Here is a 55,422-nt window from a genome sequence, read left to right as displayed (position 1 = left end):
GCGGGCTTGGCCACCATACCCGCCGCAATCCTGTCGCTAGCGGCAGCGCCGTTAGGTGGCATGCTGGTTCAACGTATTGGCGGACGAGCGGTTATGATCCTTTCTGGTCTTGTGATGACCGCCGGCTTTCTGTTCACGGCGCGATGGCATGACAGCCTCGCCATCGTCACGTTCGGCTTCAGCTTCATCACCATCGGCACCACCATGCTCTATGCGGCCGGGCCACCCATCCTGATTGCTGCCGTGCCTACCGACCGCACCAGCGAAGCGCTGGGGATGATGACTGTTCTTCGCGCTCTGGCGACGGCGGCCGGCGCCCAAATGGTAGCGGTGCTGCTCGCGAGTGACACCGTCAGCAGCCCAACGGACCCGACCACGCATTTCCCAAGCGGCGCGGCCTTTTCGCTCACGTTCCTGGTCATGATCATCCTGTCCGGCCTGACGACGATTCTCGCCTATGCTATTGCCCGTAGAGGGGACGCTGATCGGACAGCGCAGGATCTGCGGCAGCCGGCGACGGCGATCGACCATGCGCTATCCCTGGATTCCATCAAGGAACGATAAATGAAAGCTGTCCGCTTTATCGAGGAAGGACGCCCGCCTGAAATTCTCGACGTGCCGAAGCCCGCGCTCGGGCCTGGAGAGATCCTCGTCAAAATAGCGGGAGCCGGTGTGTGCCATTCCGACTTGCATGTTCTGGATCACGGCATCGGCATCCCCGGTCCTTTCACGTTGGGTCACGAGAATGCCGGATGGGTGGCCGCGCTCGGCCAGGGCGTGACGGGCTGGAAGGAAGGTGAGCCGGTTGCAGTCTATGGGCCGTGGGGATGCGGTCTCTGCCACCAATGCCAGACGTCCGCCGAAAATTATTGTGAGCGTCACGCCAGCATTCCCTCCTACGGCGGAGGGCTGGGTTCGGACGGCGGCATGGCCGAATACATGATCGTTCCCTCCCCCCGCCTGCTTGTTCCCCTGGGTAAGCTGAACCCTGCCATGGCAGCGCCACTAAGCGACGCTGCCCTTACACCCTATCATGCAATCAAGGCTGCGCTGCCACTGCTCACGCCCGATGCAACCGTGGTCGTGCTGGGTATCGGCGGTCTCGGTCATATAGCCGTTCAGATATTGAAAGCACTAACGTCGGCCCGTTTGATCGCGTGCGACATTGATGAAGCTAAACTCGCTCATGCACGACAGTTGGGAGTCGAGCGGACTATAAACACGCAGGATGGGGCTCTCGCTGCCGAGGAGATCGCTGACCTGGTTGGAGAACGTGGCGTTACCGTCGCACTTGATTTTGTAGGGGCGCAACCGACAATCGATCTATGCAGCCGTATCGTGGGAAGGGCGAGCCGGATCTCAGTGGTCGGCTTGGCAGGCGGGACGCTGCATTATTCCCCTAACATGCCGCCCTTCGGCTGTGAGTTCAGCATCCCCTATTGGGGTTCGCGGACGGAACTGATCGAAGTCATCGCCTTGGCCGAATCGGGCCACATCAGGGCGGCGGTCGAAACGTTCCCGCTGGAGAATGCGGTGGATGTCTATCAACGCCTGCGCGAAGGCCGCATCGAAGGCCGGGCTGTTCTCCTGCCCTGAAAGCGGCCGGAGGCGGCATCGGACGTGCGATCGCCTGTCGCTCGTCATCCTCAGGCCGGTATCAATTTTGCGAGGCTCACCCAACCGAGGTCGAATATACATTGCCGAGCGATCACATTATTCGGCCCGAATGACCCCTGTTGAAGAAGAACGCATCGAGATCCTCTGCAAGGACGATACCAGGCTTGCCGGTCACCTCTGGACCGCAGGGGGGGGGGGGGGGCAGGAAGGAGGTAGCGTTATCATCAATCCCGCAACGGGCGTGGTGGCTCGCTATTATCACCGATACGCCCGGTTCCTCGCATCCCATGGGTTCGACGTCATAACCTACGATTATCGCGGTATTGGTCTATCACGGCCTCAACGGTTGCAGGATTGCGGTTATCGCTGGCGAGACTGGGGTGAACTGGACTTCGATGCCGTCCTCCGCTTCACGCGAGCGCGCCGTCCGGACAGTCCCCTCAAGGTTGTCGGCCACAGCATTGGCGGCTTTATCCCCGGCCTGGCAGAATCCGGCGATCAGATCGAGCGAATGCTGACGGTAGGCGCTCAATATGCCTGGTGGGGCGACTATGCCCCTCGCCAACGCGCCGGGCTGCTTCTCAAATGGCATCTGGTCATGCCCGTCCTGACGGCCCTCCTCGGTTACTTTCCGGGCAAGCGCCTCGGCTGGCTCGAGGATCTCCCCGCCGGCGTCGCCAATGAATGGAGTTTCCGGGGGGCGCGCTTTGAGCGCAGCCATCCCAGAGGAGATCGGGAAGCGGTGCTTGAACGAATGGCGGCGGTCAGGGGACGCATCCTGGCAGTCGCCGTTTCCGACGATCCGTTGGGCACGGTGCCTGCCATATGCCGAACGCTCTCTTACTATCGAAACGCTGAGCGCACCGCGGTCCTGCTCTCGCCCCACGATCTGGGGCGCGCGACCATCGGTCATTTCGACCTCTTCCGCGCATATCATGAGAGCGGCTTCTGGAAGGATACGCTTGACTGGCTGAAGGACCGCAAGCTTCCCTGGCCGAACAATGTGCTGGCCACCTGCTGAGTGGACCCATTGATGCGGCCTGTTCCATAGCGCTCGCGCCGCCAATCGGAAGACAGGACTCCTGGCCCCTCGGCTCCTCTCGCGGGTGGGCTGCTGGCCTGAAGTGGCATCAGGTTTGCCTGGGTCACTATTCACCATCGGCCTTTGCCCTCCGCATTCCCTCGAACGACCTGTAGGCTGAGCACCGACTTCGCCGCTCAGCACCGTTTTCACCGCCGCTCGCGAAATGGGCGCGATCCTGTTGGCAGCCATGTCATGCCCCCTTCCGCTGTGAGGTGGGGGCACTGGGGTCCCTGGGCGTTCCAGATCGCCGATGCGCTGGCTGAAAGATCCAACAAGAGCCGAATCATCCACTTGACAGCACCATCAAAGCGGGGATAGAAAACTTTAACACGTTTCAGTAAAAACAGTCGCGGTTCGACAATGTCGATTTATGCGGCATCAAAGGTTCGTTTTTGATGATGGCATCGCCATCAACGATAATCCAACCATTGATGAAGTATAATTCAAGTTATCATCCAAAAAGATGATCACTTTATTGGGTAGATTTAAGGCATGCGTGGCCGGCGTCGACACCGATGCCTATGCGCATGGGCAAAGAATGTGACCTCAGTCATGTCGAACCGCTGAGCTAGGGAAGTGGATGAGATGGGCGACGGGTCAAATAACACTGCGCTGGACAAGGATGAAATCCTGAAGCGCTACGCTCTTGAAAAGGCAAAGCGTAGCGGCGATGTGAGCGACCGGCACTATACCCGGCTCGAAGGCAAATTTTCCCACTTCCAGATCGATCCGCACACACCTTACCACGAACGCTCCAGCGTCGAGCGGGAAGTGACGGCCGTGGTCCTCGGTTCCGGTTGGGCCGGCATTCATTCTGGATTGAACATCAAGCTTGCGGGAATCGACGACGTCTGCGTGATCGACAAGGCCGGCGATTTCGGCGGCGTATGGTATTGGAACCGCTATCCGGGCGTCGCCTGTGACACGGAATCCTATATCTATATGCCGATGCTCGAAGAGATGGGCGTGATGCCGAAGGCGAACTATGCCAGCGGTGCGGAAATCCTTGCCCATGCCCAGGCGATCGCGCGCAAATACGGCCTGTATGAAAATGCCCTGTTGCAGACAGGCGTCACCGAGGCGCGCTGGGACGAGAAAGCCAATCGCTGGCGGTTAACCACCGACCGTGGCGATGCCATCACGACGAAATATTTCGTCGTGACCGCAGGCGCGTTGCAGACGCCCAAACTTCCCCGCATCGACGGGGTCGAAGATTTTGCGGGGCATTGCTTCCACACCAGTCGGTGGGACTATGAATATACCGGCGGCGACTCATCTGGCGGCCTGTCCAGGCTGGCCGGCAAGCGGGTGGCGATCATTGGGACGGGCGCCACCGCGATCCAGTGCATACCGCATCTCGCGCAGTCCGCAGGCCATCTTTACGTCGTGCAACGCACGCCTTCGACCATTGACGTGCGCAACGAACACCCGACCGATAAGAACTGGTATACATCCCAACCGCCGGGCTGGCAGATGGAGCGAATTCGCAACTTCAATACGGTTACCGCGATGGAGCCGTTCACTGTTGATCTGGTCGATGATGGCTGGACCAGGCCAGCGGTAGAGGCGGCGCGCCGGATTCGCCCGGATATGGCCAGTGGGGAAGTCCAGGCGGTGCTGGACGCCGTCGACCTCGAAACCACCGAGCGGATTCGCGCTCGGGTCAGCGAAGTCGTTCACGACCCGGCCGTCGCGGAAAGGCTGAAGGCATGGTATCCGCGGATGTGCAAGCGCCCCTGCTTCCATGATGGCTATCTCGATGTCTACAACCGCGATAACGTGACGCTGGTCGACACCCAAGGGCGGGGTGTGGAAAGCATTACCCCCGAAGGGTTCAGCGTCAACGGCAAGCAGTATGATGTCGATTGCATCATCTATTCCACAGGCTTTGAACTCGGCCCTTATGCCGAGACGCCCGTCACCCTTCCGGTCTTTGGGAAGGACGGACTGACGCTGAAAGACAAATGGCGCGATGGGGCAACCACGATGCATGGTTTCCACATTCACGGCTTCCCGAATTTCTTCATGGTTTCCATCGCGCAGAGCGCATGGGGTTTCAACTTCATGCAGATGCTGCTCGAACAGGGCAAGCACATCGGCTACTTGATCGGCGAACTCGAACGTCGCGGTGCCAATCGCGCTGAAGTGACCGCCACGGCGGAGGCCGCCTGGGTTGCGCACCACGAGAGCCTCGCGACAAGGATGGCGAACGTGGAAAACTGCACGCCAGGCTGGGTCAACAATGAGGGCAATCTCTCGATCCGCACCGCACGCGGGGGGGCCTATGGTGGGGGCGTGAATGCGTTTCTCACCATTCTGGAGCAGTGGCGTGCCAAAGGCGACCTAGAAGGTCTTGCGATCGAGTAGCCGATTTGCGGAACGCACCTGTCGGCCTGTGCCGCCTCGTCCAGGATGCAGCTATCGACATGACCAATGATATTGACGTAATTCGTTCCTTCTTTGACGTCATGCAAACGGAAGGATTTGAAGCTGCCATCGCCAAGTTCGGCGCGAAGGATTTCACCTGGTGGGCGGCGGGACTTGGCGAAATCCAGGACAAGGTCGGGCGGATCGGCCAGATCATGGCGGAGAACCTTGATCAGGACGGTCTGCGACTGGATCGCAATACCTTTACGGGTTCGGACAATCGGGTAGCCGTTGAGGCTGAATGCTTCGCTACCCTGAAAGACGGGAAGAAATATAATAATAAATATGTATTCATTTTTTACCTTGAGGACAGCAAGATCAGAGTCATGAAGGAATATAACGACACGGCCCATGCTCATGCGGTCTGGGGTCAGCTCTTTGACAGTCTATAATCTCTAAATATGGCTAAGGATTGGGAGTAACTCGCCGATTTCCAGACGGATCGTGTCAAACCGCTGATCCTCAACCAACCAAATGTACAGCCTCTATAATCAGCCAACTCGTGCGTGTAGATGGACGGGTGTCATCTATTGTGCGCGGTCCTGCCTATCCGCAAGCTGAGACAAGCGAGGAGGCGTCAGGATGCCCCCAACTCAAAGTCATGATTGGAAATCACAATCCTTCCTTCGCGGTCACGCACTCGACAATACGGAAATATAACCCCTCTATTTCGATATCATAGGCAAAGGCCTGCTGGCTGATGCCAAGCACCTTTCGGCGCATCAAAGTGGTGACACGCCTCGAAGAGGAGACCCGGATCGGCAAGGGCGGGACCCTGGCGGCGCAGCTGTCGCGGCTCGACCTGATCGTGCTCGACGAGCTTGGATATCTGCCGTTCGCACGCTCGGGAGGGCAGTTACTGTTCCATCTGGTCAGCAAGCTCTACGAGCGCACCAGCGTCATCATCACCACGAACCTCGCCTTCGGCGAGTGGCCTACCGTGTTCGGCGATCCCAAAATGACCACGGCGCTGCTCGACCGCGTCACCCACCACTGCGATATCGTCGAGACCGGCAACGATAGCTGGTGCTTCAAAAACCGCAGCTGACCGCCACCTTCGGCGCCTGCAAAAATCTATCTTGCGCTGCGTGCGCCTCCGGTCGGGCTACGCCCGCCCTCCGCCGCACGCAGCGCAAGGCCATCCTCAACAAACCAACATCATATCCGAAAAGGGGGTCCCTCTTCGACGCCGATCAGGGGGCCCTTTTGCGCGCCGTTTGACAAACAATCCGGCCAGGGCATTCCCCTGTCGGCGTCTTGTCCCTATCTCGACGGCCTCTCAGGCTTTATCGAGTTTCACCTGCTTCGCGGCGAAGCCTAGATGGTCGGCCGTGAACAATGCGATGTTCGTTTCGGCGACGGGTAGATTGCGTCCGATGTGCCGTGAGGGGTTTATCGAACTGGTAGGCTGCTTTCAGGCAGCGGCCATTTTGGGCAGGACTGGGGATAGCCAGGCGGCGATGAGGGCGCGCAAAAGCGCAGTCAGCCATGCGACGAGCAACCTGAGATTGTGCCCCGCGGCGACCAGGATGGCGTTGATGGCATCGCCGGTGGCACCGGCGAGGTGATTGCGCTCGAGCAGGCCATCGGACTTGGTGTGACCGATGATCGGTTCGATGGCATTTCGTCGCCTGAGCTCGCGCTTGATCGTGGGTGAGGTGATCCCGCGGGTGTGGGCGATATAGACCCTGGCCTGCCCGCCATGCTTGTGCCCCTTGTAGCCGCGATCGACATAAGCCCGCTCAACGGTGACGCCGGTCAGGCGCTCGACTTGCTCGATCTGCCCGGACAGGGTGTGGCCATCATAGGGGTTGCCGGGCAACGCCTGCATGCCGACGATGAACTGGCCGCCGGCGGTGCGGGCGTTTGTCACCGCGATCGAGGTCTTTACCCCGAACTCGTAGCGGGTCCGCGCCTTGCCCTTGGCGATGCATTCCACCTCGGGCGCGTGCAGGGCATAAAGCTTGTCCGTGCTGCCAGCCTTCTGGGTGAGGATCTTCGCCACCCGCTCGCGGACGACGGCAAAGGCGGCCTCGAGTTCCTCATTTCCGGCGATCTTGCGGCCGATGTCGCGGTCGAACCGGCCCAGCCAGGTGCGAAGTTTGCGCACCCAACGCATCGCCTGCTTGTGACCGCGCCCGTGGATCAGCCGGGAGACATCGCGCCGAGCCTGGCGGCCCACCCGCAGGAATGACTGGCGCAGCTTGATACCGTGCTTGCGGGCAATCCGGTTCAGCCACTCGATGCCGCGTAGCAGCAGGTGGCTGTCGGTGGGATGGGCAATCGCCTTGGTCTGTACAGTCGTGTCCACCGTCACCCGCTCGCAGGCCTGCGGCGGCATTGCCCTTGTTTCCATCGCCACGCGCAGCGTCTCGGCGAGCAGAAGTTCCAGCTTGTCGGCCCCGATCCGGTTCCGCCAGCGCGTCATCGACGAGCGATCCAGTGGCAGCTTGTGGCGGAAGTACTGCTCACCGCAAAAGAATTGGTGGTACGGGTTCTCGACCCAGCGGGCGCAGACGGCTTCGTCCGACAGGCCCTCCATGTGCTTGAGCAGGTGCAGGCCTGCCATTAGCCGCGTCGACAGCCCAGGGCGGCCTTTCTCATGGTAGAACCGTCCATAGGCCGCATCGAACCGTGACCAGTCGATCAGCCCCGCCAATTTCACCAGCGCGTGTTCCATGTCGACCATGTTGTCGAGCTGACTGCGGAACAACTCGTCACTGCGCTGCGCGGGCTTCTTCGGAGGCATCGGCAAAACCTCTTCGTTTCGTCCAACTCAATGAACCACGACCCGACTTGCGAGGAAAGCCCCTACGTGCACGGGCGCGCGTAATCGCAAGCTTTTCGCCCGATTTCCCCAAAACCTTGCAAATTCGATTACTTCATATCCACCAAAACCCACGCCTCCCTGCGGGCTTCAGCGCTTTTCACAGACGACTAGATGGATAACACGTTCTTTCCTCGCATGGGGCTGGCGGTCACGTCAGGAACGAGGTGTGGAGGCGCGCTCCGAGGCCTTCCACAATGCGCGGCGCATCGCCGGTGCCGAGTAGCTGCTCTATCTCGGCATCCGCGCTTCGCGGTCGTCCAATCCGTAAGTGCCAACGCCGCAGCGGCGGCCTGACAGCTTCTCGAGCAAGTCGCTTGGTCCACGGCGAGGGCGGGGTGGCGGTCCCGCTCTTGTTCAAGCAGCGAGACACTCATGTTCTTTCATGTGACGTATCTGCAAGGTTTCCAGCCTCGCGGCACCCAGTGCGAGCAGTCGCTCGATCTCATCGGAGGTTCGCCGCACGGCGAGTTTCAGCGCTTCGTCGATGTGGATGTAGTCCTGCGTGACGTTCTGGGAGGCATGGCCGAGCATGGCCCGGATCGTTAACTCTGAAAAGCCGAGGTCGCCGGCCACGCTGCCGAAAGTATGGCGCAGCGTGTGAGGTGTAACGCCCTCGATCCTCGCCAGCTTGCAGACGCGCTGGAGACAGGCGCTGACCGCCGTGAAAGCGCCTGAGCCTAGTTCCGAAGGGAAGGTATGGGGATTGCCGACGATCTCCGGCTGGCTCTCGATGACTCTGACCGCCGCAGGTCCGATCGCCCGAATCTGCGCGCCGCCCTTGGTGTCGGGGAACGCCACATAACCGCCCGCTGTACTGACCCACGCGCGCTGCATGGCTTGGCCTTCCTCCCGCCGGTATCCGGTCAGCAGCAACGCACGAAGCGCACCGAGAGCGACTGGATTCTCGCCGTTGCGCTCGGCATAGGCCATTGCCTTCCCCATCATTTCGATCTCGATGACGCTCAAGCGCCGAGTTTTCTTTCTGCCGGCGAGCTTCTTCGCGCCCTCCGTAGGATGCTTGGCGAGCAGGCCCTTATGCTTGGCGTGGCCGATGATCGCTTGGATCGTTCCAACGCATCCCGAGGCTGCGGAGGGGCCGCCCGTCGCCCTGCCGCCACGACCAGGGCCGCGCGGCTTTGCGGTCTTTCCCTCCTTTACGTCGGATTGCATCTGTTCGATGTCTGAGGGGGTCAGGTGTCGCACGATCCGCTTGCCGAGCAGCGGTTTGATGTGCGTTTTGATCCGGCTCTCGTCCTTATCGAGCGATGACGCCTTGATCGGCAGATTCTTACGTCCAAGGATGCGGCCGGCGCGCGCCTCGACAAGATACCAGTTGCACATCTCGGCAACGTTCATGTCTCTTCGAGCCTCATATACCTCCTTGGCCGGGTCTTCACCCCGAGCCACGGCGCCCAGCTTGATCTTCGCTTGGTCGCGCGCTTGCTCGACAGTCAGCACCCCGTAACGGCCGAGATTGAGGCGGCGCTTGATGCCTTCGATGTTGCGATACTGGATGATGAACGTCTTGAGTCCGGACGGCAGCACCCGCACGCCGAAGCCCTTGATCTCGGTGTCCCACAGGATTGTTTGCTTCTCGGCTGGCAGTTCCAGCGCATCGACGGCACGCTTGGTCACTTTCGCGGTTGGCATGGTCATCCTCCGATTGGAGACAAAGCTAGACGTGACCGGCCTGGTCTCCATATTGTCTCCAGAAGTCGCCGTTTGGCAGCCAATCGAAGGGTACAATGTCGTAGGGATAACGTCAATAACTGACTGAAAAATCGTGTAAAATACAACAACTGGCAAGCCCGGCGTAGGCCGCCGTTTAAGTTGCCAAGGTTGGGGTCGAGGGTTCGAATCCCTTCGCCCGCTCCAGTTTTCGACGAATTTCAATATTCTGGCCTCATGCGATCGGGCCTGCGGTTAGATATGAGCGCTTTGATCTGGCAAGCCCATATCCATTTCGTATCCATTCGAAATTGTACGTGCGACGAGGTTTGGCCGAGAGGCGGAATGTGATCGACGCGACAAATTTCGGATCGTAGCCAATTTAGGGTTCAGGACCCAGTGATGTGAGCGAACAGGGTCACTGGCTGCATGCGCACAATGTGATGCGCCGCGCGTCTTGGAACGCCCTGATCTAAGGATGGTCGACATTGTAAAGCCGCTGGACCGCGACGCGTTCGCCCACGGCCTTGTCCAGTAGCAGATAAGCGAGCACCCTGCCCCCGCGCGCGTAGATGGCGAGCAGGCTGCCATCGGCCTGCCGCTCGGGCGGCTGCTCGATGGTCCAGCCCGGCGCAGGCGGCTGGGCCAGGCTGGCGACGAAGGGCTGAACCTGCTTACGCGGCAGTAGATAGATGCGCGCCTCCAGCGGCCCGGCGTCTGGTTCGATCCGGTCGCGCACCGCCAGGCTGGCGCGCGTCAACCGCGCGGAGGTCGCGTCGCCAAGCGGCAATTCGTCGCTGGCGATCAGCGCGGCCGGCACGGGCGGCAGGTCGGGCCGCCGCGCAGCGTCGCAAGCGGCGATCATCATCGCCGGCAACAGCCATGCCCAGCCAAGGCCCGACCGTCCGATCAGGGCTGAGCCGTCCGGGTGACCGAAGCCAGCCGATCTTCAAAGGCGCTGGCCACCGCGTCACCGACACCAAGTTCACCCGTCTGCCCGTTGACCGGCAACGCGCCGCGCTCCAGCCGGATGCCGGCGGCGGCGCCTTCATCGGCGATGGCGTTCTTGACCGCGATCTGCATCCATTCCTTGCCCACTGCCGCGCCCCCGGCCACGACCCGGCCGGTCGGACCGCCCAGCGAGGCGACCTTGTCCACCACGGTGAGCGCGGATTTCAGGATAGCGGTGACGGTTTCGCGCTGCTCGGCCACATCGGCGGACCGTGCCGTGGTTGCGGCATAGACGCCGCCCACAAAATAGCCGAGAGCGCCGGCATTGGCGCGCCGTTCCTGATCGGTGCCGACGACGGTTTCCACCTGGTTGAGATAGTCGACCGGATTTTCGGTCGCATAATTGCCAACCTGCAACCGGCCCATCTGCTGGCCCAGTTCCTGCTCGCGGCCCTGGTTCAGCATTTCCTTGGCATAGGCGGCGAAGCTGGAGCCATCCATCGTCTGCTGGTTGTAGGTGAGTTCGCGCATGACGCCTGTGGTGTCGCTGTCGATGATGGCGGTGAGGCCGTCGGTCATCTGGCGCAGCGTTTCATCCTTGCCGACAACGGTCAAGCCGCCAAGGACGCTGTCGGTGTCGCGCACCGCGCGCAGCGTCTGGACGCCCGCGTCGAAGACCTGCGCCTTGAGATCGGGGTCGTAGGTGCTGGCGGCGGCGCCCATGATCGCTTCGAAACTGTCGGCATTCCAGCTGATCGAGTTGCTTGCGCCCGCCTGGCTGGCGATCGTCATCAACTGGCCGTCGGTGGCGGACGTCAGCACATCGGGCAACTTGTCGCCAATGGCTTCGAACCCCAACTGCGCATAGCTGCCGCGCAGCGAGCCGAGCACGTCGCCCACCGCCGTGGCCTCCGCATCCTGCATTTGGCTGCTGGAATAGCCCAAGCCATAATGCGCCTGAGTCGCGTCATCGACGCCGCCCTTCATCGCGGCAATATAATCGACTTTGGCCTGGGACGATCCATGGGTAGCGACCGCCTGGCCCAATTCGGTGACGGGATCGAAGCCGCCATTGTCCGCGCCGGCAAAGGCATCGCTCAATGCGGCAAGGCTGTCGCCGTCCAGCTTGCCAGCCATGTCGGCGAAGAAGGCGCGGCGCTCGTCGCCCGACAGGCCGCCATTGCCGAACCAGTCGCCATCCATCACCTCATGTGCGACGCGGTCCAGATCACCCGACTGTGCGAGGCGATCGACCACCTGGTCGGCCTGGTCCGCAGGCAGAGCGGTCAGCGTGTTGACGACATCATGGGTTTCGTCGTTGCTGACAGTGTTGAACCAGCCCGACGTATCGAGCTTGTCATGAATGGTGTTGACGGCATCGCCGACGGGATCGGTCATGGCGGGCGCTCCGGTGATGTTTGCGACTGGACCCGTTGTGGCGCAGGCGCGTGCGATTGGCGCTCGGCGATCCGACTAGGCAGGCTAGTCGATCCGATTAGGCAGGGTCGATGGGGGGCGGTGGTGTGGCGCGCCGCGCCGTTCACAAGGAGGCGAAACGCTGGGCGATCTATCGCGAGCCGGCCAGATGGCCAGCGTCAGTCGTCATAATCGACGTGCAGGTTGAACTTGCCGTCGGGCTGAAGCGTGAAGACGAAATGCTTCCACTTCGCGCGCCCCTGCTGCTGCATGCGATCGCGCAGCTTCGCCAGTTCGGCGTGAATGGTTTCATTCTGCTCATAGGACGGCACGAAATAATTGCGGTCCTTGTCGGGTGAGGCATAAGCGAACAGAAGGTCGCTATAGCCGTCGCCCACTTCGCCTTCGGTCCACAGCTTCTGCCATCCCGCCGGCGCAGCCTGCGCCAGTTGCCGGGCGATGGTCAGATGCGGATCGGCTTCGCTCACTTCTGTCCTCCGGGCACATTGTCGAACATACGCGTGCGCGGCACGCCGTCGATGCTGTAGGTTACCCGAAAATTGTCGGGCCGCTGACTGTCGGACCCATATTTCACCTCGATCTTCACATCAACCGTCTTACCCTCGTTGAGCGCGGTCTGGAAGGTGCGCTCCAGATCGCGCCACGCGCCCATGTTGAAGTTGCCATTCATCGGCACGAGGTTCACGCGCTCACCCGGACCATTGAAGATGGAGGCGATCAAATGCCCGCCCTGGTCGTCGGGCAGGCGATCTTCGCGGCCGGACACGCCCTGCTGATAGCTGTTGCGGTCGGCGGTGTGGAGATCAAGCTGGCCCTCGACATCAGCGACCCGGCCTTGCGCATCGGTGCGATAGGTGTAGCCGTTGACGACATAATCGGCGTTGGGCGTTAGATTGCGGGCGTTGAGTTCGGGCGACCAGTCGCCCTTGCTGCCGCCATCCATCTCGATCCGCGGGCGCGCTGCATCGGCAATCTCGTCGCCATGCCGGGTCGCCTGCTGCGCCACTTCGCTGCCGGCATCGAGCGCCTTGTCGCCGCCGCGGATCGCGCCCTTGGCGAGATCGCCCACGCCCGGCACCCAAGCGACCGCGGCGAGACCGAGATTGCCCCAGGCGCCGTCCTTGCCCTGGATCACGTCGCCGATCGCGGAGACGGTATCGCGCGCGTCGCCAATCTGCCCGACGACGGGAATGAAGCCGCCGACCACCTGGCCGGCGGTCGCCGACCAGCTGTCATTGTCGCTGAAGTCGCCCTTAACCAGACCATCGAAGAAGGCGCCGACGCCTTCTTCCGATTGCGCGTCCTGCAGCGTCGCATCCGGCGCGACCGGCTGCGGCGCGGCCTGGGGCGAGGGTTGCGGGGTCGGTTCAGGCGTCGCCTCGATCGTGATCGGCGCGAGCGTCGTGACGTCCGATGGCGGCGTCAGCTGCGCTTCGATCGCGGCGGTGATAGCGGCGGGATCAGTGGTGCCGAGCCGCGCGGCGGTGGCGTCCCATGCCTCCTTGTAGCCCAAGCCCGCAGGCTGGCTGCCCCAAGTGGCGGCGGCGGGCGCATCGGGGAAGTCGCCGACGGCGAATTCCTGTCCCTCGATCGACACGCCGAAGGGCGCATTGTCGTTCGCCGCCTGCATCGCTGCGCTGAACTGGCCCTGTTCGACCGGGGTCAGCTGCGCTTCGATCGCGGCGGCGAGATCCGCCTGGGCCTGCGGATCATCGGGAGTATGGGCGCGGACATCGGCGGCGAGCGCGGTTGTATCGAGGGTGCCTGCGGTGCGATGTTCGCTCACCATGTCGGCCGCAACATCTGTCGATGTGGACGTGCTCGAACCAATGCCAGCCGAGCCCTGGCCAATGCTGTCTGCAGCTTCCGTACCCATGATTACACCCTCGATACCTCTGGGACTGAAGAAAGGGGGGAGCGGCGTGAAGGGGATGGGGGAAGCCGCTCCCCGCGCGATGCGCGTCAGCCGCGCGCCGCGTTGGTGAGCGCGTTGACCAGGCCGAACAGCAGGAAGGAAGAGAGCTGCTGCGTGATCTCGCCCATGCTCGGCATCTCGCTGCCCGGGCCGTAAATCGCGCCGACCTTGGTCAGGTTGAGATCGGCCTGAGTGGCGATGTCGCCGGTCAATTCCGAGCGCCAGCCAGCGCCGGTGGCATTTTCCTGGAGCACGAAACCGTCGCGAGTCAGCATGTCGAGCATCTGGCCATTGTTCGACTGAGTGATCGACAGGTCGCCAATCTGGTTCTGGCTGATGCCGTCCACCACGATCGCCTGATCGCCCTTGGTGATGGTCAGCTTGCTGGCCAGATATTCATTGGGGTTGGCGGCATATTGTTCGGTGTCGATGGTGATCTTGGTGCCGTTTTCTAGTTCGAAGCTGGTCGTGCCCCAGAAGTCGAAGGCATGCTTGCCATCGATGTCGACATGGGGATCACCCCAGACGCGCGTGGTTTCCCCGGTGCTGGCGTTGTAGATGCGAATTTCCGAGTTACGCTCGTCCAGTTCCAGGGAATAGCCATCGCCCAGATCGATCGACGCCTGGCTTTCGCTCTCCATCGATGCGGACCAGCTGGCTCCTTCGGTCGGGGCGAAGCTCGACGCCTGGCCGCCCGTGCCCGGCAGCATCGTGCCGCCCTGCATCTGGAACATCATCGGCAGCGCAGCCGACGCGAAGGCGCTGGCCATGAGCGGCTGGAAATAGCTGGCCATGATGCCGCTGGCGAGTTGCAGCGTCATTCCCCCGGCCAGCGGGTTCGCCCCGAAATTGTTCGTGACGTTGAGATTGAACGTATTGTTGATGATCGTTGTCATGTTCATTCCCTCTCGTTGCAAAGAACCGGCGCAAGCCGGCAGTTCATGCGGGACGCGCGCCTTCCAGAGCGACGCGCGCCTGATCCAGTCCATCAACGATGCCGGCAATGTCGCTGGCCGATCCGAGTGTCGAAGCGCCGATCGCGCTGTCCGCCAGGTCGAGCGTCCGACCATCGGCATAGGCCGCCATGTCGGTCGCGACGGCGCTGGCGAAATCCTCGACAGCGCGCGTGAGCGCGCCGGCATCAGCGGCCGAGCCGCCAAAACTCGCGCTTATCTGGTCCGCCAAGGCGCGAAGGCCATAGACGTCGCCCTGCCCGGGGGCGCTGATCGGCAGCAGGCCGAAGTTACCAGCGATCTGGCCGACGATCTGGCTGGCAAGCGCGCGGGCCTGATCGACCGGGCCAACGCCAGCGGAAGCGCCACCCGTCTGGCCGAGGGCGCCGATCGCGCTGGCGCTGCTGATATTGGGGTCGATCGTCATGGGTCCTGTCTCATCCTGTCGACGGCCCGCGCCGTCCTGTCGCTGAGCATAAAAGCAGATCGGGCGGGCGAATGCGCTCCGCGATCCGACTAGGGGGCTAGTCGATCCGATTAGCGGTGGCGGAAACCATCGTCAGTGAGAAGGATGTCGACAGGATCGGCCTGGAATATCTGCCGTCCGCCGCGCCGCGCCATTTCGGCATAGCGGGCGAGCGCGGTGCTGTCTCCGCTGCGCAGGGCCGCCTCATGCGTGCCCGCCATGATTGCGCCCTGGATCATCAGCATCTCGCCAAATTCCTGGCGCAGCGCATCGCTGTCCACCTGGTCGGCGACACGGGCAAAGGCGTTGGCCGCCTGACGCCGCACCCCTGCGGCCTGCGCGCGAGTGATGTCGGGCCGATGGTCGTTGGCGACGCCCCATTGGGCAAGCATGTAGAAGGCAAGGCCGTCGATCGCGTCATTGGCGCTGTAGCCCAGCTGTGGCGCCACTTTCTCATATTCGGCGACGGCGCGGCCCGACAGCACGATCTGCCGCATTTCGGCTTCCTGGGCCGCGCCTTCCCTGCCGGCGGCTTCGCCCATGATGTCGGCCAGCTTGCGCCGCACCGCGGGATCGGGACGATAGCCGCCATCGACATCGGCAACCACGCCCTGGCCGGGGGAGAGGTCGAGCGCCGGCAAGCTGCTCGGATCGAAGCGTGCGGGCGGCGCGCCCTGCTGAGGTCCTGCGGGCGCGAAGAGCGACGCCAGCAAGGCGGCGGCCGCGGTCAGGCTGTGCAGCATCATCCCTGTCGTCCCATGCTCACGCCCGGTCGTCTGCGCACAGGCTGAGCGTCGCGCCGTCGCGGGTGATGTCGATCCGCGCCGGCACCACTGCATCGGCATGGTCGGCCGCTGCGCCCGCTTCGATCGCGATGGCGGTGCCATTGTCGAGCCCGAACCAGCTTTGCGCATGCAGCGCGGCCTCGCCGCCCCAGATCGGGCTGCGCGTGTCGCTGGGCCGATGTTCGATCAGGACCTGCCTCGTCGCGCCATCGAGCAGCAGCCGATAATCGGCGCCAAGGTCCAGAGCGGCGCAGCCCGTGCCGGGCGCGAGCGTCACATCGCCGGCGGCTTCAGGATCGGCAAGGCCGCCGCCGACAGCCTCATAATGGCGGGCGATGCGGGGAAAGGCGGTGCCGCCGTGCACGTCGCTGCCGAAGGATCCGTAGATGCCGGGGCCCATTTGCTGGCAGCTGGTGTTGGCGCTGCGGTTCGCCGCACTCTTGGGCGGCAGATACCAGGCCATGGTGTTGAACGGCCGGTCCAGCAGCGGAACCGAATCGCCGACCTGATTGGTAAGATAGCCCAAGAGCATCATGGCGGGTCTCCTGTCTCTGCCTGTGTCCGGCAGGATGGCGGCGGCCCGCCGCCGTCGCACTCCGCTATCCGACTAGTCCCCTAGTCGATCCGATTAGAGGCCGGCGCCCGCGCACAGCCCTTCCAGCTTGCGAACGCGCGGCTCGTTCGCGCCCAGTTCCGCCCGGAAGCGCGGCAGGCTGGCGCACGCGCGCCGCTGGCCAGCCGTGGGAGCAGCGTTGGCGCTCGATCTGCCTTCGCGGATGCGGCGCGCCTGGCCTTCGGCGACGGAGCGATGGAATATGCCCTCGGCCGCCTGGCCTGGGCTGATGACGGGCGCGATATCCTGGGCGGTTGCGACGCCGACGGGTGCCACAAGCGCCAGCGCAATGATTACAGTTCGGAACATGATCGTCCTCCTGTGCTGTCAAGCCCCTGATAAAAGAGGCGGAGGCCCGATCCAAGGGATGGGCCTCCAACCGTTTGCTTTGCGGGGTAAGCGGATTATTGCTTACGCGCGGTGTTCGACATGGCTTCGCCGATCGTCTTGATGGCGTTGTTGGTCGCGTTCATCAGCATGCTGAACTGCTGCGACACGACGCCGAATTCGGCCGAGGCGCTGGCGTCGTCGCCCTTCAGCGATTCGGCGCGGCTCTGCATGTCCTGACCCAGACGGTCCAGTTCCTCGCCCAGCGCCTGCGCCATCGCCATCAGCCAGCCCGGCGCACCGGTCGAACCGGCGCCAGCGACCTTGCCCTTGCCGCCCGAAGCCTTGGCGTCCTTGAACTCTTCGCTCTGGCTCATCTCCTCGATGAACTGCATCATCATCTGCTGGACGCCATTCTGGGCCTGGGCGATGTCAAAGGGCGAAGCGCCGACACCGGCGCCGAACTGGTCGATCGCTTCATCGATGTTGCTGGCCGCGCCCTGGAAGTCGCCGATCGAACCGGCGAACTGGCTTTGCGCCATGTCGATGATGCCCTGGGGCAAGCCGAGCTTGTCGCCGAACTGCTGCAGGATCTGCTGACCCATTTGCGAGAAGACCTGCTGCGCCAACTGGGCGACGACGCCGCCGATCGGGCCGAGCATCGAGGTGGCGAGGAGGGAAATGGGGTTAAAGGAACCAATGCCAAACATCGTTATTCTCCTGTCCTTGAAAATCCGGCCCTCAAAGGGCGCCTGAACGGCGGCGCGAACGGGTCGAACCGCCGTCGTCGCCATCCTGTATGACCGACCTGCCAGCCGTCCGCCCTCCCCGATCCGACTAGGGTCCTAAGCGATCCGACTAGCTGAGCGGGTGGAAGAGCAGGCCGGCAAGCGCGTTGAGTTCGCGCACGCCGTCCAGCTCCAGCTTGCGGCACATATTGTTGAGGTGCACGCGCACCGTATTTTCGCTGATGACCAGCAGGGTCGCGATGTCGGCATTGGCGCGGCCCCAGCCCAGGAAGCGCAGCACCGCCACTTCGGTTCGGGTGAGCGTGCCGATCGCCTGGCTATGCCGTTCGGGCACGCGTGAGCGGGGGATGCGAAACTCGCCGATCGGCACATCCTCCTCCGCCGCGCGCGCATCGGCCTGGCGCAGCAAGCGCATCAATTCGCGCAGGCGGGCTTCCTCGTCCTGCCCGTCGGTCATCGCGCCAGCGTCCTTGCCACCGCGCGGACGATGTCGCTACGGGTAGACAGGTCCTTCAGCACCGCCTGCGCGAGCAGCGGCACCAGGATGAGGAGCAGCGCGGTCGCGGCCCAGCTCTTGATCGAGAGCGACAGGGAAAAGACGTTGAGCTGCTGCGCAAAGCGGTTGAGCAGGCCGAGCGCAGCATCGACGACATAGAGCATCACCAGAATCGGCGCGGCGAAGACCAGCGCCAGCGTCATCAACCGACCGAATTCCCCTTCGAACAGGATCAGCGACTGCGGATCTAGCACGGGCCAGCTCTTGGCGATCGGCCAGATGACGAAGCTTTCCATGATGGTGCCAACCAGCAGCAACAGTCCGCCCCAGGCGGCGAAGAGGACATGGGCGAGCCGTTGCAGCAGCGATCCGGTGAGCGATGTCATGGTGCCGCCATTGGGCTCCAATATCTGGCCGATGGTCGCGCCGACCTTGGCGTCGATAATCTCGCCTGCCGCCTCCATCGCCCAGAGGATGGTGGCGAAGAAGAAGCCGATGGCGATGCCGATCCCGGCTTCGCGCAGCAGCATGATCGCCCAGCCGAAAGTGCCGATATCCTGCACCATGAAATTGGGCTGGAGGGCGAAGGCGACGCCGCCGAAGGTGAGGATGATCGCGTTGCGGACCGTGGCGGGAATGGTGTTTTGCGCGAACAGGGGGATGATGGCGAAGGCGAAGCCGAAGCGGGCCGAGGCGATGCCGACCAGCAGCAATTCCATCATCCATCCCGGCACGCCCTGCATGCCTCCCGCCGCGCCCGCCATCACTGGCGCACCATGGCCGGGAACTGGGTGAAGATGGTGTTGCCATATTGGTAGAGGCTGCCCGCCAGCAGCGAGGCGGTGAGGAAGATGGTGGCGACGATGGCGAAGAATTTGAGTGTATATTGCAGCGTCTGTTCCTGAAGCTGCGTCGCCGCCTGCACCAGCGCGACCAGCAGCCCGACCGCCGAGGCCGCAACGATCGGCGGGGCGGACAGCAGCAGCACCAGCCACAGCGCGTCGATCGTCATGCGGATGAAGCTGTCAGACATAGCTGAGCACCAGTCCGTGCGAGAGCTTCACCCACCCATCGACCAGCACGAACAGCAAGATCTTGAACGGCAGGGATATGGTGACGGGCGAGAGCATCATCATGCCCATCGCCAGCAGAATGTTGGAGATCACGAGGTCGATCACCAGGAAGGGCAGGAAGATGAGGAAGCCGATCTGGAAGGCGACGGTCAGTTCGCGCACGACGAAGGCAGGCACGACGACGATGAAGTCGGTGGCGCTCGCCGCCTGCGTGCCGCTCTGTTTGGCGACTCGCTGCTGCGTGCGCAGGAAGAAGGCACGCTCGTCCGCGGCGCTATGCTTGATGAGGAAGGCGCGCAGCGGCTCCTTGGCGCGGTCGGCGGCGGAGAATATCTCGCTGGTCTGGGACGGTACGGCCTGCTGCCCCGAGGCCGCCGCCATCTGCTGCATGGTGGGATACATGACATAGACCGACAGAACGAGCGCCATGCCGTTCAGCACGACATTGGGCGGCACCTGCTGCAGCCCCAGCGCATTGCGCAGCAACGACAGCACCACCACGATCTTGGTGAAGCTGGTCACCATCACCGCGAAGAAGGGCGCGAGTGCGATGAGGACGACGACGACAAGAGCGCTGCCGGGCGTGAAGGCGGACACGTCCATGGGTTCAGCCCTCCTTGAGAACCGTCTCTATGAGCACGCCATAGCTGTCGCCGACCGACACGATCTGGCCCGCCGCAATAGCGCGGCCGCCCGCGATGATACGGACGGGAAGCGCGCCGTCGCGATCCTGCAAGGGCAGCACGCCGCCCTGCTGCACCGCCTGAAGCCGAGAGAGCGGGACATCGGTCTGGTCCAGCTCGAAGCGCAGTTGCACCGAAAAATCGTCCGCCGGGAATGTCGGGCTGGCGGGGGTTGGAGACATGGCAGGCGTATCGGCATCATCCATGATCTTCTCCTCTTGGGAACAAGCGGCTCAGTGCGGCCGGAAGCAGCGGGCGACCGGATCGAGCCGGCCCGGGATCGCATCGCCGTGCGGCGGGCACAGCGTAGCAGCGATGGGAGCCGGCCCGATCAGCAGCAGGTCGCCGGGCGAAAGCGTCGCCGCGTCGGCCGGGGACAGGCGCGGTCCCGCGACAGCGATCGCGACAGGCAGCGCGATATGGCCGAGCAGCGATGGCGCGAGCGGCGCGGGCTGGGCCAGAATGGCCGCGTCGAACGGGACCGACAGCAGCAGGACGATCTGCTGGTCGAGCGAGCCGATCCGCACAGTCAGCCCGGCGGTGTCGGGACATGGACCGATGTCGAGCGGGTCCAACGTCAGGCCGAGCGCAGCTTCGACGGCGCTGAGCAGATCGTCGGCCGCGTCCAGCAGCGCCGCCATCCCCGGGCCATCGCCGGCATCCATGGACAGCGCGCGGCCGCCGAAGCGGAGCAGGCGAAAGGCGATGGCGTCAGCGCAGCGGAACCAGGCGGTCGCATCGTCGCCGTGCGGCAGAAGCTGCGCGCGCAGTACCCGATCATCGACGCTCAGGCCGCACAGCGCGCCGAGCAGGCTCTGGCGCAGATGCGCCTCCTCCGCACCCATGACAGGAAAGCGAGGCGGCTCGGGCGTCATCAGGGCCGTCCATCCGGGGCGAACGGCGTGGCGCGGCCTTCGGGCCAGCGCGCGAGCAGGCTGATATTGCCGCCAGTGACGCCGATCAGCATGACCTCGCCCCGCACCTCGACGAGGGCGATGCGCTCGCGCTGGCCCACGGCCATGGCGCGCAGGAAGCGGATCGGCTGCTCGGCTGCTTCGCCGCCGCCCTGGAAATGATCGTTCCACCGTCGCAGCAGCCGCAGCGCCACCCATGCCAGGCCCAGCACGACGGCGAGCGCCAGCACAACGGCCAGCAGGCTGAGGAAGAAAGTCCCCGCGTTCATTCCGCATCCTCCCGCACCGGAGCTTCCAACCCGTCGCGCGCCCGGCGCGCCCACAGGATGATTTCGGCAATCGCATCAAACCGGTCGCGCGGGATCGGCCCGCCCACCTCGCTTTCGCCCCAGACGCCGCGCGCCAGGCCGATATTGCGCACGATCGGCACGCCTTCGCGCTCCGCCTCGGCGCGCATGGCGGCGGCGAGCGGCCCTTCGCCCTTGGCCGCGACCATCGGCACCGGACAGTCTTCGGGATCATAGTCGAGCGCGATGGCGAGATGCGTCGGATTGGTCAGCAGCACATTGGCGCGGCCGGCGGCCGCCACGGCATTTTGATTGGCCCATTCCTCATGGAGTTGCCGGCGTTGCGCGCGCAGCATTGGATCGCCTTCATTATCCTTATGCTCCTGCTTGATGTCGCGCCGGCTCATCCGCAATTTCTTGATGAAGCTGTGCTGCGCCCAGGCGCGATCGGCGGCGGCGACAAGCAGGAAGATGGCGCAGGTCCAGGCGAAGAGCTGGATCGACACCGACCGGATCAGCGCCAGCATCGCACTCGCCACCTGGTCGCCATGATGGTCGACCGGCGACCATTCCGCCGCCTGCAGCAAGCTGACGAAACCATCGGCCGAGCGCCAGAGGATGACCCCGGCGATCATCAGGATCAGCGTAACCTTCGCGACGGTCTTGAGGAGCTCGACCAGATTGTCCATGCTGAACATGCGCTTGAGCCCTTCGATCGGGTTCAGCTTGTCGAGTGAAGGCTTGAGCTTTTCGGTGGTGACGAGGGCGCCGACCTGTACGAATTCAGCGATTACGCCGATCAGCGCGGCAGGCCCCAGGATCAATAGGCTGACCGACACCAGCACGAGCAGCGCCGCCCAGCCCAGTACGGGCGCGGCCGCATCGAAGGGCATGCTGGTCGCCGTGCCGAGCGTATCGCGCATCAGACCGGTGATCTGCGCGCCGGCATGGCCGGCCGCGAACAGCAGCAGCAGGAACCACATGATCATGCCGAGAGCGGGCCCGACATCCTTCGACTTGGCGATGTCACCCTTGCGGCGGGCGTCGCGCAGTCGCTTGGGAGTCGGCTTCTCGGTCTTGTCACCGCCGTCATTCTTTTGCGCCATGGAAACTCCACACCGTGCCTGGAGGCATGAACCGGGAAGAAGCTGTGCGGCAGTCAATGGGAACCGGCGCCAAACAGCTTCATGAAGTGCGTGTGTGGACCCAAGTAAAAGTTTAGACAAAGCGTCGCTTCGTCAACCCTCGATGGCAGGATTGGGACGAGCCGTTCATCTTCGCAGATGTTTCGACTTCGACATGGTAATTCATCTAGTCGTAACGATTATGTGACTGATTCGTCACGGTTCCATAGCAATCGACCAGTTGATTTCACTTCATCGCCTCTTGGCCACAATCCGTCTCGTTACAGTGGCTTCGCCGAAATTGTAGCGCGACAAAGCCCTCGCCAATCCGTCGCTCTCTGGGCGGATAAGCACAAGTATATGACGACAAATATCGTTAGATTACTACAGACTTAGACTGATCGAGAATTTGGTGTGTGGACGTCACCAGATAGGAGATCGTCAGGATGGCAATCGCAATTTTTCGCAATATTTCTATTGCGACTCTATTCGCATTTTCATCGGCGGGCAGCATTGTCTATGCCGAGGATAATGTAAGCTGGCGGGACATCGATTTCGGGTCCTGCCCGCTGAACGCCAATCTGCGCGTCGCCGATGGCGGCAGCACGAACGGCTATATGGCGTTACAGGGCTGTGCGGCGCGGATCGTCGTCGCTCCGCGCGCGCCGATCAGCACGACGCCCGACGTGGCGCGCATCATCGGTGTCAAGGAAGACAAGCCCAAGAAGCCGGAGCGCCGCCGCGGCAAGACCGCGCTGGCCGAACCGCCGCCGGGCACGCGCCGGGTCAGTGCCATGCTGGATCGTCCGGTCAAGATTGCCGGCTTCATGCCGGATTTCGACTCGCATATCCAGGCGACCGCCGCCGCCCACCGCATCGACCCACTGTTCCTGCACGCAATCATCGGCACCGAATCGACCTATCGCGCCAGCGCACTGTCGCATGCCGGCGCGCGGGGGTTGATGCAGATCATGCCGGGTACCGGCGCCCGCTTCGGTGTTGCGCAGGACGCGCTCTATGATCCGGCCATCAATATCGAAACCGGCGCGCGGCTGCTGAAATCGCTGCAGAAGCGCTACGGCAAGGATTTCGACCTGATCCTGGCCGCCTATAATGCAGGTGAAGGCGCGGTGGCACGCTATGGCAACCAGATCCCCCCCTATCGCGAAACGCAGGATTATGTCGTCAAGGTGATGGCGCGCTATGCCGCGCTGCGCAGCGGAGCGACGCGCTGATGGCCGCCAGCCTGATTTCCCGCCTGCCGCGCGGCGCGGTGCGCCCGGCCGACCTGATGCTGATCGTCGCCGTGGTGGCGATCGTCGCGCTGTTGATCCTGCCGTTGCCGGCAATCATGATCGACATGCTGGTCGCGACCAATATCGCCATCGGCCTGCTGCTGCTGCTTTCCACGCTGCACATCACCAAGCCGCTCGATTTCTCCACCTTTCCCACAGTGCTGCTGCTTTCGACGCTGTTTCGCCTGTCGCTTTCGATCGCGACCACGCGCATGATCCTGACGACCGCCGAGGGCGGGCACATCATCCAGCAGTTCGGCGAAATGGTCGCCGGCGGCAATCTGATCGTCGGGCTGGTCGTCTTCCTGATCATCACGGTGGTGCAGTTCATCGTCATTTCCAAGGGCGCCGAGCGCGTCGCCGAAGTGGCGGCGCGGTTCAGCCTGGACGCGATGCCCGGCAAGCAATTGTCGATCGACAGCGACCTGCGGTCCGGGCTGATCGGCAAAGACGAAGCGCGTGAGCGGCGGCGGACGCTGGAGCTGGAAAGCAAGCTGCACGGCAGCCTGGACGGCGCGATGAAGTTTGTGAAGGGCGACGCCATCGCCTCCATCGTCATCGTGCTGATCAACCTAGTCGGGGGCCTGGCCGTCGGCGTCTTTTCCCACGGGATGGAAGCGGGCGAGGCGATGCAGGTCTTTTCGATCCTGACCATCGGCGACGGCCTTGTCGCACAGATCCCGGCGCTGTTCAGCGCCATGGCGGCGGGCCTGCTGGTTACCCGCACGACGGACGAAAGCCGTGACGGGAGCCTGGGCCCGGCGATCGTGCAGCAGATCGGCAGCAAGCCCAAGGTGCTGGCGCCCGCCGCGATCCTGTGCCTGTTGATGGCGCTGATCCCCGGCTTTCCCGCTGCGGTCTTCATCGGCATCGCCTTTGCGCTGGGCAGCGCGGCGGCGTGGCAGCATCCGGTGTTGCACGCCTGGATCATGGGCAAGGCAGCGCGGTTCGACAAAGGCGAGAAGCCGCTGCCGCAAACGCTGGCGGCACAGCCCGAAGCGCCGCGCCCGGTGCGGCCGCTGGTGCTGGAGATCGCCGCGCCAGCGCTCGACGCGGCGCAGGCCGAACGGCTGCGCGCCCGTTTCGTGCTGGTGATCGAAGCCGTGCAGGCGCGGCTGGGGCTGCCGATGCCGGCGGGCGAAGTCACGACCCGGCTGCTGCCCGAGGGGGAGCGGCCGCGCTGGACGCTGAGCGCCTATGAGGCGCCGGTCGGATCGGGCGAAGTGGACGGGCCGTTCGAAGAGGCGATCGCGCCGGCGATCGAGGCGCTGCTGCGGCGCAATGCCGCCCGTTTCCTGGGGCTTCAGGAAACCACTACCATGCTCAACCGCATGGGCGCCGACTATCCCGACCTGGTCAAGGAAGTCGTGCGCGCCGTGTCATCCCCGCGCATCGCCGAAGTGCTGCGCCTGCTTGCCGAAGAGGAGGTCTGTTTGCGGAATCTGCGCGACGTGTTGGAAGCCATCGCCGAAATCGGTCAATCGGAACGCAATGCGGTACCGATCGCGGACCGCACGCGGGTGGCGCTGCGCCGCTATATCGCCGCACCCCATATGGCGGATGGCCGTTTCCCCGTACTGGTCGTGGGCGGCCGGCTGGAGCGTTTCTTCCGCGACAATCTACAGACGGTGGAGGGCGTCGCGCACCTCGCCATGCCGCCTGACCAAGCGCGCACGCTGATCGGCATGATCCGCAGCGAAACCGCCAAATGCGGTGCGCGCGCGATCATCACCGCCTATGATCTGCGCCGGCCGCTGCGGCAGTTGACCGCCGGCGACCTCTTTGGCTTGCCGATCCTGTGCTATAATGAGCTGACGCCCGCGCTGCCGCTGGACGTTGTCGGCACGCTCGACCGGACGCCCGACGCGATCGAGGAACAGGCGCCGATGGAGGCCGCGGCATGAGGGGGATGCTGCGCCTATCCTGTGCGCTCGCGCTGGCCAGCGCCACGCCCGCGCTGCATGCCGCCGAGCCGCCCTTTGGCGACCGCAAGGTCAACATCACCGCGCGCGATCAGCCGGCCCCCGATTTCCTGAACCAGTTCTTTGCCGCATCGGGCCTGCGGGTCGCGGTGAACGGCACGGTGTCTGGCAAGATCAACGGCCGTTTTTCGGGCATGCCCGCCGATATCTGGCGGCAGGTGGCGAGCGCGTTCAACCTGATCGCCTATTATGACGGGTCGGTCGTCACCGTCTACAGCGCCAATGACGTGCAGAGCCGCACGATGAGCGTGGCGACAGGGCGCGCGGCCGACCTGTCGGGCGCGGTCACGCGCGGGCGATTGAGCGACGGCAACAATCGTGTGCGCATCACATCGGCCGAAAGCGTGCTGGCGACCGGCGTGCCCCGTTTTCTGGACCAAGTGCAGCAAATCGCCAGCGCCCAGCCCCGCACAGCCGTGCGCGAGCGGCCGCCGGTCGCCGCGATCGCGCCAGGTCGCGCCCAGCCGCTGACGCCCGGCGGCATCGACCCCTATGAACTACGCGTCTTCTACCTGCGCTACGCCCGCGCCGATGACACCACGCTGCGCACGGGCGATCGCGAAGTGCGCGTGCCCGGCGTCGCCACCATCGTCGCGCGCGTGATGGGCGACGGGCTGCCGATCGGCACTGTTGGCGGCAGCTATGGCGCGCAGCAGGTGCGCCAGTCGGTGCCGCGCCTGATGGGCAAGGGGCTGGACAGCGTCGCGCCCGACGCGTCGCGCTCCACCCCTTATGACAATGACGAGGAGGATTATCTGGGCCTGCCGGGCCAGGAGCCGATCGTGGTCCAGGCCCAGCCCGCGCCGCAGGCCGGCCCGCGCATCACCGTCGATCCTTCGCTCAACGCCGTCATCGTGCGCGACCGCCCCGAAAACATGCCCGCCTATGAGGGGCTGGTGCGGTCGCTGGATGTCGCGCCGCAGATCGTGGAGCTGGAAGCGACGATCATCGACATCAATGTCGATCGGCTGCGCGAGCTGGGCATCAACTGGCGCTTCCGGAGCGGCGACTGGGGCGCGCTGTTCGGCGGCGACATCGTCCGGCGCACGGGCAATCCGCTGACCGACTCGCTGAACACCGGCAGCGTCAATCGCGGCCTGTCGCTGTCGGGCATCATCGGCGCGAACAACGAGTTCATTGCCCGCATCAGCGCGCTGGAGGAAAAGGGCGCGGCAAAGGTGGTGTCGCGACCGCAGCTCGTCACCCTGTCCAATGTCGAGGCGGTGTTCGACCGCACCCGCACCTTTTATGTCCGGGTCGCGGGCGATCGGCAGGTCGACCTGTTCAACGTGACTGCCGGCACGGTGCTGCGCGTCAACCCGCACGTGCTGGTCGATAATGGCCAGCCGCGCATCCGCATGGTCGTCAATGTCGAGGATGGCGCACTGCTCGACGGCACGGTTGACCGCATTCCGGTGGTGGAGCGCGCCAGCGTCAATACCCAGGCGCTGATCGCCGAGGGCGAAAGCCTGTTGCTGGGCGGCCTGACCGTCAATTCCGACATGGACGCGGAAACCGCCATTCCGGTGCTGGGGCAGATCCCGGTGCTGGGCGAATTGTTCAAGTCACGATCGAAGCGCCGACAGCATGTGGAGCGGCTCTTCCTGATTTCCCCGCGCATCAACCGGCTGGACACGCCGACAATGACGTCGCCCATGCCAACCAGGTTCGGCGGGGCGCCCGCGTCCCCGCCTGCGCCCCGTCTGCAGATGGAGACCCTGCAATGACCGCTGCAACGATCCGTGGGATCGACATGCCGCGCGGCACCGCCGTCGCGCACCGCGTGCTCAAACTCCTGTCCGGCCGCCTGTCCGGCAAGGCCTACCCGCTCGACGGGCGCGCGCGCGTCAGCATCGGCCATGGCCTGGCCAATGACGTGGTGCTGCGCGGCGCGGGCACGCGCGACTGCGCGATCGAACTGGAGCTCAACCCCGAAACGGCGCAGCTGCGCGTGCTGCAGGGGCAGGTGGAGTTGCTGGGCCGCACACTGGCAGCGGGCGAGCAGGCGGTGCTGCCGGCCTATCTGCCCTTCCGTCTGGGCGAATATCTGGTCGCGCATGGCGCCCCGGTATCGCCGCGCTGGGACGATGCGAGCAAGATCGCCGATACACCCTGCGGCGTTGCGGTCGGGCCGTTGCAGGCGCCGCGCCTGATCGACCGGATGCTGGACATGGGCCGCGCGCATGTTGGCCGGATCGACCGCAAGATGGCGCGGCTGGCGCTGGGCGCGGGCTGCGCCGGGTTGTTGTGCGTCGCAGCGGCCGAACCGCTGGGAACGCTGGTCGCCGGCCAGAGCGGCGACAAGGCCGCCCTGAGTCGCGCCGTGCGGCAGGCGGGCTTCAGCGGCGTCACGGTCGGCGAAGCGCCGGGCGGCGCGCTCAGCATCGGCGGCGTGGTGCGCGACGAAGAGGAGCTGGCCCGGCTGCGCGCGCTCGCGCCCCAGCATGGCGACGGCGTGATCGTCGATGCCCAGACCGGCCCGCAACTCGCCAGTGCGGCTACCGACATCCTGCAGGGCAAGGGCGTCGCTGCGCGCGTCAGCCCGGCCCAGCCCGGCGCGCTGGTCGTGCGCGCGGGCTATATGCCCGCCGACCGGCAGGCCCAGATTAGGGCCGACCTGCGCAAAGACCTGCCCGCCGTGCGGCAGGTGGGATTCCGCGTGGACGACAGCCTGGACGCGAGCCCGCTGCAATCTTTCTTCACCCAGAGCGGCGCGGGGCTGGCGACGATCGTCGCCGATCCCGCCCATATCGTGACCGCCGACGGGTCGCACTGGTTTCCGGGCGCCACCCTGCCCACCGGACATCATCTGGTGTCCGTCGCCCCCAATGCCGTCACCTTCGAGAAGGACGGCCGGATGGAACGCATCACCCCCTGAAGACGCACATAAGGAGATTTGACATGACCGACAGCATTTCCCGCGCCGACATGGCGACCTTGGCCAATACGCCGCTGACCGGCGCGCGCATGCGCCAGGACGACGCGCCCGGCAACTGGTTCGAAGCCTTTGCCTCCGCCTGGGGCAAGGCGCTCGACCGCCAGGCCGCGACGATCGAACAGAAATCCGACCTGATCGCCAATGAAGGCGGCGATAACCCCTCGCAGATCACCATGCTGACCGCCGAGGCGATGAAGATGAGCTTCCTGTCGAACAGCTCGCACAGTTCGATTGACAGCGTGTCCAAGGCGCTCGAAACCATGGCGCGCAAGCAATGATGGTCGATCCCGTCACCGCGCAGGCGGCGATCCCCGCCCGGCAGGTGGAGCTGGCCCCGGCCATGCCCCAGCAGGCCGGGCAGGACGCGGCGGCCGATTTTGCGGCGTCGCTCAAGGTCGCGGCGACCGAGCATATCGGCGGCACCGACATGTCGCCGGCGCTGCGCGGCATGCTGGGCACGCTGGACAAGGTGAATGGCGAAGCCAAGTCGGTCGCCGACTATGCCCGGTCGGTGGAAGGCACGGGCGGCGAACTGACGCCGGGCGAGGTCGTCCAGCTGACGATGCGCTGCCAGGAATTCATGTTCCATTGCCAGCTGACGTCCAACATCGCCAATCGCAGCTCGGAAGGCGTGCAGCAGCTGTTCCGCCAGCAGGGCTGAAACTGAGAGGAGAGAGACGGTGATCCCCAGAATCGGAAGGTCGGGCCTGGCCTTGGTCGCCGCGCTGGCGCTGGCCGGGTGCGGCAGCCAGGAAATCTACGGTCAATTGAAGGAGGGTCAGGCCAACGACATGATCGCGGCGCTGCGCGACGCGCATATCGATGCCGCCAAATCAGCGGACAAGGACGGCCAGTGGGCCGTCGCCGTCAGCCCCGACGATTTTTCCAAGGCGATCCAGCTGCTGCGGGCCAAGGGCCTGCCGCGCGAGGATTTCGCCAATCTGGGGTCGCTGTTCGAGAAGAAGGGGCTCGTCTCCTCACCCGTGGAGGAACGGGCGCGGCTGATCTACGGGTTGAGCCAGGAACTGAGCCACACCGTGAGCGAGATTGACGGCGTCGTCCAGGCGCGCGTCCATCTCGCTATGCCGGAAGCCGACCCCCTGTCCGACAAGGTCAAGCCCGCATCGGCCGCCATCTTCGTCAAATATCAGCCCGGCTATGACCTGCGCAGCCAGACCGGGGCGATTAAGTCGCTGGTGACCAACAGCATCGAAGGACTGGCCTATGACAAGGTGTCGGTGGTGATGGTGCCAAGCCAAGCCGCGCCGCCGCCCGAGCAGTCGATGCTGGTAGCGAGCTTCGACAGCTGGGCAAGCCGCTTGCTGCTGGCGCTGGCCGGGCTGGGCGGGCTCGCCACCCTGTTCTGGCGTCGGCGGCGCCCCGGCGCGGTCCCCGCACGGGTCGAGAGCGAGCAGGCATGAGCAGCGGTTCGGCGGCGCGGCGCGAACTGGCGCAGGTGGCGCGTCATGGCGGCTGGCCGATGACCCGTGGCGCGCGCTTTGGTCGCCCGGCGCGACCGGATTTTGCGACGTTGCGCGCGCTGCCGCGATGGCCGGCTCTGGCCCCCGCGCGGCAGCAGCGAGTCGCGACGGTCGCGCTGCTGATCGGCGCGCAGTCGGCGCTGGGGCGACTGATCGACGGCGCGCGCCTGCGCGGCTACGCCATGCTGGTGGGCGCGCCGGTACTGGAACGGCTGTGGATGCTGGAAGATGGCGGTCGCGATCCACTGCCCCCAATTGAGGTGCTGCCTCATGCAGCCGAGCGCTTGCTGCGCGGGGCGGCCACGGACGCCGAGGCGCGCCAACGCTTGGGCCAGGCCGAAGCGCTTCTCAAGGAACTGGACGCATGGCCTTTCACCTGATCCACGCCGATGGGCGCAGCCTGCTAGCGAGCGACAAGCCGCTGCTGCGCGACCAGGAGCGCGCGCCGATTACCGAGGCCGTCGCGCTGCTGGACGCAGTGCGCGGCTGGCATGACAGGCAGGCACAGGCCCTGGCCGAGGCGCGCGAGGCGGCGGCTGCGGAGGGCCGGCGCACCGGTGAAGAGGAGGGCCGCGCTGCCTTTGCCGAGGCGATCGTCGCGCTGACCGAGGAGGCGCAGGCCGATGCCGCCCGCCGCGACGAGGATGTCGCCGCATTTGCTTTGGCGGCGCTGCGCCAGATGGTCGGCGCGCTGCCCGCAGAGGATAAAATGGCCGGCATCGCTCGCCGCGCCGTCGAGGCGCTGGGGTCGCGCGGACCGATATTGGTCGAAGTGTCCGCCGCGATGCAGCCGCATATCGAGCGCGCATTCGCCGACCGGCCGTCATCGGTCGAACTGGCGGTGCGGCCGCGCGAAGGCCTAACCGACGACCAGTGCCGGCTAACGGCCCCGGATGGTCGGATCGTCGCCGATGTGGGCGTACAGATACAATCCTTCGCCGCGCGCTGGGAGGTGGCCGATGCGCTCTGACACCCGCCTGTCCGCCCTGTTCGACACGCTGGAGGCCGGGCCGGGCTTCGAGCAGCGTGGCAAGGTACGCGGCGCGATCGGCACGGCGATCCGCGTGAGCGGCGTCACCGTGCGCATCGGCGACATTTGCGAGTTGGCGAGCCCGGCGGGCCGCCATTCGCTGCTGGCTGAGGTGGTCGGCCTGTCCGAACATGAAGCGATCCTGTCGCCGATGGGAGACCTGCGCGGCCTGTCGGGCGAAACCGAAGTGATGGTGCGCGTGGGCGAGGACCGCGTGCCGGTGTCGGGCGCGCTGCTGGGCCGGGTGCTGGACGCGCGGCTGCAACCGCTCGACGGGCTGCCGCCGGTCGAAACGCCGGCCAGCCAGCCCCTCTATGCCGCCGCGCCCAATCCAATGGAGCGCCAGCGGATCGACAGGCAGGTGGAAACGGGCGTGCGCGCGATCGACGGGCTGCTGCCGCTGGGACGCGGGCAAAGGATCGGCGTGTTTGCCGCGGCAGGCGGCGGCAAGAGTACCTTGCTCGGCACGCTGGCGCGGCAAGCCCAGGCCGACGTTATCGTCATCGCCCTGATCGGCGAGCGCGGTCGTGAGGTGCGCGAATTCATCGAGGACAATCTGGGCAGCGAGGGACTGGCGCGATCGGTGGTGATTGCATCGACATCCGACCGCCCGGCGCTGGAGCGCGCGCGCGCCGCCCATGCTGCCACCGCCATCGCCGAGGGCTTTCGCGCCGAGGGCAAGCATGTCCTGCTGCTCATGGATTCAGTGACCCGCTTCGCCCGCGCCCTGCGCGAGATCGGTCTGGCGTCGGGCGAGCCGCCGGTGCGGCGCGGCTTTCCCCCTTCGGTCTTCGCCGAACTGCCGCGCCTGTTTGAACGGGCCGGATGCGACGCCCGCGGCGAAATCACCGGCATCTACACGGTGCTGCTGGAGGAGGAGGAGGATGACCCGGTCGGCGAGGAAGTGCGATCACTGCTCGACGGCCATGTCATCCTGTCACGCAAGCTGGCGGCGCGCGGCCATTATCCTGCGATCGACATATTGGTGAGCCAGAGCCGGCTGATGGGACAATTGATGGAGGAAGGCGAGCGCCGCGCCGCCCTGTCCTTTCGCGCGATGCTCGCCAAGCTCGACGAGATCGAGCTGCTGCTGCAGGTCGGCGACTATAAGCCGGGGCAGGACGCATTGGCCGACCGCGCCATCGCGCGGCGCGACGAACTGGACGGCTTCCTGCGGCAATCGACTCATGAAACGGCGTCCTTGCCGATGACACGCGCCATCCTGAGAGGATTTGAATGATGAGCGACCAGATCGACCAGCTCAAAACCATCGTCCGGCTGCGCAAGCGCGACCTGGAGCGGTGCGCGCACGATGTAGCGGCCGCGCGGCAGGCGATCGTCGCCGCGCAGGTGCAGGAGGAGCAGGCGGCGCGCGCCTGCGCCGACGCGTTGGCGAGCCGGGCGGCGGCGATGACGGAGCGGCTCGGCCAGCCCTGCGACCCGCTGGTCCAGCTGCATTGCCAAGCCGTATCCGCACGAGCGGAGGCATCGCAGCTGCTACGCACCCAGGCCGGCGCGGCGCTGGCGGAGGCGCGTGCGCTGGCCGACCGGCTTAAGCGCGAATGGCTGCGCGCGCAGGCGCGGCATGATGCGATGTTGCAGGAACTGGAGCGCGCGGTGCAGAGCTGGCAGCGCCAGGTCGGCCGCCGCGCCGAGGACGAGGTGCGTCCCGCCCCGATCCCGGCGATGCTGGCATGAGCGCGGCGATCGACTCGACAACGCCGCAGCCGGTGGCACTGCGCACGGGCACAGGGACGCGGGCGGATACGGTCGCCAAGGACGCGGCCGGCTCCGAAGCGGCGGAAAATTTTCGCAACCTGCTGGCGCGCAAGACCAGGAATGGCGGCGGCGAGGGCAAGCCGTTGCGCAAGCAGAAAGCTGCGGACGAAGCGGCGACGCCCCCAGCGCCCGCGCCGGCTCCCGCCATGACGCTGGCGTTGTCGCCGCAGACCCTGGGGGTGGCAAAGCATGGCTCCGCGTCAGGGCCGAGCGATGACAAGGTGAGCCAGGCGCTCGCGCCTCAACTCCAGCGGACGGGCGAGGCGCAGGGCGCGCCAGTGGCGACATCCCCTGCCGGCGCGGCCGTGCAGGATGCAGCGAGCGCGCAAATGTGGGTGCAGCGGATGGATGCAGGAGCCCCGTCATCGGCCTCCACCCACCTCAGTCTGCCGGGCGACCAGTGGCGCGCCGAACATGTGCGGATCGATGCGCAGCAAGGCGGGCTGTCCGTGCTGATCGACCTTGGCGCAGACGCGCAGGACAGGAATGAGGCGCTCAAGGAGCTCGAAGCGCGGCTGCGCGCCCGAGGGCTGGACGCGACGATCCGCGACGGCGGGGCAGCGCTGCGCTAAACGGCCTTCAGACCTCCGCCGCCATCGGCGCCGCATTGGTGCGCACAGGGGCGGCTCGCGTCGGTCCGACCAGACGCTGTCGCTGGGGCCGGTATGCCATCTGGCGCAATACCGCATGCAAAGCCCGATCCCATCGTCCTGACCGGCAGGATAGGCTGTTCCGCAGCAAAAGCCGCGCCATTACTTGCGCCCGATCCGATACGGTCCATTGCGCTCCGTCAGCACCGCCCCCTTCCAGCTCAGCTTGAGCTGGCCCTCGCCAAGCAGCGCGTCAACGGCGGCGTGCACCATCGGCATCGCGTCTCGCCATGGCTCCTCCGATCCAGTCATGGCGCGCGCCACCTCGCTCGGGCATATGGTCGCGTCTGCCGTTCGCTTGGCCAGCAGCGCCAAGACCGTGTGTCGCGCGCTTGCCGTCACTGCTTCCGGCGCCCTTTGCGCGACGACCGCCCCGCAGTCATCGGATCGGGCTTGGCAGGGGGCTTCCAACCCTCCGGTGCCGTCACTTGCTGTCGGTTGGTGCCGAGTCCCATAGCGCCGGGGCGCTGACGCTCGACGCCCGACAGGTCCGCCCTCTCAGCTTCGGTCACTGTGGCACCGCCGCGGATCAGGCTGATCATGTCTCGGACGCGGCTCGCCTGCTCAAAATCCAGGGCACGGACTGCGGCTTCCATTCTGGCTTGCAGGGTCTCGATCGTGTCAGTCATTTCTGCGAAACGCCTGAGAATGGATTTTCTCACCGCCGGCGAGATGATCGCGATCGATTTCGTCGAGCCATCAGCCAAGAACGATATGCAGGTGGTGGGCATGGTGATGAACCGACCGGCGCAATACCCCTATTTTCCTGAGCCGGGCTTACCGGGCAATCCCTCGCTTAAACGACGCGGTGTTCAAAACCCGTCTAAGCCGTCGCTGAACGGCTGTGGGTGCTGCGGGATGAGGGAAAAAGGACAAATGGTGCCCGGGGACGGAGTCGAACCGCCGACACTGCGATTTTCAGTCGCATGCTCTACCAACTGAGCTACCCGGGCACGGGGTTTCGGCGAAGCGTCCGCCGATTGGAGGCGTGCCTATAGGCGTCAATCGAAGGGGCTGTCCAGCCCTTCCTCGCGGTTTTTTTGCTGCATATCGTCGGCAGGAGGACCAGCGACGCGATAGCCTTCGCCCAGCCATTGCAACAGATCCCGATCCCGGCAGGCGGCACTGCAAAAGGGACGGCTTTCTGGCCGAGATGGCGCAGCGCAGACGGGGCAAGTGGCGGGTTTAGGCGACATGGCCACCCGATATGGTCAGGGCCGGATCAGCGCGCAAGCCCACCTCTCCGCCGCGCCGCCGCGCGAGCAGATCGATCCAGTCGGGGCGCTGGCGCAGCAGGTCGATAACGGCGGGCGCAGCGATCAGCGTCGCCGCACCGCCCGTCCCGTGTCGCTCGGCCCGCCGCAGCAAGGCAAGCGCGGCCGTCAATACGACGTTGTCCAGCAGCAATTCCATCAGGTTCGCTCGCTCCCGACGGCGGATGATCTGCAGGAAGCCAAAGCCATTCACCGCCGTCCGCTCGAACGGGAGAGGAAGATATTTGTCGATCTGGGCGGCGGCGATCATCCGCTCGTCCTTGTTGTTCATCGTCGGCAGATCAATGCCGATCGATCCGCTCAATCCCATGCGGCGAATGGTCTGCGCCGCTAGTTTGGCGCCCTTGGGGCCGAGCTGCGCCGGGGGCAAGGACCCATCAACATCGATCAAAAGCATGGCGGGCGTCAGATAGAGGCGCAGGGCAGCCGCTTCGGTGCCCACCTCCCCGCTCATGGCCTCCTCCATCAATTCGCTCCAGCCATGCGCTTCCAGACGGTCCTCTTCATGCGCCGGGCATGGCACGACAGGGACGCCGGTCGCGCGAATGCGCTGGAGGAGGCTGGGGCCGGGGTGCGGTTTGACGCCGGGCGGCGCAACGCGGGCCTTGGCGCGTTTGGGCCGCCCCTCCTCGGCAATCGCCTCGCGCAGGATTTCGACCAGCACAGTGGCGCCTTCGGCCAAGCGCGGCGGAATCGGCTCCAGCAGCGCTTCCTCACCCGACAGCAGCCGCACGACTCCGCGCTTCTTCGGAATCAGCGTGGCGATCAGCCGCCCCTGCACCACCGCCCCCGCGCGCGCCGCCTCGGTTTCCCGCTCGACCAGCGCCTCGACCAGCCGACCATGCTCGATCAGCCCGGCCCGCGCTTCGCCAATTCCTTCTTCATAAAGCCATTCGGCCATTGTCTGTCCTAGTCGAGAGAATAGCCCGCGGCTTTCAGCAGCGCGCGGGTTTCATAAAGCGGCAGGCCCATGATTGCGCTATGGCTACCCTGGATCGCGCGGATCAGTCCAGCGGCCCGCCCCTGGATCGCATAGCCGCCCGCCTTGCCCCGCCATTCATCACTGGCGATATACGCATCGATCTCGGAGCGGTCCAAGGGCTTGAACGTCACGATATTGGTCGACAGGCGATGGCGCGCCACGCCCTTGCCATCGATCAGCGTTATGGCGCTGAACACGCGATGCCGCCGCCCCGAAAGCAGGCTGAGGCATGCGCGCGCCTCATCTTCCGCCTCGGCCTTGGGCAGGATGCGTCGCCCCGCCGCCACGACCGTGTCGCCCGACAAGACAAGCGCGCCAGCATGGCGACCAGCGACCAAAGCGCCTTTTTCGGCCGCCACGCGCGCAGCATAGACCGAAGGCAATTCCGCCTTATGAGGGGTTTCGTCGATATCGGCAGGGTCCACCGCATCAGGGACAACGCCGATTTGCCCCAGAAGGTCACGCCGTCTGGGGGAAGCCGAAGCAAGGATGAGCCGCATCGTGTCTGCGGCTTATTTGAAGCGGTAGGTGATCCGACCCTTGGTCAGGTCGTAGGGTGTGAGTTCGACGAGCACTTCGTCACCCACGAGCACGCGGATGCGGTTCTTGCGCATCTTGCCGGCCGTGTGGCCGAGAATTTCGTGATCATTTTCCAGCCGCACGCGGAACATGGCGTTGGGGAGAAGCTCCACAACCTGTCCGCGCATTTCAAGCAGTTCTTCTTTGGCCATAATATCCCGGATATGCGAAAAATCGCGCCGCCATAGCGTTAAACGGTGCAAAATGAAAGTCAGGCGTGCAAACCGAATTTTTCGCCAGCCGCATGCAGGGCCGCGAAGATCCTATCGAGCTGTTGAGCATCGAGACAATATGGCGGCATCAGGTAAATGGTGTTGCCCAGCGGCCGAAGCAAGAGGCCGCGGTCCTGAAAGAATAGGCGCAGGCGGGGCGCCAGATCCGACAGATATCCCGCATCCGGCGTCACCAGGTCGATCGCGACGATCGTGCCCGCCTGACGCGGATTGGCAAAGGCGGGACTGCACGCAAGGGTCGCGAGTCGATCGGCCATGGTTTGCGCTAACTGCTTGATCCGCCCCAGCACATCCTCCTCGCGCCAGATCGCCAGATTGGCGACCGCTGCGGCGCAGGCGATCGGGTTGGCGGTGTAGCTCGACGAATGGTAGAACAGCCGCGCGCGATCGGACGATCGGTGCGCCTCGAAAATCGGTGCGGTAGCCAGCGTCGCCGCCAGCGGAATGGCCCCGCCCGTGATTCCCTTCGCCACCGCCATGATGTCCGGAACGACCCCGGCCTGCTCGCAGGCGAAGATCGCGCCGGTCCGCCCCCACCCCGTCATTACTTCGTCAGCGATGAGCAGGACACCGTGGCGACGACAAATGGCCGCCATCTCTCGCAAGACGTCGGCGGAATAAACGAACATGCCGCCTGCCCCCAGGATCAACGGCTCAACGACAAAGCCCGCGGGATGCCGGGCGCAGGCCGCCTCCAGCGCATCCAGGCACGCCTGTTCCCGTCCTGGAGCGGGAAAGGGGATGGTGTCGACATCAAACAGCAGCGGCGTCCAGGCAGCATTGTAGACGCCCCGCTCCCCCACCGACATCGCGCCGATGGTGTCGCCATGATAGCTATGTTCCAGCACGAGGATGCGGCTGCGCGGCTGCGCCAGGCCATCCAGTGCCAGATTATGCCAATAGCCAAGCGCCATCTTGAGCGCGACTTCGACCGCCGTGGAGCCGCTGTCGGAATAGAAGACATGCGCCAGTTTCGGCTGGTTATCCGCACGGGGTGCCAGCGCGATCAGGCCCCGCGCGACCTCTTCCGCCGGTTCGTGAGTATAGCCGGCGAAGATCAGTTGATCGAGCGTTCCGGCCTGCTGCGCGATGGCTGCGGCGATGCGGGGATGGCAATGACCGTGCGTCGTCACCCACCAGCTGGAAATGGCGTCGATCAAAGTCGAACCATCCGCCAGATGCAGCAGCGCCCCTTCGGCGCGAACTACATGGGGGATGGCTTCGTTGAGGCCATGCTGGAAAAAGGGGTGCCAGACAGGAGAGGTCATGGACGCCCCTTAATCCAAGGTCCGGATAAAGACTATTGCGACTTGGGCGCAGCTTTGGCCGCAGGGTCGGCGGCGTTGGGCGCGACCGGCGGCGGGACCATCACCGTTGGCAGGGCGACCGTCACGTCCACGCGGCGGTTCTTCGCCTGACCTTCAGGATCGTCGCTGCCGTCCTCCCGAACATTGGGCGCAACCGGCCGGCCTTCGCCAATGGCGATGAGGGTGATGCGGTCCTTGGCCACGCCCTTCTCGACCAGATAATCGCGCACCAGTTCCGCCCGCTTGGCTGAGGCGACCTTGTTATCGCCATCGGCCCCGCGCGAATCGCTATGGCCACGCAAGGTTATGGGTCCGCCCGCCTTCATCGCAGGCGTGACGATCAACGCGTCAAGCGCCTGCCGGGCCGCGTCATCCAACTTCATCGGCGTTTCGCCAAAGCCGATCACAGCCTGTGCCGGCTCGATCTTGGGCGGCTCTTCGGGCTCGGCCACTTCGGGACGCAGGATGGATCGCTGCGGTTCTGCGGCGTTGGCGCTTTCATTGGCACCCGCCATCACCGAAACCGCATTGTCGGCATCGTCGACCGCAACATTGGTCCCATTGGCCGGATCATTCGCCTCGGGCGGCTGACAGGCACATAATGCGCCCAGCAGCAGGAGGGCTGGAGCCAGTTTCGTCATTCATCCTCTCCTTTCGGCTTCGGCTTGGACGGCGGCACATAGGTCAGAATGGTGTCGCCCGGTTGCGGCGTCGGCCGTGACGCATGGGTGAAGAAGCGCAGCGCGCCGCTTTTCCGCAGCAGCAGCAGCATGTCACCGCCTTCGGACAAGGACGCTTTCGCCGCATCGAAATCGAACTGCTCGCTGATGCGCGTCTTGCGGAAGGTCCAGCCCTGCTCCTCGCGCTGGATGATGTCCTCCACGCCATGCCCGGCGGAAAACAGCGCACGGCCGCGCAGCGATTCGGGCAAGGCGCGCGGGTCCTCGTCATTGCTCGCGTCGCCCAGTTGATACACATTGTCCCGGCCGATCTCAGGCGCGAACTCGGTACAGACAAGCGCGTTATAGGCTTCATTGTCAGTCGTCGCGGCCAGCACCTGGAACTGGGCGAGGTCCAGCCGTTCGTCGGTCGCCTCCGACAATATCTCGCCATGATAGGTCGGAATGCCGGCGTGACGCGCGGGGGACAGACGCTGCCAGCTATTGTCCGCGATCGTCACCGGCACCTCCAGCTGCCGCAACTGCGTCGCCAATTCCAAGCTGAACGGTGTTGCGCCGACGATCAGCAGGCCGCGCTCGGCCGCGCCCGTCACCTTGAGCAATCGCGCCACCGGGCGGATCGAAAAGCCGTGGAACAGGATCGTCGCTACCACCACCGCAAAGGACAGGGTCACCAGGATCGACCCGTCACTATAGCCCAACCGGTCCAGCCGCAGCGCGAACAAGCCGGAAATGGCAACCGCCACGATACCGCGCGGCGCGATCCACGCCACCAACAACCGCTCGTTCCAGGGCACCTTGGTAAAGGCCAGGCTGATCAGCACCGTCGCAGGTCGCACCAAGAACATCAGCACCAACAAGAAGGCCAGAAAACGCCATTCGAACTGGCGCAGCGCCTCGAAATCCAAGGAGGCGGACAGGATGACGAACACGCCCGATATGAGCAGGACGGTGACATTTTCTTTGAACGGCTGAATATCGCGCAGCGAATCGAGCCGCATATTGGCCAGCGCCACGCCCATCACCGTAACTGCCAGCAGTCCGGTTTCCTGCTGGATTGCGTTGGACAGGACAAACACGCCAATCACCGCGACCAGCAGAACAGGCGCCTTTAGATATTCAGGCACATGGCCACGCGGGAATGCCCATCCCAAAGCCTTCGCCGCCAGCCAGCCGATCAGGCCCGCAACCACCGCCGCCGCGACGAGCGCAAAGATCACCGAGGCGAGCGAGCCTCCTTCACCTGCGCGCCGCAGATATTCATAGGTCACGACGCCGAGCAGCGCGCCGACCGGATCGTTGACGATCGCTTCCCATTTCAGGATTGCGCGCGGTCGCGCCGCGACGTTGGACTGGCGCAGCAGTGGCAGGACGACCGTCGGCCCTGTCACCACCAAAATGCCGGCAAATAATATGGCGACCGGCCAGACCAGACCCGCGACATAAAAACAGGCGACCGCGCCCAATATCCATCCGATCGGCGCGCCCAACAATACTAGCCGCGTAACCGCGCCATCGGTTTTGCGCAATTCGCGGAAATTGAGGCTCAATCCCCCTTCGAACAGGATCAGCGCGACGGCCACCGACACCATCGGTTCCAGCAGTTCGCCAAACACATGTTCGGGATTGATGAGATGCAGCACCGGCCCGCTGATGACACCGGCCGCCAGCATCAGCGCGATCGCGGGCCAACCAGTGCGCCAGGCAATCCATTGCGCGCCGATGCCGAAAATTCCGATCAGCGCAATGGATAGGGCCTGGTCATGCATGAGGCGGAGCATAGTCAGAGTGGATCGCCGTCGTCACCCCCGATATTTTCGTTCGAGAAGGGAACCAATTTTTTGCTTTAGATACACGAAAGGGCGGCCTCCTTCCGGAAGCCGCCCAATCTTAAGGCAGTCGTCGATAGTTTACTGAGGTGGCTGGGCCGGGTCAGCGGGCTGCATCGGAGCGGTGCCGGGACTTGCCGGGGTAGCGGGCGCGGCAGGAGCCGACGCCTGGATACGTTGTTGAAGCGCCGGATCGGCTGCTGCGGCCTGCCCGATCTGGTTGAACTTTTCAGGCGGAAGACCGGACGACTGCACCACAGCCAACATTTTAGGCTGCTTGTCCGCCGCCGAAATTGTGCTGTCCTGCTGAATTTTCGTGACTTCGACAGCCGCCGCAGCAAATTGCTTGATCTCGGCATCCGTGAAGTTGCTGGCCCCTGCAGCCGGTGCGGGGGTCGCCGCTGGCGCTGCCGGCTCTGCGGGAGCGGCCGGGCTCATCTGCGCATAGAGCGGGGTGGCAGCCAGGAAGGCAGCCGAAACAAGACCAACCTTAGTCAAACGGGATTCAATCAGGCCCTTCATCTTCGATCTCCTGCGTCGTGTTACCCAAACAAAATGGGCAGCCCGTGCACACGTGGGAAGACCTTATTGGATGAGTCGAGCCATCCGATAGACGACTGGCCGGTTCCATTCGCCCGACCCGTTTTTAATCACGGGCTGTCGGCGATCAATAATTGAGTAGGCCGGCGAATTTCTCCGCCGGCCGTCTCTATTCTCACCATATCTTCACCCGATTTTCGGGCGACAGATAGATTTTCCCATTGGGTGCCGGCTTGAACGCGTCATACCAGGCGTCGAAATTGCGCACGATGTCAGTGCGATATTGCGACGGCGCGTGCGGATCGGTCACCAGCCGTTGGCGCAGATTGGCTTCACGATAATTGCGCCGCCATACCTGTGCCCAGCCAAGGAAGAAGCGCTGATCGCCGGTCATGCCGTCGATCACAGGCGCCTTTTTGCCACCCAGCGAGGCATGATAGGCGTCAAGCGCGACCGCCAGGCCGCCCAGATCGCCAATATTCTCGCCCAGCGTGAACGCGCCCTTCACATGCGCGCCTGGGAACGGTTCATAGGCGTCATATTGTTTGACCAGCTTGTCGGTCAGCGCCTTGAAATTGGCGACATCCTGATCGGTCCACCACTGGTTGAGCTTGCCAGTTTCATCATATTTCGCGCCCTGATCATCGAAATGATGGCTGAGCTCATGGCCGATGACCGCGCCAATGCCACCATAATTGACAGCCGGGTCCGCCTTGGGATCAAAGAAGGGCGGTTGCAGGATGGCAGCCGGGAAGACGATCTCCACCATGCCGAAATTGGCATAGGCATTGATCTCCATCGGCGTCATGCCCCATTCCCAGCGATAGATGGGCTTGCCGAGCTTGCCGATATTATAGTCGAACTCGAACGCGTTGGACCGCATCGCATTGCCCAGCAGGTCGTCGCGCTTGATCTCAAGCCCGGTATAATCGCGCCATTTGTCGGGATAGCCGATCTTGGGCGTGAAGGCGGCCAGCTTCTTGTGCGCACGCGCCTTGGCCGTGTCGCTCATCCAGGGCAGCGCGTCGATGCGGCGGCCCATGGCGGCAAGTATGTTCTTGACGAGGTCGTCCATCGCCGCCTTGGTTTCGGGCGGAAAATATTTGGCGACGTAGATTTTGCCGACTTCCTCGCCCAGTGATTCCTTGAGGAAGGTGACGCCGCGCTTCCAGCGTTCCTCGCGCTCGGGCGTGCCCGACAGGGTGGTGCCATAGAAGGCAAAGTCCGCGTCAGCGACGGTGTCCGGCAGATAATCAGCATAGGCATGCAGGCTGGACAGAAGCAGCCCGTCCTTGAGCACCTGCATCGGTGCCTTGGCGATCAGTGCCGCTTCGCCGGTGATGGCGCTGGGCTGCGCGACCAGCAGGCTCGCGGGCTCAAGATTGTTCGCCGCATAATAGCTCGCGAAATCGAAGCCGGGCGCCGCCTGCTCCAGTTGCGCCAGCGTCATCTTGTTATAGGTCTTGTCGGCGTCGCGACTGTCGATCTGGGTCCAATGGACCTTGGCGATTTCCGTCTCGAACGCCATGAGCGCGGCGGCGCGCGCCTTGGCGTCGCTCTGGCCGGCCAGGGTCAGCATCTTTTCCAGATGCGCGACATAGGCGGTGCGGATCGCGGCCATCTTCTCACTCTGGTCGAGATAATAGTCGCGATCGGGCAGGCCCAGCCCCCCCTGCATCATCGAGAGGATATAGGTTTCGGGGTCCTTGTCATCCTGCCCGACATAGAAGCGGAACGGGCCGCGAATGCCGGCGCGCGCTGCTTTCGCCGCGACCTTGGCATAGGCTGCGCGATCCTTCACCGCCGAGATTTCGGCAAGCCAGGGCTTGATCGGCGCCATGCCCTTCGCCTCAACCGCGGCCTTGTCCATATAGGCGGCATAGGCGTTGCCGATCTTGCTGTTGGGATCGGTCTGCGCGCTTTCCAATATGCCCTTGGTCCGCTCGCGCGACAGGTCATCCAGAATATTGAAGGCGCCATAATTGGACTTGTCAGCCGGTATCGGCGTGTTCTTCGCCCAGGTGCCATTGGCATAATCATAGAAATCGTCGCCCGGCTTCACGGACATATCCATGCCGCTTTCGTCAAAGCCATAGCTGCCATAAGTCGGCTTCGCGGTGGTGGACGATGCCGTGGCCGGCGTCGCGGGTTGATCGGCATGGGCCGCAGTCGCGGGCTGATCGGCATGGGCCGCAGTCGCGGCCAGGGCGAGCGCGCTGACGGCGGCCCCCAGAATATATTTGGTCATCAAAGCGTCCCTTGCTTGGCATAGACTGGGCGCGCCTGTGGCACACCCGGCATGAGCGGGACTTGAACGCCCGTGCAACAGGCTTGTCCATGTCGTTGGTCGAAAATTATGGCAGGTTGATGTGCCGAGCAAAGGCGTGCGCCAGCGCGTCCGGGGTCATTTCGGCCAGCATCGGCAATCGGCCCAGCGCCGGCACCTTGGCCAGCGCGGGAATGATCCGCTCATTTTCGGCATGTTCGTCGCCAATGAAGGCAATGCCTGCGATCGGCACGTCGCGGGCGCGCAACGCCTCGATGCTGAGCAGACTGTGGTTGATGGTGCCAAGCGCGGTGCGCGCGCACAGGATGACGGGTTGGCCCCAATGGGCAAACAGGTCGATCATCAGCATCGTCTCGCTGATCGGCACCATCAGCCCGCCTGCCCCCTCGACCACCAGTGGCCCATCGACGCGCGGCAGTGCCAGCCGGTCGAGCCGGATGTCGACCCCGTCGATCCGTGCGGCCAAATGTGGGGAGGCGGGCGTGGCGAGGCGATAGGCTTCGGGCAAGATGCGCTCGGCAGGCAGGCCAGACAGGGCGGCGACGGTTTCCTTGTCCCCTTCCGGATCGACGCCGGCCTGGATCGGCTTCCAGTAACAGGCGCCCAGCGCGCCGGCCAGCCCAGCGGCGAACACCGTCTTGCCGATGCCGGTATCCGTTCCCGTGACGACAAAAACGGTCATCGCATCTGGCCCCGCAATACATCCCCCAGCGCCAGCACATCGTTGCGACCGACATTAAGGCTAAGCGAAATGCGCAATCGGCTGGTGCCCGCCGGCACCGTGGGCGGGCGAATGCCGCGGACGTCGAATCCGGCTTCCTGCAAGGCGGCGGCCGTCGCCATGGTGCGGGCGTCATCTTCAAGAATGACCGGGATGATCTGGCTGCGGGGGCGCGGCAGGCCGAGCGGCGCGCAAATCGCTTCGGCGGCATCCTGGCGCAGCGTGGAAAGCCGGTCGCGGCGATTGTCCGCTGCCTCGATCCGGTCAAGCGCGGCGGCGGCGGCGACCGCCATCAGTGGCGAAGGCGCGGTCGAATAAATGAAGGGCCGGGCGCGATTGACCAAATAGTCGATCAGGATGCGCGGGCCACAGATCAGTGCGCCCTCCGCCCCCATCGCCTTGCCGCAAGTGTGGAGCGTCACCACATTGTGCAGCCCGTCCAGCCCCGCCGACAGCCCCCGGCCCGATGGGCCGAACACGCCGGTGCCATGCGCTTCATCCAGTAGCAGCATCGCCTCATGCCGGGCGGCGAGCTTGGCCAGGTCGGCCAGCGGCGCCATGTCGCCGTCCATCGAATAAAGCGTTTCCACCGCGATCCACACCCGGCCCTTGCCCCCTTCTGCGCGGAAGGCGGCGATCAGGTCGGCAAAGCTCTGCACATCATTATGGCGCGCGAACACCGCGCTCGCCTTGCTCATGCGGATGCCGTCATGGACGCTGGCATGCACCAGTTCGTCCGCCACGATCAGGTCGCCGCGCTGCGGCAGGGCGGACAGGAGCGTCAGATTGGCCACATAGCCATTGGCCAGGAACAAGGAAGCCTGGGTACGGAAAAAGTCAGCCGCCTTCGCCTCCAGCCCTTCATGTTCGGGCGCATTGCCGCGCAGCAGACGCGATCCGCCCGACCCCAGCGGCACGCCGCGCGCGACCGCATCGGCCACCGCCTGCGCGATCATCGGATCGCCAGCCAGGCCAAGATAATCGTTGGACGCAAAATCGCGCCCGGCGCGGGGTGAAAGCCGGCGCAGGCGCCCGCGTTGTTCCAGCGCGGCAAGCTGGGACCGGAAGGGTTCGGCAGTCATGGCGCGGGCTATAGGCGCGCCCGGAAAGGGGGGCAAGCAAGCCGCTGCGCAGGTGCAGCAAGGGTGCGCGTCCTGCCATAAAAACGTGCCGGCCCCGTCAGTGCAAGGGGCCGGCACATTCAGCAAATACTGGCGATTGCCAGTCAGCCTATCCGATCATCCCCCATGCGCCAGCGCCGCGAGCAACAACAGCGCGACGATGTTGGTAATCTTGATCATCGGGTTGACCGCCGGGCCAGCGGTGTCCTTGTAGGGATCACCCACCGTGTCGCCGGTCACTGCGGCCAGATGAGCGAAGCTGCCTTTGCCGCCATGATTGCCGTCCTCGATATATTTCTTGGCATTGTCCCATGCGCCGCCACCCGACGTCATCGACAAGGCGACAAACAGCCCTGACACGATCACCCCGAGCAACAGCGCGCCCAGCGCGGCAAAGCCATTGGCAATGCCCGCCACCGCCGCGATCGCGAAATAGACGACGATCGGGGCTAGCACCGGCAGCAGAGACGGCACGATCATCTCGCGGATGGCGGCGCGTGTGACCAAGTCCACGGTGCGCGCATAGTTGGGCCGCGATTCGCCACGCAATATGCCATGGTCGGTGGCGAACTGGTGGCGCACATCCTTCACCACATGGCCCGCCGCGCGGCCGACGGCGGTCATCCCCATCGCGCCAAACAGATAGGGCATCAATGCGCCCAGCAGCAGCCCGACGATCACATAGGGATTGGACAGGCTGAAATCGACCGGCGCGGTCAGGCCCAGCGCTGAATTATAAAATTTCAGATCTTCGGTATAGGCGCCGAACAGCACCAGCGCGGCAAGCCCGGCGGACCCGATCGCATAGCCCTTCGTCACCGCCTTGGTCGTGTTGCCGACTGCGTCCAGCGCGTCGGTCCTCACCCGCACCGTTTCGTCCATATGGCTCATTTCGGCTATGCCACCGGCATTGTCGGTGACAGGGCCATAGGCGTCGAGCGCCACCACCATACCCGCCAGCGCCAGCATCGCGGTCGCGGCAAAGGCAATGCCGATGAGGCCCGCCGCCTGATAGGCCAGGATGATGCCGACGACGATCACCAGGGTCGGCAGCGCGGTCGCCTCCAGGCTGACCGCCAGCCCCTGAATGACATTGGTGCCATGGCCGGTTTCCGACGCCCTGGCGATGGAGCGGACCGGGCGATAGTTGGTGCCGGTATAATATTCGGTGATCCACACGATCAGCGCGGTGACGCCCAGCCCGACCATCATCGACCAGAACAGCGCCATGCCGCTATAACCGCCCACGCCATCCAGATCGGCGCCGAACACCGTAGTCATATCGCCCAGCACCCAGTTGGTCGCCAGGTAAATAGCCGGGATCGATAGGATGGCGGTGGTCCAGAAGCCCTTGTAGAGCGCGCCCATGATCGACTGGGACCGTCCCAGCCGCACCATATAGGTGCCGATGATCGACGTGATGATGCACAGCCCCCCGACGATGAGCGGCAGGCCCATCAGCTTCATGAGGAAGCCATTGTCCACGCCCGTCACCAGCAGCGCGGTCAGGACCATGGTCGCGCCAACGGTGACGACATAGGTTTCGAACAGGTCGGCCGCCATGCCGGCGCAATCGCCCACATTGTCGCCGACATTGTCCGCGATGACGGCGGGGTTGCGTGGATCATCCTCGGGAATGCCCGCTTCCACCTTGCCCACCAGGTCCGCGCCGACATCGGCCGCCTTGGTGAAGATGCCGCCGCCCAACCGCGCGAAGATGGAAATGAGCGACGCGCCAAAGGCCAGCGCGACCAGCGAATCGATGACCAACCGGTCGTCGGGCGCATGGCCCGCCGGCCCGGTCAGGAACCAGAAAAAGCCGCTGATCGCCAGCAGCGCCAGGCCCGCCACCAGCATGCCGGTGATCGCACCCGCGCGAAAGGCGACGGTCAGGCCGCTCTGCAAGGACGTACGCGCCGCTTCGGCGGTGCGGACATTGGCGCGCACCGAAATGGTCATGCCGATGAAACCGGCCGCGCCAGACAGGATCGCGCCGATCAGAAATCCGATGGCGGACGTCAGCCCAAGAAACAGCGCGACCAGCACCGCGACAACGATGCCGACAACAGCAATGGTGCTATATTGCCGCCCCAGATAGGCCTTCGCTCCTTCCTGTATCGCGCCGGCGATCGCCTGCATCGTGGCGTCTCCCGGTGACGCGGCCAGCACCTGCCGCGCGGTGAAAAGGCCGTAGAGCACGGCCAACAGGCCGCATCCTATGGCGATAAAGACTATCTCCATGCTTGATCCTCTCCCCCTGTTGTTGCTGTCATCGGCCGCTCCGCAGGGAATGACGGGCGAACGAAGGGCGCAAGGGCGGGCGGCCGGACGAAACGGGTTCGGCGTCGGGCTCCGCGTCAATCAGCATCGGGCGTCACGCATGGCACGTGCCTTCCAACGGGCTGAGGAATAGGCGGCGATCAAGCTACAGGCGCGATGGCGCGCGTCAAGATGGACGGGAAGAAGGGCGCAGGCGAAACTGCCGTATCAGAGCTCAGGCGCAATCGGGTCTTCGCGCACGCTCGTCTCACCGGTCGCCATATCGACCTGATGCTTGGTAAAGAGCGCAAAGCCTGCGCCAAAGAGTGGCAGCAACACAAGGATAGCCCGGAAAAGCGCGACCCCACGCCGGCGCAGATGACCGCGTCGGCAGCTTCAAACGGACCATTGACCTGAGTTAGGTCAATGTTCCCATCCTAGCCGTCCAGGCAAAGGCACCGCCGCGCCGTCGATCATCAGCGTCAGGCCTGTGCCGGACGACACATAGCCGATGGGAATGGCGCGCACAGGAGGCGTAGCGCCACGCGGCAGAGCGAAGAGCAGTTCATAGTCATCGCCCGCTCGTGCGGCCGCAATCTGGACGGCAGTGCTCGCCCCGCGCGCTTTTTCGAGCGCCAGCGACAGCGGGACATGATCGATGGTGATGGCGACATCGCTGGCCTGCGCCATGCGCGCCGCGTCGATCAGCAGACCGTCCGACAGGTCCATCATCGCGGTTGCAAACGGGGCGAGCAATGTCCCTTCGGCCAGACGCGGGCGGGGCCGGCGATAGGCGTCGACCAGCGGTCCGGACGCGGTTGGATCAGAGCGGGCCAATTCAAGGCCAATGCCCGCATCGCCGACCGGCCCTGTTACGAAAAGGCGATCACCAGCCTGCGCGCCGGAGCGACTGGGCATGGCCCCTGTCGCTTCACCCATGGCAGTAAGGCTGTAACTGCGCGCCGATCCCGCCGGCATCCTGACCGTATCACCCCCCAGCAGCGGCATGGCGTGGCGGTCCAGCGCCTCGTGCAGCCCATCAAGAAAGGCTGCGTCCCATGCCGCATCGCCCGACAGCGCATAATTGAGCATACAGCCCACCGGCCGCGCGCCCTTGGCCGCGAGGTCCGACAGATTGACCGCCGCCAGTTTCCAGCCGATATCGGCGGGCGGATCGGCGGGTAGATAATGCACGCCCTCCACGATCGTGTCGCTGGTGAGGACAAGGCGCGAGTCGCCCACGGGCAACACAGCCACGTCATCGAATAAACCGCGCGCGCCGTCATGAACGATACGACTTCGTAACATTTTCAGGAATGCATATTCATCGGACATGGCCTCGCTTTCTAAGGCATGGGCGCGGACAAGACCATGGCGGAAAGGGCGAGCGGGGGATGCGCTGGATGGAGGCTTTCAAACTGTTGGTGGCAGCGTTGTGAAGCGTGACGATAATGACGCCCTTCCCTGGACCAAGCGGACCCTTGTCCCCAGGATGCGTGCTCCTGATCATCAATCACCGGCCCGAATTACTCGCAAAGCTGCAAATCCTGGCCTCACCCGGTTGCTTATATTTCGTCGCTGGACGGCGACCGGTGTTATGATGGAGTTGGCGCTGTGTCTTGGTCCTTTCGCCTCAGCGGGCGGCGCGGCGATGGCCTGGAGCGTTGCCCGAAGGAACCCTGCCCCCTGTGGGCTCGCCCAAGGCTGAGGCAAACCGTTGGTCGCAAGCGATGAAACTGATGGACGGCAGCGGCGTTTGTCACGATAATGTCATGTTCGGGCAGTCGCCCTTTTCTGGAATGTTATCTCTGTGCCGCCTTACGTTTATGCTGTCAGCAATTTCTGGAAGGACCGTCTGGCGGACGGACCACGTCCGGCCGAATTGCCATCGCTCAACCATCTGCTCGGCAATTTGTCGCTGCCGTTCGACCTCAAACGAACGCAGGCGCAAGCTGCCGCGCTGGCGGGTCGGATCAGGGGCGACGGGCGTCATGTGCTGCTGATCCCCGGCCTGATGGCGTCGGAACGGCGCATGGGATGGCTGCGCGATATTTTGACCGCTGGCGGCTATCAGGCGCATGACTGGGGCATGGGCCGCAATATGGGGCCGCGCCCTGACAGCCTGGAGCAGATCGACCGCCGCGTTGATGCGATCCGCAAGGAAACCGGTGCGCCGGTGACGCTGGTGGGCTGGAGTCTGGGCGGTCTTTACGCGCGGGAATATGCCAAGTTCGCGACGGAAAAGGTCGGCGGCGTGGTGACGATGGGTACGCCTTTTTCAGGGGATCCGCGCGCCAATCATGCCTGGCGACTCTATCAGCTGGTGTCGGGCTTCCCTGTCGATCGCCCGCCTTTCCCCTGTACGCGTGAAGACAAGCCGCCTGTTCCCACGGTCGCTTTATGGTCCCGTCGCGACGGGGTGATCCTGCCTGAATGCGCCAGAGGACGCGCAGGGGAACGGGACGCCGCAATTGAGGTCGATTGCACCCATATGGGCTTCGCGGCTTCGCCCGAAGGCATATTGGCCGTCGCCAGGGCACTGGAAACGACGCGCGGCTGAGGCGGCGTCATCGGCGAGAGCCGTAAGCTACTCCATCATTACCCGGCCAGTCGCGTCAATGCCTGATCCCTGCCGATCAGCGGCAATAATTGCGCCATGTCCGGGCCATGGTCGAGGCCCGTGAGGGCGCGGCGCAGCGGCAGGAAGAGCGTCTTGCCCTTGCGGCCGGTTTCGTTTTTGAGCGCACCGGTCAGCGTCCGCCAGATGTCCGCGTCGAAGGGCGCATCGGTCAGGATGCGATGGGCCGTGGCCAGGAAATCTCGATCGCCCTCTTCCACTTCGGGGGCGTCAATCGGTCCGGTGACGATCCGCCACCAGTCGGCCGCCCCCGCCACCGTTTCGAGATTGGGCCGGATCGCGTCCCACGCCGCCGCATCCATGCCGTCCGGAAGGCGATCGGCCACTGCCGCATAGGAAAACTGATGCACGATTTTCTGGTTGAGGGCCGCCAGTTCGCCCTCGTCGAAGCGCGCCGGCGCGCGGCCGAAATGCGCGAAGTCGAAACTTTCGATCAGCGGTTGCATGTCGGCAAAGGGCTCGATCGGCTGAGAGGAACCGAGCCGAGCCAGCAGCGCCGCGATCGCGATGGGCTCCAGGCCCATCTCGCGAAAATGGGCGACGCCCAGCGAGCCAAGGCGCTTCGACAGTTTACCTTCGCTGCCGGTCAGCAACGCTTCATGCGCGAAATGCGGTAGCGGCGCGCCTAGCGCTGCAAACATCTGAATCTGGGTCGCGGTGTTGGACACATGGTCCTCGCCGCGCAGGACATGGGTGACTCCCATGTCGATATCGTCGATCACCGACGGCAGCATATAGAGCCAAGACCCATCGGCACGGCGGATCACCGGATCGGACAGGAGTTTCGGGTCAAAACGCTGTTCGCCGCGAATGAGGTCGGTCCAGACGATCGGCTGATCATGGTCCAGCTTGAAACGCCAGTGGGGCGCGCGCCCTTCGGCTTCACTGGCGGCGATCTGCTCAGGCGTAAGCGCCAGCGCAGCGCGATCATAGACCGGCGGCAGGCCACGCCCCAGCAATATCTTGCGACGCAGGTCCAGTTCCTGGCTCGTTTCATAGGCCGGATAGACATGGCCGGAGGCCTTGAGCGCCTCGAACCGGGCCTCATAAAGGGCGAAACGATCGGATTGTTTCTCCACGCCGTCCCAGTGAAGTCCGAGCCATTGCAAATCAGCCCTGATCGCATCGGCATATTCGGCGCGCGAGCGTTCAAGATCGGTGTCGTCGAGGCGCAGCAGGAACGTGCCGCCGGACTTGCGCGCCCACAGCCAGTTGTGGAGCGCGGCGCGGATGTTGCCGACATGGAGGTTGCCGGTGGGCGACGGGGCGAAGCGGGTGATGACGGTCATGGGCTTTCTGCCGCCTTAGATGGTGCGGAACGCATTGGTGATGGGGTAGCGGCGATCGCGGCCGAAATTGCGGATGCCCAGCTTGACACCGGGCGGCGCCTGGCGACGCTTATATTCAGCGACGTAGAGCAGCCGCTCGATCCGGGCGACCGTCTCTTTTTCAAAACCGCGCGCGACAAGGTCATCGACCGACAATTCCTCCTCGACCAGGCCGTAGAGAATGGGATCGAGTATCTCATAGGGCGGCAGGCTGTCGTCATCGCGCTGGTCGGGACGCAGTTCGGCGCTGGGCGGCTTGGTGATGACGCGTTCGGGCATCACGGAGCCGGCCGGTCCCATGCCCGCCCCAAGCGATGGGACATGGGCGTTGCGCCAGCGGCTGAGGTCGAACACCGTCGTCTTGTAGGCGTCCTTGAGCACCGAATAGCCGCCGGCCATGTCGCCATAGATGGTCGCATAGCCGACCGACATCTCGCTCTTGTTGCCGGTGGTCAGCAGCATGTGCCCGAACTTGTTGGACAGGGCCATGAGGGTCACGCCGCGGATGCGGGACTGGAGATTTTCTTCGGTCAGGTCGGGCGCGCGCCCGTCAAAGACCGGCCCCAGCATGGCGTCGAACGCGCCCACCGCCGGCTCGATCGGAATGATATCGTAGCGCACGCCCAGCAAGCGCGCACATGCGACGGCATCGTCCAGACTGTCCTGACTGGTGAAGCGCGAGGGCATCATCACGCACCAGACGCGGTCCGCGCCCAGTGCATCGACCGCGACGGCGGCGGAAAGCGCAGAGTCGATTCCGCCGGACAGGCCCAGCACTATGCCAGGAAAACGGTTGCGGTTCACATAATCGCGCAGCCCCAGCACCATGGCGTTGTAGATATCCGCCGGACGCGGATCGAGTTCATGCCTGTCGCCGGGCAGGCAGACCCATTGGCCATCCCACTTCTCCCACTGCGTCAGAACAAGCGCCTCTTCCCAGTCGGGCAGCTGCTGCGCGATGGAAAGATCGGCATTCATGACGAAGGACGCGCCATCGAACACCAGCTCATCCTGTCCGCCCACCCGGTTGAGATAGGCTAGCGGCAGGCCGGTTTCGCGCACCCTCGTGCCGGCGACCGCGTTCAGTCGACGATCGTCCTTGTCGACTTCGAACGGGCTGCCATTGGGGCTGATCAGGATTTCCGCGCCTTCGCTGCGCAGATGTGCGGTGACGAAGGGGAACCAGATATCCTCGCAAATCGGCACGCCGATCTTCACCCCGCGAAAATCGATGGGCGCGGGCAGCGGTCCGGGCGCGAAGAGCCGCTTTTCATCGAACGTGCCGTAATTGGGAAGCTCCCGCTTGGCGCGCACCGTCGTGACGGCACCATTGTCGAGCAGGGCAACGACATTGAAGAGCACACCCTGCGCGGCAACCACCGTGCCCACCAGCATGGCCGGGCCGCCATCGGCGGTTTCCTGCGCCATCCGGTCAAGCTGATAATCGGCCTGCGTGACCAGAGCGGGTTTCAGCACCAGATCCTCGGGCGGATAACCGATCAGCTGCAACTCGGGAAAGACGATCAGGTCAGCCCCCTTCGCCCGCGCGCGCCATTCCAGCATGGCGTCGGCGTTAGCCTTGAGGTCGCCCACGGACTGGGTCATCTGCGCAAGCGCGATCACGAGTTTGTCGGTCATGGCGCGCGCCCTAGTGCATTTTACCCAAAGGCGCAAAAGCGCCTTTCCACCACAGGCTCCCCCCGCTAAAGGGGCCGCGTCTCGCGCAGCGTCCTCATTTCGTCACGTCATCTAAAGTCTGGGGGTTTTGGCCATGAAGCTCATGACCGGCAATTCCAACAAGCCGCTTGCGGCCGCCATCGCCGATTATATCGAAATCCCCCTGACCGACGCCAGCGTTCGCCGCTTCGCCGATGAAGAGGTTTTCGTCGAAATCCACGAGAATGTGCGCGGCGAGGACGTGTTCGTCATCCAGTCGACCGCCTATCCGACCAACGACAATCTGATGGAATTGCTGATCATGATCGATGCGCTGAAGCGCGCGTCGGCCAAGCGCATCACGGCGGTCGTGCCCTATTTCGGCTATGCCCGGCAGGATCGCAAACCCGGTCCCCGCACCCCGATCAGCGCCAAACTGGTCGCCAACCTCATCACCACGGCGGGCGCCAATCGTGTTCTGTCGGTCGATTTGCACGCCGGGCAGATCCAGGGCTTTTTCGACATTCCAACCGACAATCTGTTCGGCGCGCCGGTCATGTCGGCCGACATCCAGGCCCGGTTCGCTGACCGCAATATCACCGTCGTGTCGCCGGACGTCGGCGGCGTGGTGCGCGCCCGGGCGCTGGCCAAGCGACTGGACAATGCCCCGCTCGCCATCGTCGACAAGCGGCGCGAGCGCGCGGGCGAATCGGAAGTCATGAACATCATCGGCGACGTGAAGGGCCGGTTCTGCATCCTGATCGACGATATCGTCGATTCGGCCGGCACGCTGTGCAATGCGGCCGCGGCGTTGAAGGCCGAAGGGGCAGAAGATGTCATCGCCTATGTCAGCCACGGCGTATTGTCGGGCGGCGCAGTCGCGCGGGTCGAGGCGTCGGAACTGCTGGAACTGGTCATTACCGATTCGATCCAGGGCACGGACGCGGTGAACACCGCAACGCATATCCGCCACCTGCCCATCGCGCCGCTGCTGGGCGAAGCCATTAAGCGCATCGCCGACGAAAGTTCGGTTTCCAGCCTGTTCGACTGAACGGCGAATAGGCTGGCGGTCGATCCGGGGGATCGATCGACCGGACTCTTCGGTCTGCAGCCTGTTCGACGGAGGCCGTGCCGCGCGGTGGCTCAGTGCGTCGGGAACAGGATGATCGGCAGGGCAAAAACCAGTGCCAGGCCGGCGATGATTCGTTGACTGCGCGAAACGCCGATCGGCAATTCCCGCCAGACGATCGGGCAGGCCAGCAGCGCGAAGATGATCAGCAGGTTGGAAATCGTCACCGATCCGCCAATCGGCAGATCCTGGCGCAGCGCCAGCCCCGCGAACAAGCAGGTGAAGCTCAATATCCAGCCAATCAGCGCCATGCAGTCCCCCTAGGCCATGCACTTCCTTGCAGACCCCAAGGGTAGGACGGCGGGGTTTCGATAAACTTAATCGCCGCCACCCTGAAGCGGCGCCCAGGGATCGAAACTACCAAAGCTCCAGACATTGCCTTCGGGGTCGAGGGCTGTGTAGCCGCGCCCGGGATAGCCAGGATTGTCATGCGGTTCATCGACCACGACCGCGCCCTCATTGCGGGCGTGCAGGCAATGCGCATCGACGTCCTCCACGACCATGTAGACACAAGCGGTGGTGCCGCCCAGATCGCGAACGGTGGACCAGGTGTAGAGCGATTCGCTCTCCCCATCCCTGACACTGCCCAGCATCAGCATCCCTTCGCCCAATGTCAGTTGCGCATGATGAATGATGCTGTGGTCCAGATCATCGGCATAGATGACATGACGTTCAAACCCGAAGGCATCGCACAAAAAGGCGATAGCGGCGGGCGCATCGGCATAGCGCAGGCATGGAATGACGGGGGAACCGGGCATTGTCCTCTCCTTGCGATTGTCGCAGGAGGGTAGCGCAAAGCGGGATCAACAGCTAGGCATGCCGCCATGACGACCCGCGACGACCTGGCCCTCGCCAACCGCCTTGCCGATGCCGCCGGAGAAGCGATTCGTCCCTTCTTCCGCACCCGCTATGACATGGAGATCAAGGCGGACAAGTCGCCGGTGACGGAGGCCGACCGCGCCGCCGAGGCCGCGATACGCGCGATATTGGAGCGGGAACGCCCCGATGACGGCATCATCGGCGAGGAATATGGATCGGTTCGCACCGATGCCGAGCGGGTCTGGATCCTCGATCCGATCGACGGCACGCGCAGCTTCATTGCGGGGCGGCCGATATTCGGCACGCTGATCGCTCTGACCCAAAGCGGCTGGCCGACGATCGGCATCATCGACCAGCCCATCGCACGCGAACGCTGGGCAGGGATGAGCGGACAGTCCACCACCTTCAACGGAAAGCCGGTTCGCACGCGGGCCTGCCGCGGCCTGGAGGGCGCAGGGATCGCGACCACAAGCCCGCACCTGTTCG

General features: G+C 64.3%; 60 protein-coding genes, 1 tRNA gene and 1 pseudogene (2 of these 62 cut by a window edge). 22 read left to right on the top strand and 40 right to left on the bottom strand.

Going from position 1 to position 55,422, the window contains the following annotated elements; genetic code table 11:
• The 6 genes and pseudogenes from LL253_RS06085 to LL253_RS06060 form a co-directional block, all read left to right on the top strand.
• A protein-coding gene (locus LL253_RS06085; RefSeq protein WP_228226553.1) for an MFS transporter crosses the window boundary here: on the top strand, nt 1-564 show its final stretch. The gene continues 975 nt to the left of window position 1, outside the view; only the last 564 of its 1,539 coding nucleotides appear in the window; its start codon lies beyond the left edge, outside the window; its stop codon occupies nt 562-564.
• A complete protein-coding gene (locus LL253_RS06080) occupies nt 565-1,596 on the top strand; it encodes an NAD(P)-dependent alcohol dehydrogenase (protein ID WP_228226552.1) in 1,032 nt (343 codons plus the stop codon).
• Nucleotides 1,538-2,638: an alpha/beta hydrolase family protein gene (locus LL253_RS06075; RefSeq protein WP_228226551.1), complete on the top strand. Its 1,101-nt coding sequence runs from the start codon at nt 1,538-1,540 to the stop codon at nt 2,636-2,638. The genes LL253_RS06080 and LL253_RS06075 overlap by 59 nt, the downstream gene beginning before the upstream one ends.
• A gap of 648 nt (nt 2,639-3,286) precedes the next feature.
• A complete protein-coding gene (locus LL253_RS06070) occupies nt 3,287-5,068 on the top strand; it encodes a flavin-containing monooxygenase (protein WP_228226632.1) in 1,782 nt (593 codons plus the stop codon).
• A 59-nt stretch (nt 5,069-5,127) separates the two neighbouring features.
• On the top strand, nt 5,128-5,520 hold the full coding sequence (locus LL253_RS06065) for a nuclear transport factor 2 family protein (RefSeq protein WP_228226550.1): 393 nt from the start codon (nt 5,128-5,130) through the stop codon (nt 5,518-5,520).
• A 329-nt stretch (nt 5,521-5,849) separates the two neighbouring features.
• Nucleotides 5,850-6,176: pseudogene (locus LL253_RS06060) on the top strand (ATP-binding protein); the annotation flags it as partial.
• Between the two features lie 366 nt (nt 6,177-6,542).
• On the opposite strand, the gene LL253_RS06055 reads toward LL253_RS06060, so the two are convergent.
• The 20 genes from LL253_RS06055 to LL253_RS05960 all read right to left on the bottom strand — a co-directional run bounded on the left by LL253_RS06055 (nt 6,543) and on the right by LL253_RS05960 (nt 22,381).
• The gene (locus LL253_RS06055) at nt 6,543-7,877 is read right to left on the bottom strand and encodes an IS5 family transposase (protein ID WP_228226549.1); all 1,335 of its coding nucleotides are present in this window, start codon (nt 7,875-7,877) and stop codon (nt 6,543-6,545) included.
• A 435-nt stretch (nt 7,878-8,312) separates the two neighbouring features.
• Nucleotides 8,313-9,608 (bottom strand): tyrosine-type recombinase/integrase, encoded by a 1,296-nt coding sequence (locus tag LL253_RS06050; protein WP_228226631.1) that lies wholly within the window; start codon nt 9,606-9,608, stop codon nt 8,313-8,315.
• A 490-nt stretch (nt 9,609-10,098) separates the two neighbouring features.
• A complete protein-coding gene (locus LL253_RS06045; RefSeq protein WP_228226548.1) occupies nt 10,099-10,494 on the bottom strand; it encodes a hypothetical protein in 396 nt (131 codons plus the stop codon).
• Between the two features lie 41 nt (nt 10,495-10,535).
• Nucleotides 10,536-11,975, bottom strand: a complete 1,440-nt coding sequence (locus tag LL253_RS06040) for a hypothetical protein (protein ID WP_228226547.1) — start codon at nt 11,973-11,975, stop codon at nt 10,536-10,538.
• Nucleotides 11,976-12,172: 197 nt separating this feature from the next.
• Nucleotides 12,173-12,481 carry an immunity protein YezG family protein gene (locus LL253_RS06035; protein WP_009823025.1) on the bottom strand — a complete coding sequence of 103 codons (309 nt, stop codon included), beginning with the start codon at nt 12,479-12,481 and terminating at the stop codon, nt 12,173-12,175.
• Nucleotides 12,478-13,890, bottom strand: coding sequence for a DNA/RNA non-specific endonuclease (locus tag LL253_RS06030; protein WP_228226546.1), 1,413 nt, complete (start codon nt 13,888-13,890; stop codon nt 12,478-12,480). The genes LL253_RS06035 and LL253_RS06030 overlap by 4 nt, the downstream gene beginning before the upstream one ends.
• Nucleotides 13,891-13,976: 86 nt before the next feature.
• On the bottom strand, nt 13,977-14,825 hold the full coding sequence (locus tag LL253_RS06025; RefSeq protein ID WP_228226545.1) for a DUF1521 domain-containing protein: 849 nt from the start codon (nt 14,823-14,825) through the stop codon (nt 13,977-13,979).
• Nucleotides 14,826-14,868: 43 nt separating this feature from the next.
• Nucleotides 14,869-15,309, bottom strand: a complete 441-nt coding sequence (locus LL253_RS06020; protein WP_009823028.1) for a hypothetical protein — start codon at nt 15,307-15,309, stop codon at nt 14,869-14,871.
• A gap of 110 nt (nt 15,310-15,419) precedes the next feature.
• Entirely contained in the window at nt 15,420-16,094 is a 675-nt protein-coding gene (locus LL253_RS06015) for a DUF6683 family protein (RefSeq protein ID WP_228226544.1), read from the bottom strand.
• 16 nt (nt 16,095-16,110) lie between these two features.
• Nucleotides 16,111-16,668, bottom strand: coding sequence for a hypothetical protein (locus tag LL253_RS06010; RefSeq protein ID WP_228226543.1), 558 nt, complete (start codon nt 16,666-16,668; stop codon nt 16,111-16,113).
• A gap of 93 nt (nt 16,669-16,761) precedes the next feature.
• Nucleotides 16,762-17,055 (bottom strand): hypothetical protein, encoded by a 294-nt coding sequence (locus LL253_RS06005; RefSeq protein ID WP_009823031.1) that lies wholly within the window; start codon nt 17,053-17,055, stop codon nt 16,762-16,764.
• Between the two features lie 95 nt (nt 17,056-17,150).
• Nucleotides 17,151-17,783: a hypothetical protein gene (locus LL253_RS06000; RefSeq protein ID WP_009823032.1), complete on the bottom strand. Its 633-nt coding sequence runs from the start codon at nt 17,781-17,783 to the stop codon at nt 17,151-17,153.
• Between the two features lie 148 nt (nt 17,784-17,931).
• Nucleotides 17,932-18,279, bottom strand: coding sequence for a helix-turn-helix domain-containing protein (locus tag LL253_RS05995; RefSeq protein WP_009823033.1), 348 nt, complete (start codon nt 18,277-18,279; stop codon nt 17,932-17,934).
• Nucleotides 18,276-19,082 (bottom strand): type III secretion system export apparatus subunit SctT, encoded by an 807-nt coding sequence (gene sctT, locus LL253_RS05990; RefSeq protein ID WP_228226542.1) that lies wholly within the window; start codon nt 19,080-19,082, stop codon nt 18,276-18,278. Before sctT ends, LL253_RS05995 begins: the two co-directional genes overlap by 4 nt.
• Nucleotides 19,082-19,351, bottom strand: a complete 270-nt coding sequence (sctS, locus tag LL253_RS05985) for a type III secretion system export apparatus subunit SctS (RefSeq protein WP_228226541.1) — start codon at nt 19,349-19,351, stop codon at nt 19,082-19,084. Before sctS ends, sctT begins: the two co-directional genes overlap by 1 nt.
• Nucleotides 19,344-19,994 carry a type III secretion system export apparatus subunit SctR gene (sctR, locus tag LL253_RS05980; protein ID WP_009823036.1) on the bottom strand — a complete coding sequence of 217 codons (651 nt, stop codon included), beginning with the start codon at nt 19,992-19,994 and terminating at the stop codon, nt 19,344-19,346. Before sctR ends, sctS begins: the two co-directional genes overlap by 8 nt.
• 4 nt (nt 19,995-19,998) lie before the next feature.
• Nucleotides 19,999-20,280, bottom strand: a complete 282-nt coding sequence (locus tag LL253_RS05975; protein WP_228226540.1) for a FliM/FliN family flagellar motor switch protein — start codon at nt 20,278-20,280, stop codon at nt 19,999-20,001.
• A 27-nt stretch (nt 20,281-20,307) separates the two neighbouring features.
• Nucleotides 20,308-20,949: a hypothetical protein gene (locus tag LL253_RS05970; protein ID WP_228226539.1), complete on the bottom strand. Its 642-nt coding sequence runs from the start codon at nt 20,947-20,949 to the stop codon at nt 20,308-20,310.
• Nucleotides 20,949-21,257, bottom strand: coding sequence for a flagellar biosynthetic protein FliO (gene fliO, locus LL253_RS05965; RefSeq protein ID WP_228226538.1), 309 nt, complete (start codon nt 21,255-21,257; stop codon nt 20,949-20,951). Before fliO ends, LL253_RS05970 begins: the two co-directional genes overlap by 1 nt.
• On the bottom strand, nt 21,254-22,381 hold the full coding sequence (locus tag LL253_RS05960; RefSeq protein WP_228226537.1) for an EscU/YscU/HrcU family type III secretion system export apparatus switch protein: 1,128 nt from the start codon (nt 22,379-22,381) through the stop codon (nt 21,254-21,256). Before LL253_RS05960 ends, fliO begins: the two co-directional genes overlap by 4 nt.
• Nucleotides 22,382-22,845: 464 nt before the next feature.
• On the opposite strand from LL253_RS05960, the gene LL253_RS05955 reads away from it, so the two are divergent.
• Genes LL253_RS05955 through LL253_RS05900 form a run of 12 tightly spaced genes read left to right on the top strand, consistent with a single transcriptional unit; the run spans nt 22,846 to nt 33,476 of the window.
• Nucleotides 22,846-23,634 (top strand): lytic transglycosylase domain-containing protein, encoded by a 789-nt coding sequence (locus LL253_RS05955; RefSeq protein WP_228226536.1) that lies wholly within the window; start codon nt 22,846-22,848, stop codon nt 23,632-23,634.
• Nucleotides 23,634-25,598 (top strand): flagellar biosynthesis protein FlhA, encoded by a 1,965-nt coding sequence (locus LL253_RS05950; RefSeq protein WP_228226535.1) that lies wholly within the window; start codon nt 23,634-23,636, stop codon nt 25,596-25,598. The genes LL253_RS05955 and LL253_RS05950 overlap by 1 nt, the downstream gene beginning before the upstream one ends.
• Nucleotides 25,595-27,403, top strand: a complete 1,809-nt coding sequence (gene sctC / locus LL253_RS05945; protein ID WP_228226534.1) for a type III secretion system outer membrane ring subunit SctC — start codon at nt 25,595-25,597, stop codon at nt 27,401-27,403. Before LL253_RS05950 ends, sctC begins: the two co-directional genes overlap by 4 nt.
• A complete protein-coding gene (locus LL253_RS05940; protein WP_228226533.1) occupies nt 27,400-28,554 on the top strand; it encodes a hypothetical protein in 1,155 nt (384 codons plus the stop codon). Before sctC ends, LL253_RS05940 begins: the two co-directional genes overlap by 4 nt.
• A gap of 23 nt (nt 28,555-28,577) precedes the next feature.
• The gene (locus LL253_RS05935; protein WP_009823045.1) at nt 28,578-28,892 is read left to right on the top strand and encodes a hypothetical protein; all 315 of its coding nucleotides are present in this window, start codon (nt 28,578-28,580) and stop codon (nt 28,890-28,892) included.
• Nucleotides 28,889-29,275 (top strand): hypothetical protein, encoded by a 387-nt coding sequence (locus tag LL253_RS05930; protein ID WP_009823046.1) that lies wholly within the window; start codon nt 28,889-28,891, stop codon nt 29,273-29,275. The genes LL253_RS05935 and LL253_RS05930 overlap by 4 nt, the downstream gene beginning before the upstream one ends.
• A 19-nt stretch (nt 29,276-29,294) precedes the next feature.
• A complete protein-coding gene (gene sctJ, locus LL253_RS05925; protein WP_228226532.1) occupies nt 29,295-30,035 on the top strand; it encodes a type III secretion system inner membrane ring lipoprotein SctJ in 741 nt (246 codons plus the stop codon).
• Nucleotides 30,032-30,475: a hypothetical protein gene (locus LL253_RS05920; RefSeq protein WP_228226531.1), complete on the top strand. Its 444-nt coding sequence runs from the start codon at nt 30,032-30,034 to the stop codon at nt 30,473-30,475. The genes sctJ and LL253_RS05920 overlap by 4 nt, the downstream gene beginning before the upstream one ends.
• Nucleotides 30,460-31,065 (top strand): FliH/SctL family protein, encoded by a 606-nt coding sequence (locus LL253_RS05915; protein ID WP_228226530.1) that lies wholly within the window; start codon nt 30,460-30,462, stop codon nt 31,063-31,065. Before LL253_RS05920 ends, LL253_RS05915 begins: the two co-directional genes overlap by 16 nt.
• The gene (locus LL253_RS05910) at nt 31,055-32,365 is read left to right on the top strand and encodes a FliI/YscN family ATPase (protein WP_228226529.1); all 1,311 of its coding nucleotides are present in this window, start codon (nt 31,055-31,057) and stop codon (nt 32,363-32,365) included. Before LL253_RS05915 ends, LL253_RS05910 begins: the two co-directional genes overlap by 11 nt.
• Nucleotides 32,365-32,823 carry a hypothetical protein gene (locus tag LL253_RS05905; RefSeq protein WP_009823051.1) on the top strand — a complete coding sequence of 153 codons (459 nt, stop codon included), beginning with the start codon at nt 32,365-32,367 and terminating at the stop codon, nt 32,821-32,823. The genes LL253_RS05910 and LL253_RS05905 overlap by 1 nt, the downstream gene beginning before the upstream one ends.
• Nucleotides 32,820-33,476, top strand: a complete 657-nt coding sequence (locus tag LL253_RS05900) for a hypothetical protein (RefSeq protein ID WP_228226528.1) — start codon at nt 32,820-32,822, stop codon at nt 33,474-33,476. Before LL253_RS05905 ends, LL253_RS05900 begins: the two co-directional genes overlap by 4 nt.
• Nucleotides 33,477-33,656: 180 nt before the next feature.
• On the opposite strand, the gene LL253_RS05895 is transcribed toward LL253_RS05900, so the two are convergent.
• From LL253_RS05895 to LL253_RS05825, 15 genes are all read right to left on the bottom strand, one after another.
• Nucleotides 33,657-33,896 carry a DUF3253 domain-containing protein gene (locus LL253_RS05895; RefSeq protein ID WP_009823053.1) on the bottom strand — a complete coding sequence of 80 codons (240 nt, stop codon included), beginning with the start codon at nt 33,894-33,896 and terminating at the stop codon, nt 33,657-33,659.
• The gene (locus LL253_RS05890) at nt 33,893-34,285 is read right to left on the bottom strand and encodes a UvrB/UvrC motif-containing protein (protein WP_009823054.1); all 393 of its coding nucleotides are present in this window, start codon (nt 34,283-34,285) and stop codon (nt 33,893-33,895) included. The genes LL253_RS05895 and LL253_RS05890 overlap by 4 nt, the downstream gene beginning before the upstream one ends.
• 146 nt (nt 34,286-34,431) lie before the next feature.
• A tRNA-Phe gene (locus LL253_RS05885) sits at nt 34,432-34,507 on the bottom strand.
• A 48-nt stretch (nt 34,508-34,555) separates the two neighbouring features.
• Entirely contained in the window at nt 34,556-34,750 is a 195-nt protein-coding gene (locus LL253_RS05880; RefSeq protein ID WP_228226527.1) for a DNA gyrase inhibitor YacG, read from the bottom strand.
• On the bottom strand, nt 34,740-35,729 hold the full coding sequence (locus LL253_RS05875) for a hypothetical protein (protein WP_009823156.1): 990 nt from the start codon (nt 35,727-35,729) through the stop codon (nt 34,740-34,742). Before LL253_RS05875 ends, LL253_RS05880 begins: the two co-directional genes overlap by 11 nt.
• A gap of 8 nt (nt 35,730-35,737) precedes the next feature.
• A complete protein-coding gene (locus tag LL253_RS05870) occupies nt 35,738-36,310 on the bottom strand; it encodes a Maf family protein (protein WP_228226526.1) in 573 nt (190 codons plus the stop codon).
• 12 nt (nt 36,311-36,322) lie between these two features.
• Nucleotides 36,323-36,541, bottom strand: coding sequence for a translation initiation factor IF-1 (gene infA / locus LL253_RS05865; protein WP_003049127.1), 219 nt, complete (start codon nt 36,539-36,541; stop codon nt 36,323-36,325).
• Nucleotides 36,542-36,600: 59 nt separating this feature from the next.
• Nucleotides 36,601-37,890 (bottom strand): adenosylmethionine--8-amino-7-oxononanoate transaminase, encoded by a 1,290-nt coding sequence (locus LL253_RS05860; RefSeq protein ID WP_228226525.1) that lies wholly within the window; start codon nt 37,888-37,890, stop codon nt 36,601-36,603.
• 32 nt (nt 37,891-37,922) lie between these two features.
• Complete coding sequence (locus LL253_RS05855) at nt 37,923-38,570, bottom strand: OmpA family protein (protein ID WP_228226524.1); 648 nt, start codon at nt 38,568-38,570, stop codon at nt 37,923-37,925.
• Nucleotides 38,567-40,390, bottom strand: coding sequence for a cation:proton antiporter (locus tag LL253_RS05850; protein ID WP_228226523.1), 1,824 nt, complete (start codon nt 40,388-40,390; stop codon nt 38,567-38,569). The genes LL253_RS05855 and LL253_RS05850 overlap by 4 nt, the downstream gene beginning before the upstream one ends.
• Nucleotides 40,391-40,519: 129 nt before the next feature.
• Nucleotides 40,520-40,960 carry a DUF4168 domain-containing protein gene (locus LL253_RS05845; protein ID WP_228226522.1) on the bottom strand — a complete coding sequence of 147 codons (441 nt, stop codon included), beginning with the start codon at nt 40,958-40,960 and terminating at the stop codon, nt 40,520-40,522.
• Between the two features lie 193 nt (nt 40,961-41,153).
• A complete protein-coding gene (locus tag LL253_RS05840; RefSeq protein ID WP_228226521.1) occupies nt 41,154-43,226 on the bottom strand; it encodes a M13 family metallopeptidase in 2,073 nt (690 codons plus the stop codon).
• Between the two features lie 106 nt (nt 43,227-43,332).
• Nucleotides 43,333-43,947 (bottom strand): dethiobiotin synthase, encoded by a 615-nt coding sequence (gene bioD, locus LL253_RS05835; RefSeq protein WP_228226520.1) that lies wholly within the window; start codon nt 43,945-43,947, stop codon nt 43,333-43,335.
• Complete coding sequence (locus tag LL253_RS05830) at nt 43,944-45,068, bottom strand: 8-amino-7-oxononanoate synthase (RefSeq protein WP_009823164.1); 1,125 nt, start codon at nt 45,066-45,068, stop codon at nt 43,944-43,946. Before LL253_RS05830 ends, bioD begins: the two co-directional genes overlap by 4 nt.
• A gap of 156 nt (nt 45,069-45,224) precedes the next feature.
• Nucleotides 45,225-47,348 carry a sodium-translocating pyrophosphatase gene (locus LL253_RS05825; RefSeq protein ID WP_009823165.1) on the bottom strand — a complete coding sequence of 708 codons (2,124 nt, stop codon included), beginning with the start codon at nt 47,346-47,348 and terminating at the stop codon, nt 45,225-45,227.
• A gap of 195 nt (nt 47,349-47,543) precedes the next feature.
• Between LL253_RS05825 and LL253_RS05820 the strand changes: the two genes are divergently transcribed.
• Complete coding sequence (locus LL253_RS05820; protein ID WP_228226519.1) at nt 47,544-47,783, top strand: hypothetical protein; 240 nt, start codon at nt 47,544-47,546, stop codon at nt 47,781-47,783.
• Nucleotides 47,784-47,789: 6 nt separating this feature from the next.
• Here LL253_RS05820 and thiL read toward each other — a convergent pair whose 3' ends face one another.
• Entirely contained in the window at nt 47,790-48,701 is a 912-nt protein-coding gene (thiL, locus tag LL253_RS05815; protein WP_228226518.1) for a thiamine-phosphate kinase, read from the bottom strand.
• A 475-nt stretch (nt 48,702-49,176) separates the two neighbouring features.
• Between thiL and LL253_RS05810 the strand changes: the two genes are divergently transcribed.
• A complete protein-coding gene (locus tag LL253_RS05810; RefSeq protein ID WP_228226517.1) occupies nt 49,177-49,926 on the top strand; it encodes an alpha/beta fold hydrolase in 750 nt (249 codons plus the stop codon).
• Nucleotides 49,927-49,964: 38 nt separating this feature from the next.
• Here the strand turns inward: LL253_RS05810 and gltX are convergent, their stop codons facing one another.
• Both gltX and LL253_RS05800 read right to left on the bottom strand, forming a co-directional pair.
• Nucleotides 49,965-51,293: a glutamate--tRNA ligase gene (gene gltX, locus LL253_RS05805; protein WP_228226516.1), complete on the bottom strand. Its 1,329-nt coding sequence runs from the start codon at nt 51,291-51,293 to the stop codon at nt 49,965-49,967.
• A gap of 15 nt (nt 51,294-51,308) precedes the next feature.
• Nucleotides 51,309-52,970, bottom strand: a complete 1,662-nt coding sequence (locus LL253_RS05800; RefSeq protein WP_228226515.1) for an NAD+ synthase — start codon at nt 52,968-52,970, stop codon at nt 51,309-51,311.
• 133 nt (nt 52,971-53,103) lie between these two features.
• Between LL253_RS05800 and LL253_RS05795 the strand changes: the two genes are divergently transcribed.
• Nucleotides 53,104-54,039 (top strand): ribose-phosphate pyrophosphokinase, encoded by a 936-nt coding sequence (locus LL253_RS05795; RefSeq protein ID WP_009823171.1) that lies wholly within the window; start codon nt 53,104-53,106, stop codon nt 54,037-54,039.
• A 92-nt stretch (nt 54,040-54,131) separates the two neighbouring features.
• Here LL253_RS05795 and LL253_RS05790 read toward each other — a convergent pair whose 3' ends face one another.
• Nucleotides 54,132-54,368, bottom strand: coding sequence for a hypothetical protein (locus LL253_RS05790; protein ID WP_228226514.1), 237 nt, complete (start codon nt 54,366-54,368; stop codon nt 54,132-54,134).
• A gap of 66 nt (nt 54,369-54,434) precedes the next feature.
• Complete coding sequence (locus tag LL253_RS05785; protein ID WP_228226513.1) at nt 54,435-54,875, bottom strand: VOC family protein; 441 nt, start codon at nt 54,873-54,875, stop codon at nt 54,435-54,437.
• A gap of 66 nt (nt 54,876-54,941) precedes the next feature.
• Between LL253_RS05785 and LL253_RS05780 the strand changes: the two genes are divergently transcribed.
• On the top strand, nt 54,942-55,422 hold the 5' portion of the coding sequence (locus tag LL253_RS05780) for an inositol monophosphatase family protein (RefSeq protein WP_228226512.1). Its footprint extends 338 nt past the window's final position; 481 of the gene's 819 nt are visible here — the first part of the coding sequence; the start codon lies at nt 54,942-54,944; its stop codon lies beyond the right edge, outside the window.

The organism is Sphingobium soli (assembly GCF_020782245.1).
GTDB classification, from domain to species: domain Bacteria; phylum Pseudomonadota; class Alphaproteobacteria; order Sphingomonadales; family Sphingomonadaceae; genus Sphingobium; species Sphingobium soli.
This window is presented reverse-complemented; position numbering and strand designations above follow the sequence as displayed.

Bases quoted from the DNA above. Each gene is read 5' to 3' on its own strand.
- LL253_RS06040 (WP_228226547.1), bottom strand. From the start codon at position 11,975: ATGACCGATCCCGTCGGCGATGCCGTCAACACCATTCATGACAAGCTC.
- LL253_RS06030 (WP_228226546.1), bottom strand. From the start codon at position 13,890: ATGGGTACGGAAGCTGCAGACAGCATTGGCCAGGGCTCGGCTGGCATT.
- LL253_RS05940 (WP_228226533.1), top strand. From the start codon at position 27,400: ATGACCGCTGCAACGATCCGTGGGATCGACATGCCGCGCGGCACCGCC.
- LL253_RS05845 (WP_228226522.1), bottom strand. From the start codon at position 40,960: ATGAAGGGCCTGATTGAATCCCGTTTGACTAAGGTTGGTCTTGTTTCG.
- LL253_RS05995 (WP_009823033.1), bottom strand. From the start codon at position 18,279: ATGACCGACGGGCAGGACGAGGAAGCCCGCCTGCGCGAATTGATGCGC.
- LL253_RS06070 (WP_228226632.1), top strand. From the start codon at position 3,287: ATGGGCGACGGGTCAAATAACACTGCGCTGGACAAGGATGAAATCCTG.
- LL253_RS06015 (WP_228226544.1), bottom strand. From the start codon at position 16,094: ATGATGCTGCACAGCCTGACCGCGGCCGCCGCCTTGCTGGCGTCGCTC.
- LL253_RS05795 (WP_009823171.1), top strand. From the start codon at position 53,104: ATGAAGCTCATGACCGGCAATTCCAACAAGCCGCTTGCGGCCGCCATC.
- LL253_RS05930 (WP_009823046.1), top strand. From the start codon at position 28,889: ATGATGGTCGATCCCGTCACCGCGCAGGCGGCGATCCCCGCCCGGCAG.
- LL253_RS06055 (WP_228226549.1), bottom strand. From the start codon at position 7,877: ATGCCTCCGAAGAAGCCCGCGCAGCGCAGTGACGAGTTGTTCCGCAGT.
- LL253_RS05960 (WP_228226537.1), bottom strand. From the start codon at position 22,381: ATGGCGCAAAAGAATGACGGCGGTGACAAGACCGAGAAGCCGACTCCC.
- LL253_RS05915 (WP_228226530.1), top strand. From the start codon at position 30,460: ATGGCCTTTCACCTGATCCACGCCGATGGGCGCAGCCTGCTAGCGAGC.
- LL253_RS05790 (WP_228226514.1), bottom strand. From the start codon at position 54,368: ATGGCGCTGATTGGCTGGATATTGAGCTTCACCTGCTTGTTCGCGGGG.
- LL253_RS05785 (WP_228226513.1), bottom strand. From the start codon at position 54,875: ATGCCCGGTTCCCCCGTCATTCCATGCCTGCGCTATGCCGATGCGCCC.
- LL253_RS05935 (WP_009823045.1), top strand. From the start codon at position 28,578: ATGACCGACAGCATTTCCCGCGCCGACATGGCGACCTTGGCCAATACG.
- LL253_RS05975 (WP_228226540.1), bottom strand. From the start codon at position 20,280: ATGGATGATGCCGATACGCCTGCCATGTCTCCAACCCCCGCCAGCCCG.
- gltX (WP_228226516.1), bottom strand. From the start codon at position 51,293: ATGACCGTCATCACCCGCTTCGCCCCGTCGCCCACCGGCAACCTCCAT.
- LL253_RS05970 (WP_228226539.1), bottom strand. From the start codon at position 20,949: ATGACGCCCGAGCCGCCTCGCTTTCCTGTCATGGGTGCGGAGGAGGCG.
- LL253_RS06000 (WP_009823032.1), bottom strand. From the start codon at position 17,783: ATGTTTGGCATTGGTTCCTTTAACCCCATTTCCCTCCTCGCCACCTCG.
- LL253_RS06025 (WP_228226545.1), bottom strand. From the start codon at position 14,825: ATGACAACGATCATCAACAATACGTTCAATCTCAACGTCACGAACAAT.
- LL253_RS06010 (WP_228226543.1), bottom strand. From the start codon at position 16,668: ATGATGCTCTTGGGCTATCTTACCAATCAGGTCGGCGATTCGGTTCCG.
- LL253_RS06075 (WP_228226551.1), top strand. From the start codon at position 1,538: ATGTCTATCAACGCCTGCGCGAAGGCCGCATCGAAGGCCGGGCTGTTC.
- LL253_RS06050 (WP_228226631.1), bottom strand. From the start codon at position 9,608: ATGCCAACCGCGAAAGTGACCAAGCGTGCCGTCGATGCGCTGGAACTG.
- LL253_RS05840 (WP_228226521.1), bottom strand. From the start codon at position 43,226: ATGACCAAATATATTCTGGGGGCCGCCGTCAGCGCGCTCGCCCTGGCC.
- LL253_RS06045 (WP_228226548.1), bottom strand. From the start codon at position 10,494: ATGATGATCGCCGCTTGCGACGCTGCGCGGCGGCCCGACCTGCCGCCC.
- LL253_RS05820 (WP_228226519.1), top strand. From the start codon at position 47,544: ATGGCGCGCGTCAAGATGGACGGGAAGAAGGGCGCAGGCGAAACTGCC.
- LL253_RS05800 (WP_228226515.1), bottom strand. From the start codon at position 52,970: ATGACCGACAAACTCGTGATCGCGCTTGCGCAGATGACCCAGTCCGTG.
- sctC (WP_228226534.1), top strand. From the start codon at position 25,595: ATGAGGGGGATGCTGCGCCTATCCTGTGCGCTCGCGCTGGCCAGCGCC.
- LL253_RS05870 (WP_228226526.1), bottom strand. From the start codon at position 36,310: ATGCGGCTCATCCTTGCTTCGGCTTCCCCCAGACGGCGTGACCTTCTG.
- LL253_RS05860 (WP_228226525.1), bottom strand. From the start codon at position 37,890: ATGACCTCTCCTGTCTGGCACCCCTTTTTCCAGCATGGCCTCAACGAA.
- LL253_RS05855 (WP_228226524.1), bottom strand. From the start codon at position 38,570: ATGACGAAACTGGCTCCAGCCCTCCTGCTGCTGGGCGCATTATGTGCC.
- infA (WP_003049127.1), bottom strand. From the start codon at position 36,541: ATGGCCAAAGAAGAACTGCTTGAAATGCGCGGACAGGTTGTGGAGCTT.
- sctS (WP_228226541.1), bottom strand. From the start codon at position 19,351: ATGTCTGACAGCTTCATCCGCATGACGATCGACGCGCTGTGGCTGGTG.
- LL253_RS05955 (WP_228226536.1), top strand. From the start codon at position 22,846: ATGGCAATCGCAATTTTTCGCAATATTTCTATTGCGACTCTATTCGCA.
- LL253_RS05890 (WP_009823054.1), bottom strand. From the start codon at position 34,285: ATGCCCACCACCTGCATATCGTTCTTGGCTGATGGCTCGACGAAATCG.
- LL253_RS06080 (WP_228226552.1), top strand. From the start codon at position 565: ATGAAAGCTGTCCGCTTTATCGAGGAAGGACGCCCGCCTGAAATTCTC.
- LL253_RS05880 (WP_228226527.1), bottom strand. From the start codon at position 34,750: ATGTCGCCTAAACCCGCCACTTGCCCCGTCTGCGCTGCGCCATCTCGG.
- LL253_RS05830 (WP_009823164.1), bottom strand. From the start codon at position 45,068: ATGACTGCCGAACCCTTCCGGTCCCAGCTTGCCGCGCTGGAACAACGC.
- LL253_RS06065 (WP_228226550.1), top strand. From the start codon at position 5,128: ATGACCAATGATATTGACGTAATTCGTTCCTTCTTTGACGTCATGCAA.
- LL253_RS05905 (WP_009823051.1), top strand. From the start codon at position 32,365: ATGAGCGACCAGATCGACCAGCTCAAAACCATCGTCCGGCTGCGCAAG.
- sctT (WP_228226542.1), bottom strand. From the start codon at position 19,082: ATGGCGGGCGCGGCGGGAGGCATGCAGGGCGTGCCGGGATGGATGATG.
- LL253_RS06005 (WP_009823031.1), bottom strand. From the start codon at position 17,055: ATGTTCCGAACTGTAATCATTGCGCTGGCGCTTGTGGCACCCGTCGGC.
- LL253_RS05825 (WP_009823165.1), bottom strand. From the start codon at position 47,348: ATGGAGATAGTCTTTATCGCCATAGGATGCGGCCTGTTGGCCGTGCTC.
- thiL (WP_228226518.1), bottom strand. From the start codon at position 48,701: ATGTCCGATGAATATGCATTCCTGAAAATGTTACGAAGTCGTATCGTT.
- LL253_RS05920 (WP_228226531.1), top strand. From the start codon at position 30,032: ATGAGCAGCGGTTCGGCGGCGCGGCGCGAACTGGCGCAGGTGGCGCGT.
- fliO (WP_228226538.1), bottom strand. From the start codon at position 21,257: ATGAACGCGGGGACTTTCTTCCTCAGCCTGCTGGCCGTTGTGCTGGCG.
- LL253_RS05900 (WP_228226528.1), top strand. From the start codon at position 32,820: ATGAGCGCGGCGATCGACTCGACAACGCCGCAGCCGGTGGCACTGCGC.
- LL253_RS05850 (WP_228226523.1), bottom strand. From the start codon at position 40,390: ATGCTCCGCCTCATGCATGACCAGGCCCTATCCATTGCGCTGATCGGA.
- LL253_RS05950 (WP_228226535.1), top strand. From the start codon at position 23,634: ATGGCCGCCAGCCTGATTTCCCGCCTGCCGCGCGGCGCGGTGCGCCCG.
- sctR (WP_009823036.1), bottom strand. From the start codon at position 19,994: ATGGACGTGTCCGCCTTCACGCCCGGCAGCGCTCTTGTCGTCGTCGTC.
- LL253_RS06020 (WP_009823028.1), bottom strand. From the start codon at position 15,309: ATGACGATCGACCCCAATATCAGCAGCGCCAGCGCGATCGGCGCCCTC.
- LL253_RS05875 (WP_009823156.1), bottom strand. From the start codon at position 35,729: ATGGCCGAATGGCTTTATGAAGAAGGAATTGGCGAAGCGCGGGCCGGG.
- LL253_RS05910 (WP_228226529.1), top strand. From the start codon at position 31,055: ATGCGCTCTGACACCCGCCTGTCCGCCCTGTTCGACACGCTGGAGGCC.
- bioD (WP_228226520.1), bottom strand. From the start codon at position 43,947: ATGACCGTTTTTGTCGTCACGGGAACGGATACCGGCATCGGCAAGACG.